This is a genomic window from Promicromonospora sp. AC04, from assembly GCF_003058225.1.
Lineage (GTDB): Bacteria > Actinomycetota > Actinomycetes > Actinomycetales > Cellulomonadaceae > Promicromonospora.
In genome coordinates this window covers 1-56,670 of the sequence record NZ_QBUG01000013.1, presented here as the reverse complement: position 1 = coordinate 56,670, position 56,670 = coordinate 1, and the positions used below count along the sequence as shown (strand labels likewise).

51 protein-coding genes and 1 pseudogene (1 of these 52 only partly in view) are annotated in these 56,670 nt (G+C 72.5%); 25 read left to right on the top strand and 27 right to left on the bottom strand.

Translation table 11 applies throughout. From position 1 onward, the window contains the following. Both C8K30_RS26660 and C8K30_RS26655 read right to left on the bottom strand, forming a co-directional pair. Positions 1-121, bottom strand: the 5' portion of a protein-coding gene (locus C8K30_RS26660) for an alpha-galactosidase (RefSeq protein WP_108495931.1). The gene continues 2,054 nt to the left of window position 1, outside the view; the window shows 121 of its 2,175 coding nt (coding positions 1-121); its start codon is at positions 119-121; its stop codon lies beyond the left edge, outside the window. A 61-nt stretch (positions 122-182) separates the two neighbouring features. Further along, a complete protein-coding gene (locus C8K30_RS26655) occupies positions 183-2,711 on the bottom strand; it encodes a glycoside hydrolase family 2 protein (protein ID WP_108495930.1) in 2,529 nt (842 codons plus the stop codon). Positions 2,712-2,834: 123 nt separating this feature from the next. On the opposite strand from C8K30_RS26655, the gene C8K30_RS26650 reads away from it, so the two are divergent. Next, positions 2,835-3,848: a WD40 repeat domain-containing protein gene (locus C8K30_RS26650; protein WP_146197607.1), complete on the top strand. Its 1,014-nt coding sequence runs from the start codon at positions 2,835-2,837 to the stop codon at positions 3,846-3,848. A 35-nt stretch (positions 3,849-3,883) separates the two neighbouring features. Here the strand turns inward: C8K30_RS26650 and C8K30_RS26645 are convergent, their stop codons facing one another. Both C8K30_RS26645 and msrA read right to left on the bottom strand, forming a co-directional pair. Continuing rightward, positions 3,884-4,486 carry a pentapeptide repeat-containing protein gene (locus tag C8K30_RS26645; RefSeq protein ID WP_108495928.1) on the bottom strand — a complete coding sequence of 201 codons (603 nt, stop codon included), beginning with the start codon at positions 4,484-4,486 and terminating at the stop codon, positions 3,884-3,886. 89 nt (positions 4,487-4,575) lie between these two features. Next, positions 4,576-5,262: a peptide-methionine (S)-S-oxide reductase MsrA gene (msrA, locus tag C8K30_RS26640; protein WP_108495927.1), complete on the bottom strand. Its 687-nt coding sequence runs from the start codon at positions 5,260-5,262 to the stop codon at positions 4,576-4,578. A gap of 143 nt (positions 5,263-5,405) precedes the next feature. On the opposite strand from msrA, the gene C8K30_RS26635 reads away from it, so the two are divergent. The 3 genes from C8K30_RS26635 to C8K30_RS26625 all read left to right on the top strand — a co-directional run bounded on the left by C8K30_RS26635 (position 5,406) and on the right by C8K30_RS26625 (position 7,443). Beyond that, positions 5,406-6,188, top strand: a complete 783-nt coding sequence (locus C8K30_RS26635) for a metallophosphoesterase (RefSeq protein ID WP_108495926.1) — start codon at positions 5,406-5,408, stop codon at positions 6,186-6,188. Between the two features lie 83 nt (positions 6,189-6,271). After that, positions 6,272-6,871: a YdeI family protein gene (locus tag C8K30_RS26630; RefSeq protein ID WP_108495925.1), complete on the top strand. Its 600-nt coding sequence runs from the start codon at positions 6,272-6,274 to the stop codon at positions 6,869-6,871. Positions 6,872-6,981: 110 nt separating this feature from the next. Beyond that, positions 6,982-7,443, top strand: a complete 462-nt coding sequence (locus tag C8K30_RS26625) for a CdaR family transcriptional regulator (protein ID WP_199230721.1) — start codon at positions 6,982-6,984, stop codon at positions 7,441-7,443. A 129-nt stretch (positions 7,444-7,572) separates the two neighbouring features. On the opposite strand, the gene C8K30_RS26620 is transcribed toward C8K30_RS26625, so the two are convergent. The 3 genes from C8K30_RS26620 to C8K30_RS26610 all read right to left on the bottom strand — a co-directional run bounded on the left by C8K30_RS26620 (position 7,573) and on the right by C8K30_RS26610 (position 11,038). After that, the gene (locus tag C8K30_RS26620) at positions 7,573-8,121 is read right to left on the bottom strand and encodes a TlpA disulfide reductase family protein (protein WP_108495923.1); all 549 of its coding nucleotides are present in this window, start codon (positions 8,119-8,121) and stop codon (positions 7,573-7,575) included. Continuing rightward, the gene (locus C8K30_RS26615) at positions 8,118-8,606 is read right to left on the bottom strand and encodes a hypothetical protein (RefSeq protein WP_146197606.1); all 489 of its coding nucleotides are present in this window, start codon (positions 8,604-8,606) and stop codon (positions 8,118-8,120) included. The genes C8K30_RS26620 and C8K30_RS26615 overlap by 4 nt, the downstream gene beginning before the upstream one ends. An 86-nt stretch (positions 8,607-8,692) precedes the next feature. Further along, positions 8,693-11,038, bottom strand: coding sequence for a M6 family metalloprotease domain-containing protein (locus C8K30_RS26610; protein WP_108495921.1), 2,346 nt, complete (start codon positions 11,036-11,038; stop codon positions 8,693-8,695). A gap of 203 nt (positions 11,039-11,241) precedes the next feature. Between C8K30_RS26610 and C8K30_RS26605 the strand changes: the two genes are divergently transcribed. From C8K30_RS26605 to C8K30_RS26585, 5 genes are all read left to right on the top strand, one after another. Further along, positions 11,242-12,504, top strand: a complete 1,263-nt coding sequence (locus C8K30_RS26605; RefSeq protein ID WP_369941360.1) for an AI-2E family transporter — start codon at positions 11,242-11,244, stop codon at positions 12,502-12,504. Positions 12,505-12,542: 38 nt separating this feature from the next. Continuing rightward, positions 12,543-13,793, top strand: a complete 1,251-nt coding sequence (gene ilvA / locus C8K30_RS26600) for a threonine ammonia-lyase (RefSeq protein ID WP_233257494.1) — start codon at positions 12,543-12,545, stop codon at positions 13,791-13,793. Positions 13,794-13,901: 108 nt separating this feature from the next. Next, positions 13,902-14,285: a YciI family protein gene (locus C8K30_RS26595; RefSeq protein WP_108495918.1), complete on the top strand. Its 384-nt coding sequence runs from the start codon at positions 13,902-13,904 to the stop codon at positions 14,283-14,285. Then, positions 14,285-14,614 carry a YciI family protein gene (locus C8K30_RS26590; protein WP_108495917.1) on the top strand — a complete coding sequence of 110 codons (330 nt, stop codon included), beginning with the start codon at positions 14,285-14,287 and terminating at the stop codon, positions 14,612-14,614. Before C8K30_RS26595 ends, C8K30_RS26590 begins: the two co-directional genes overlap by 1 nt. After that, the gene (locus tag C8K30_RS26585; protein WP_233257493.1) at positions 14,611-16,083 is read left to right on the top strand and encodes an RNA polymerase sigma factor; all 1,473 of its coding nucleotides are present in this window, start codon (positions 14,611-14,613) and stop codon (positions 16,081-16,083) included. Before C8K30_RS26590 ends, C8K30_RS26585 begins: the two co-directional genes overlap by 4 nt. A gap of 24 nt (positions 16,084-16,107) precedes the next feature. Here C8K30_RS26585 and greA read toward each other — a convergent pair whose 3' ends face one another. Together greA and C8K30_RS26575 are read right to left on the bottom strand one after the other, a co-directional pair. After that, positions 16,108-16,590 (bottom strand): transcription elongation factor GreA, encoded by a 483-nt coding sequence (gene greA / locus C8K30_RS26580; RefSeq protein WP_108495916.1) that lies wholly within the window; start codon positions 16,588-16,590, stop codon positions 16,108-16,110. A gap of 205 nt (positions 16,591-16,795) precedes the next feature. Beyond that, positions 16,796-17,314, bottom strand: a complete 519-nt coding sequence (locus tag C8K30_RS26575) for a DUF4307 domain-containing protein (RefSeq protein ID WP_108495915.1) — start codon at positions 17,312-17,314, stop codon at positions 16,796-16,798. Between the two features lie 137 nt (positions 17,315-17,451). Here C8K30_RS26575 and mca point away from each other — a divergent pair, with 137 nt between their 5' ends. Genes mca through C8K30_RS26560 form a run of 3 tightly spaced genes read left to right on the top strand, consistent with a single transcriptional unit; the run spans position 17,452 to position 19,584 of the window. Beyond that, entirely contained in the window at positions 17,452-18,339 is an 888-nt protein-coding gene (gene mca, locus C8K30_RS26570; protein ID WP_108496046.1) for a mycothiol conjugate amidase Mca, read from the top strand. Then, entirely contained in the window at positions 18,336-18,746 is a 411-nt protein-coding gene (locus tag C8K30_RS26565) for a hypothetical protein (RefSeq protein WP_108495914.1), read from the top strand. The genes mca and C8K30_RS26565 overlap by 4 nt, the downstream gene beginning before the upstream one ends. A gap of 37 nt (positions 18,747-18,783) precedes the next feature. Further along, a complete protein-coding gene (locus C8K30_RS26560) occupies positions 18,784-19,584 on the top strand; it encodes a carbon-nitrogen hydrolase family protein (RefSeq protein WP_108496045.1) in 801 nt (266 codons plus the stop codon). 110 nt (positions 19,585-19,694) lie between these two features. Here C8K30_RS26560 and C8K30_RS26555 read toward each other — a convergent pair whose 3' ends face one another. Continuing rightward, positions 19,695-20,474 (bottom strand): hemolysin III family protein, encoded by a 780-nt coding sequence (locus C8K30_RS26555; protein ID WP_108495913.1) that lies wholly within the window; start codon positions 20,472-20,474, stop codon positions 19,695-19,697. 297 nt (positions 20,475-20,771) lie between these two features. Between C8K30_RS26555 and C8K30_RS26550 the strand changes: the two genes are divergently transcribed. Beyond that, entirely contained in the window at positions 20,772-21,533 is a 762-nt protein-coding gene (locus C8K30_RS26550; protein ID WP_108495912.1) for an isoprenyl transferase, read from the top strand. Positions 21,534-21,648: 115 nt separating this feature from the next. Then, positions 21,649-22,137: a MarR family winged helix-turn-helix transcriptional regulator gene (locus tag C8K30_RS26545; protein ID WP_233257492.1), complete on the top strand. Its 489-nt coding sequence runs from the start codon at positions 21,649-21,651 to the stop codon at positions 22,135-22,137. A gap of 37 nt (positions 22,138-22,174) precedes the next feature. Here C8K30_RS26545 and C8K30_RS26540 read toward each other — a convergent pair whose 3' ends face one another. Continuing rightward, positions 22,175-23,074: a LysR substrate-binding domain-containing protein gene (locus C8K30_RS26540; RefSeq protein WP_108495911.1), complete on the bottom strand. Its 900-nt coding sequence runs from the start codon at positions 23,072-23,074 to the stop codon at positions 22,175-22,177. A gap of 86 nt (positions 23,075-23,160) precedes the next feature. Between C8K30_RS26540 and ald the strand changes: the two genes are divergently transcribed. Both ald and C8K30_RS26530 read left to right on the top strand, forming a co-directional pair. After that, positions 23,161-24,279: an alanine dehydrogenase gene (gene ald, locus C8K30_RS26535; RefSeq protein ID WP_108495910.1), complete on the top strand. Its 1,119-nt coding sequence runs from the start codon at positions 23,161-23,163 to the stop codon at positions 24,277-24,279. 26 nt (positions 24,280-24,305) lie between these two features. Beyond that, positions 24,306-25,454, top strand: coding sequence for a glycerate kinase (locus tag C8K30_RS26530; protein WP_108495909.1), 1,149 nt, complete (start codon positions 24,306-24,308; stop codon positions 25,452-25,454). Positions 25,455-25,558: 104 nt separating this feature from the next. On the opposite strand, the gene C8K30_RS26525 is transcribed toward C8K30_RS26530, so the two are convergent. Then, positions 25,559-26,911: an MFS transporter gene (locus tag C8K30_RS26525; protein ID WP_199230720.1), complete on the bottom strand. Its 1,353-nt coding sequence runs from the start codon at positions 26,909-26,911 to the stop codon at positions 25,559-25,561. Positions 26,912-26,983: 72 nt separating this feature from the next. Between C8K30_RS26525 and C8K30_RS26520 the strand changes: the two genes are divergently transcribed. The 3 genes from C8K30_RS26520 to hemQ all read left to right on the top strand — a co-directional run bounded on the left by C8K30_RS26520 (position 26,984) and on the right by hemQ (position 29,975). Further along, positions 26,984-27,862 (top strand): LysR family transcriptional regulator, encoded by an 879-nt coding sequence (locus C8K30_RS26520; protein WP_108495908.1) that lies wholly within the window; start codon positions 26,984-26,986, stop codon positions 27,860-27,862. 140 nt (positions 27,863-28,002) lie between these two features. Next, positions 28,003-29,157, top strand: a complete 1,155-nt coding sequence (locus tag C8K30_RS26515; protein ID WP_108495907.1) for a ferrochelatase — start codon at positions 28,003-28,005, stop codon at positions 29,155-29,157. Further along, complete coding sequence (hemQ, locus tag C8K30_RS26510) at positions 29,154-29,975, top strand: hydrogen peroxide-dependent heme synthase (RefSeq protein ID WP_369941346.1); 822 nt, start codon at positions 29,154-29,156, stop codon at positions 29,973-29,975. Before C8K30_RS26515 ends, hemQ begins: the two co-directional genes overlap by 4 nt. Before the next feature lie 226 nt (positions 29,976-30,201). Here hemQ and C8K30_RS31055 read toward each other — a convergent pair whose 3' ends face one another. The 4 genes from C8K30_RS31055 to C8K30_RS26480 form a co-directional block, all read right to left on the bottom strand. Further along, a complete protein-coding gene (locus tag C8K30_RS31055; RefSeq protein WP_199230719.1) occupies positions 30,202-31,296 on the bottom strand; it encodes a putative protein N(5)-glutamine methyltransferase in 1,095 nt (364 codons plus the stop codon). Between the two features lie 363 nt (positions 31,297-31,659). Continuing rightward, positions 31,660-32,970 (bottom strand): Glu/Leu/Phe/Val dehydrogenase, encoded by a 1,311-nt coding sequence (locus C8K30_RS26490; RefSeq protein WP_108495906.1) that lies wholly within the window; start codon positions 32,968-32,970, stop codon positions 31,660-31,662. Between the two features lie 227 nt (positions 32,971-33,197). Further along, on the bottom strand, positions 33,198-33,461 hold the full coding sequence (locus tag C8K30_RS26485) for a PIN domain-containing protein (protein ID WP_108495905.1): 264 nt from the start codon (positions 33,459-33,461) through the stop codon (positions 33,198-33,200). A gap of 3 nt (positions 33,462-33,464) precedes the next feature. Then, positions 33,465-33,992, bottom strand: a complete 528-nt coding sequence (locus C8K30_RS26480; protein ID WP_108495904.1) for an AAA family ATPase — start codon at positions 33,990-33,992, stop codon at positions 33,465-33,467. Between the two features lie 73 nt (positions 33,993-34,065). Here C8K30_RS26480 and C8K30_RS26475 point away from each other — a divergent pair, with 73 nt between their 5' ends. After that, positions 34,066-34,830, top strand: a complete 765-nt coding sequence (locus C8K30_RS26475; RefSeq protein ID WP_108495903.1) for an AraC family transcriptional regulator — start codon at positions 34,066-34,068, stop codon at positions 34,828-34,830. Positions 34,831-34,903: 73 nt separating this feature from the next. On the opposite strand, the gene C8K30_RS26470 is transcribed toward C8K30_RS26475, so the two are convergent. Together C8K30_RS26470 and C8K30_RS26465 are read right to left on the bottom strand one after the other, a co-directional pair. After that, the gene (locus tag C8K30_RS26470) at positions 34,904-35,695 is read right to left on the bottom strand and encodes an ABC transporter permease (RefSeq protein WP_108495902.1); all 792 of its coding nucleotides are present in this window, start codon (positions 35,693-35,695) and stop codon (positions 34,904-34,906) included. Continuing rightward, positions 35,692-36,702: an ATP-binding cassette domain-containing protein gene (locus C8K30_RS26465; RefSeq protein WP_233257491.1), complete on the bottom strand. Its 1,011-nt coding sequence runs from the start codon at positions 36,700-36,702 to the stop codon at positions 35,692-35,694. Before C8K30_RS26465 ends, C8K30_RS26470 begins: the two co-directional genes overlap by 4 nt. Before the next feature lie 91 nt (positions 36,703-36,793). Between C8K30_RS26465 and C8K30_RS26460 the strand changes: the two genes are divergently transcribed. Next, a complete protein-coding gene (locus tag C8K30_RS26460) occupies positions 36,794-37,558 on the top strand; it encodes a TetR/AcrR family transcriptional regulator (RefSeq protein ID WP_108495900.1) in 765 nt (254 codons plus the stop codon). A gap of 161 nt (positions 37,559-37,719) precedes the next feature. Continuing rightward, on the top strand, positions 37,720-41,271 hold the full coding sequence (locus C8K30_RS26455) for a bifunctional proline dehydrogenase/L-glutamate gamma-semialdehyde dehydrogenase (RefSeq protein ID WP_108495899.1): 3,552 nt from the start codon (positions 37,720-37,722) through the stop codon (positions 41,269-41,271). A 318-nt stretch (positions 41,272-41,589) separates the two neighbouring features. Here C8K30_RS26455 and C8K30_RS26445 read toward each other — a convergent pair whose 3' ends face one another. The 7 genes from C8K30_RS26445 to C8K30_RS26415 form a co-directional block, all read right to left on the bottom strand. Continuing rightward, positions 41,590-42,615, bottom strand: coding sequence for a LacI family DNA-binding transcriptional regulator (locus C8K30_RS26445; RefSeq protein ID WP_199230718.1), 1,026 nt, complete (start codon positions 42,613-42,615; stop codon positions 41,590-41,592). After that, on the bottom strand, positions 42,612-44,198 hold the full coding sequence (locus C8K30_RS26440) for a GH1 family beta-glucosidase (RefSeq protein WP_108496042.1): 1,587 nt from the start codon (positions 44,196-44,198) through the stop codon (positions 42,612-42,614). The genes C8K30_RS26445 and C8K30_RS26440 overlap by 4 nt, the downstream gene beginning before the upstream one ends. Before the next feature lie 8 nt (positions 44,199-44,206). Then, positions 44,207-45,124 carry a carbohydrate ABC transporter permease gene (locus C8K30_RS26435; protein ID WP_108495897.1) on the bottom strand — a complete coding sequence of 306 codons (918 nt, stop codon included), beginning with the start codon at positions 45,122-45,124 and terminating at the stop codon, positions 44,207-44,209. Then, a complete protein-coding gene (locus tag C8K30_RS26430; RefSeq protein ID WP_108495896.1) occupies positions 45,121-46,152 on the bottom strand; it encodes a carbohydrate ABC transporter permease in 1,032 nt (343 codons plus the stop codon). Before C8K30_RS26430 ends, C8K30_RS26435 begins: the two co-directional genes overlap by 4 nt. Positions 46,153-46,305: 153 nt before the next feature. After that, positions 46,306-47,637, bottom strand: a complete 1,332-nt coding sequence (locus C8K30_RS26425) for an ABC transporter substrate-binding protein (protein ID WP_108495895.1) — start codon at positions 47,635-47,637, stop codon at positions 46,306-46,308. A gap of 210 nt (positions 47,638-47,847) precedes the next feature. Then, entirely contained in the window at positions 47,848-49,191 is a 1,344-nt protein-coding gene (locus C8K30_RS26420; protein WP_108495894.1) for an ABC transporter substrate-binding protein, read from the bottom strand. Between the two features lie 289 nt (positions 49,192-49,480). After that, positions 49,481-50,005, bottom strand: coding sequence for a DUF2505 domain-containing protein (locus C8K30_RS26415; protein ID WP_108495893.1), 525 nt, complete (start codon positions 50,003-50,005; stop codon positions 49,481-49,483). Between the two features lie 158 nt (positions 50,006-50,163). Here C8K30_RS26415 and C8K30_RS26410 point away from each other — a divergent pair, with 158 nt between their 5' ends. Next, entirely contained in the window at positions 50,164-51,648 is a 1,485-nt protein-coding gene (locus tag C8K30_RS26410) for a sensor histidine kinase (RefSeq protein WP_108495892.1), read from the top strand. A gap of 211 nt (positions 51,649-51,859) precedes the next feature. Here the strand turns inward: C8K30_RS26410 and C8K30_RS26405 are convergent, their stop codons facing one another. After that, positions 51,860-52,108: a WhiB family transcriptional regulator gene (locus tag C8K30_RS26405; RefSeq protein ID WP_026365970.1), complete on the bottom strand. Its 249-nt coding sequence runs from the start codon at positions 52,106-52,108 to the stop codon at positions 51,860-51,862. A 286-nt stretch (positions 52,109-52,394) separates the two neighbouring features. Between C8K30_RS26405 and C8K30_RS26400 the strand changes: the two genes are divergently transcribed. After that, positions 52,395-52,817 carry a hypothetical protein gene (locus C8K30_RS26400; protein ID WP_146197605.1) on the top strand — a complete coding sequence of 141 codons (423 nt, stop codon included), beginning with the start codon at positions 52,395-52,397 and terminating at the stop codon, positions 52,815-52,817. Here the strand turns inward: C8K30_RS26400 and C8K30_RS26395 are convergent. Continuing rightward, the gene (locus tag C8K30_RS26395) at positions 52,765-56,118 is read right to left on the bottom strand and encodes an FtsK/SpoIIIE domain-containing protein (RefSeq protein WP_108495890.1); all 3,354 of its coding nucleotides are present in this window, start codon (positions 56,116-56,118) and stop codon (positions 52,765-52,767) included. The two genes, C8K30_RS26400 and C8K30_RS26395, sit on opposite strands and share 53 nt — an antisense overlap. A gap of 377 nt (positions 56,119-56,495) precedes the next feature. On the opposite strand from C8K30_RS26395, the pseudogene C8K30_RS26390 reads away from it, so the two are divergent. Then, positions 56,496-56,670: pseudogene (locus C8K30_RS26390) on the top strand (ABC transporter ATP-binding protein); the annotation flags it as partial.

The window sequence follows — 56,670 nt, the reverse complement described above, 5'->3', positions numbered from 1 at the left end:
CGCCCAGGTCGGGGCCCCAGTGGAGCACCAGCGGCAGGCCCAGTTCTGGGTGAGCCACAACGACGGCGACGCCGTCGCGCCGCAGTACCGACCAGCTGGAAACCTCGTCAAGACTGTTCATCGTGTTGTCCCTCCGCCCCTAGACCACACCGTACGCGCGGTCACTGACATCAACAGATCGGCTACGCCAGGTCGTTCTCCGTGCGCAGCACCGGCCGGGAGACCAGCGCGGCCACGTCGAGGCCACGGCTCGTCACGTGGAACACCGCCGTCGCGCCCGCCGGGAGGTCGACCACCTGGTCGTCCACCTGCGCGTCCGGGTCGAGCCGGTCGGCCAGCAGCGTCACGCCCAGCGCCAGCGAGGTCGCCGTCGCCTCCACGCGGTAGCCGCCGTCCGCCGCCGTCACCGTGGTCCGTAGCGGGGCAGGGTCGAGCGCGAGATCCTTGCTCTCCGCCCACCGGTGCACCGCACGGGCCTTGCCGAGGGTCACTACCAGCACCTCGTTCGCGACATCGGTGACGGCGGCCAGGTCGCCCTGCAGCGGGACCAGGGCCACCGATCGTGGCGCCACGGCCACCTCGCTGCCCGACGTCGCAAGCACCGCACCGCCCAGCGTGGTCCGGGCCGCGTGGACCTGCCCGGCCCACGGCTCGTCGGTGTCGTTCACGAGCGCCGCGACCAGCTCCGCGCCACGCGGCTGCACGGTCACGAGCCGGTCGGCGAACGCGTGCCGCATCGTGTACCAGAGCGGCTTGCGCCGCCCGTCGCCGTCGACGGCGGCCCAGGAGGTCACCGGCCAGCAGTCGTTGAGCTGCCACACGATCGCGCCAGCGGTGCGCGGCCACCACGACCGGTAGTGCTCCAGGGCGTACTGGAGCGCCCGCGCCTGGTTGAGCTGCGTGGCCCAGTGCCAGTCGACGAAGTCCTCCGGGACGTCCAGGTGCGGGGCGAGGCCGCGGTCGAGCTTGCCGTTGCCGTCCAAGGCCTTCTGGTGCAGCAGGAAGACCTCGGACTCCTTGAACCCGGGCGGGACGTCAGCGCTGTCAGGAAGGATGGCGCGACGCATCGTCGCCCACGTCGCGGGGCCCTGGAACCCGAACTCGGACGCGAACCGCGGCACGTCGTCGTGATAGTGCGTGTAGTCGATCCGGTTCCAGACGTCCCACTGGTGGTGCGTGCCGTGGTTCGGGTCGTTGGGGTGCATCTCCTCGGGCGGGAAGCCGGGGGAGTAGGGCGATCCGTCGGAGTAGGGGCGGGTCGGGTCGACCTCGGCCAGGACCTTCGGGAAGAGCTCGTAGTAGTAGCCGGCGCCCCACGTGAGGTCGCCCAGCGGCTCCTTCCAGCCCCAGTCCTCGTGGCCCCAGATGTTCTCGTTGCCGCCGTTCCACAGCACCAGCGACGGGTGCGGCGCCAGACGGGCCGCGTTCTCCCGGAGCTCGGCCTCGAGCTCGGCCCGGTGCGGGTCCTCCTCGGGGTAGGCGGCGCAGGCCAGCAGGATGTCCTGCCAGACCATGACGCCCTTCTCGTCGCAGACATCGTAGAAGTCGTCCGACTCGTAGATGCCGCCGCCCCACACCCGCAGCAGGTTGAGGTTCGCGCCCCGAGCCTGGTCGACGCGCTGTTCGAGGCGCTCGCGCGTGATGCGGGTGAGCAGGTGGTCGTCGGGGATCCAGTTGGCTCCGCGCACGAAGACACGCCTGCCGTTGACGAGGAACGTGAAGCTCGTGCCGTGCTCGTCGCGGCGGCGGTCCACCTCCACGGTGCGGAACGCGACCCGGCCGGACCAGGCGTCCAGCGGGTTCGAGCGGTCCTCGCCACGACCCTCGTAGAGGGTCACCTCGATCGGGTACAGCGGCTGCTCGCCGTACCCGGCCGGCCACCACAGGTCGACGTCGGGCACCTCGACCTGCCCGGTCAGCTCCAAAACGCGGGCGGAGCCGTCCCCGCCGGACGTCCCGATGGTCAGGCCCCGGCCGCCGACGGAGACATCGAGGGTGAGCGGCCCGGCGTCGGACAGGCCTGAGGTCTCGACCTCGACCCGGACGTCGACCAGCCCCGTGCCGTCGTCGGCTACCGTCACCAGGGGCGTTACCTGGGCCAGCCGCGCGACGCGCCAGCGCTGCACCCGGACCGGCTTCCACAGGCCGGCCGTCTGCAGGTCCGGGCCCCAGTCCCAGCCGAAGGAGCAGGCCATCTTGCGGACCATGTTGTACGGCTGGTGGTAGGCCATGGGGCGCGCGCCGAGGCGCTGCGCCTCGGCCTCGGCGGTCTCGAGCGCGGAGTCGATGTCGACAACGAGGTTGGCCGGCGTCCCGACGAGCTCACGCACGTCGTACCGGTAGGAGCGGTGCATGTTCGCGGTCCGGCCCAGGCTGATGCGACCCTGCGCGACGCCGGTGCGCTCCACGTCCGTGTCCACGACGACGGTGGCCACCGTGTCCATGCCCTCGAAGAGGAGGTCGACGCGCTCGTCGGGTGCTGCGGGCGGCTCGTCGAGGACCGTTGCGTACCGCCAGGTGGCGCGCTTCATCCAGGCGAGCGAGGTCTCGTTGGTGCCGAGATACGGGTCGGGGATGAGCTCCTGCTCCAGCAGGGCGGTGTGGCTGGTGCCCGGGACCGTCGCGGGCACGGGGACCCCCGCGAGGTCCGCCGGGACGGGGCCACCCGTGGCCGTCAGGGTCCATTCGGTCAGGTCGCGGCTGATCTTCATCGATCCTCGTCCTCCCAGAGCACTGCTCAGTTGCGTGTGCGAGCGGACCCGAGCATAGGGCCGCGGGCGGCCTCCGATCGAACCGATATCACCGCCGCCGGGCTTGCCGGTATGTTCCTGGCGATGGACATCTCCGACCTTCTTCTGACCAGCAGAATCATCTCCGGTGCGCCGATCCAGGACCTCGACGTCGTGGTCGTCGACGGGCGGCCGCTGGTGGTCTGCGTGGACTCCCGCGGTCAGCACGTGTTCACCTGGGACCCCGCCGGCGACCGGTGGGCGGAGCACGCCCTGGACATCCCGGACGGATGGTCGGAGGGCCTGCTCAACATCGGCGCCGTCGTGCTCGACGGACGGGTAGTGGTCGGCGGTGGTTGCTACCGTCAGGGATTTGCGCAGTGGGACCTGAGCACCGGCGCGGTGCGGACCGCCATCCGGGAAGACCACGGCGGGCTGGCGAGCGTCTCCACCGCGGAGCCGGCCGGGCGGAGCCTGTTCCTCTGCGGAGACAGCAGCGTGCCGGCCGGGGTGCGGGCCTGGGACGCCGCGGAACGCGATGTGCCGGAGACCGGCCGCATGGCCGAGCCGGTCCTGGACGCGCGCCAGGAACACTTCGACGGCATCGGCGGGATCGCCGCCGGGGTGCTCGACGGCGACCCGGTCGTCGTCTCCGGTGGGTGGGACGGCGCCGTCGTGCTGTGGGACCTCGGCTCCGGAGACGCCCGCTCGTACTTCGAGACCACCCCCGTCCCGGTCCACGGTGCCGGGCTCGCGGCCGTCGACGGCGAGCTGCGCGTGGTGGCCGCGGGCGGCGCCTCGGTGCTGCTGGGCGATCCCGAGACCGGTGAGTGGGAGCGCATGACCCTGCCCGGGGCCCCGGTCGAGCGCGACTACTGGGACGGCATCGGCATCCGGTGCCTGGACGTCGGGGTCGTGAACGGCATGCCGGTCGCCGTGACCGGCACCGAGAACGGCCGGGTGTGCGCATGGGACCTGCAGGGCCGCCGCCTGCTCGGCAAGCCGGTCAAGGAGCATCGGCAGGAGGTCTACGCCGTGCGGATCTTCGAGCTGGACGGTCGCAGCGTCGCCGTCACGGGCGGCCAGGACGGGATGCTGCGGGTATGGGGCCTCGGCTGAGCGTCGCGTAGCAGGCGGGCCGGGTGCGGCCGGGCTCAGTCGGGGCGGACCACCACGCCGAGCGCCTCGGCCAGCGTGACCGCCTGGGCCTCGCTGACCACCGCGCCGGTGAGGGTCGCCGCGAGCGGGTCGAGCGTCGACAGGTCGCTGCCGCGCAGGTCGGCGTTGGTGAGATCGGCCTGGTCGAGGTCCGCGCCCGACAGGTCGCAGCCGACCAGCATGACGCCGGCCGCCGTGATCGCGCCGAGGTCGGCCTCGCGGAGGCGGACGCGTTCGAACTGCGTGCCCGCCAGCCCGGCGCGGTGGAGGTTGGTGAAGGACCAGTTGCCGCCGTCGACCTTGAGCAGGTCGAACCGGCAGTCGGAGAACTGCGAGCCCACGAGCTTGCAGCGCTCCAGCTTCGCGTCGAAGAACACGCACGAGTCGAACACGCACGACGTGAAGGCGAACTCCGTGAAGTGGGCGCTGTTGAAGCGCACACCACGAAACACGCACGAGTCGAACGTGGCACCCGTCCCCGAGGCCTCCGTCATGTCCACGTCGGCGAACAACGTCGCCATGTGGTCCTCGCCGGACAGGTCGCGGCTGTACCAGTCCTCGCGGGTGACGGTGAGCTCGGTAGCGGGTAGCCGGATCATGCTGGGACTGTATCCGGGGCCTCTGACACCGGCTCGGACGGGCATTCGTCCGAGCCGGTGTCAGAGGCCGTCCGGCCGTCCCGTCCTGATCACGCGGCGTCGGGGAACGGGACGCCTGTCGTCGCGTGGCAGCGGTAGCCGTTCGGGTTCTTCGCGTCGGACAGGTACTGCTGGTGGTAGTCCTCGGCGTAGTAGAACGGCCCGGCCTCGGCGGCGGGTGCGAGCTCCGTGGTGATCGCGTCGTACCCCTTGGCACTGAGCACCTCGGCGTAGCGCTTGGCGGTCTCCTGCACGGCCTCGGCCTGCTCCGGCGTCGTCCAGTAGACCGCCGAGCGGTACTGGGTGCCGACGTCGTTCCCCTGGCGGAAGCCCTGCGTCGGGTCGTGCCGCTCCCAGAAGATCTTGAGCAGCTCTTCCTCGGTGACCTTGGTCGGGTCGTACGCGACGAGCGCGGTCTCCGTGTGGCCGGTCCGGGCGGTGCAGGTCTCCTCGTACGTCGGGTTGGGCGTGGTCCCGCCCATGTAGCCGACGGCGGTGCTCACCACGCCGGGGACCTGCCAGTAGATCTCCTCGGCGCCCCAGAAACAGCCCATCGCCAGGTACAGCACACGCGTGCCCGGCTCCCACGGCCCCGTGATCGACGAGCCCAGCACCGTGTGCGGCCGCGGGTCCTGCAGCACCGGCGCGGCCCGGCCCGGCAGGGCGTCCTCGGGCGCGACCATGGTGGTCTTCGTGGAACCGGAGCCAGGGCCGAAGAGGGAGTTGAAGAACGTCATCGGACACATCCTTAGGGTCTGCTTCGTGCGGTAGCACGTTTGTAGATGGCAACGCTGGTGGGCGTGGTGGTGTTCCGGCGCTGCCGTTCTGCCGTCGGCAGATCATGGTGGCACTACGAGGCGGTCCGCGTCATCGTCGGGTCATGAGCAATGAGGTCGGAACGGTGGCGGTCCTGTCGGACATCCATGGGGTGCTGCCCGTCCTGGACGCGGTGCTCGCGGAGCCTGACGTAGCCGGCGCAGACCGCGTCGTCGTCACGGGCGACCACGCCGCCGGGCCGCAGCCCGTCGAGGTGCTGGACCGCCTCCGGTCCCTGGGGGAGCGGGCGCTGCTGGTGCGCGGGAACGCGGACCGCGAGCTGGTGTCGCTCGCCCGCGGCGGCGACACGGACATCCCCGATCCCGTCGCGCCCTGGGCAGCTGCCCAGCTGAGGCCCGACGACGTCGCGCTGCTCGCCGGCATGCCGCACCCGGCCGAGCTGACGGTGCGCGGGTTCGGTCGCGTCGTGTTCTGTCACGCCACACCGCGCGACGACGAGGAGATGGTGCTCGTCGACTCCTCCCTGGAGCGCTGGGCCGAGGTGCTCGGCGAGCTCGACCCCGCCGTCACGACCGTCGTCATGGGCCACACCCACATGCCGTTCGTGCGGCTCGTCGACCGGCGCCTGTGCATCAACCCCGGCAGCGTGGGCATGCCGTACGGCCGCGCGGGCGGGTCGTGGGCCCTCCTGCGGGACGGCCAGGTCGAGCTGCGCCACACCCCCGTCGACATCGAGGCGGCCGTCGCGGCCGTCGTCGCCGGGAGCGGGTACCCCGGCGCGGAGGAGTGGGCGCGGGAGTACGTGACGTCGGCCAACAGCGACGCCGACGCGCTGCGGGTGTTCGCGCCCAGGGACGGACGGGCGAGCATGACGGGGCGTCTGTGACAGCAGGGTCTGAGTCGACGCGTTGACGAGTGGATGGACGGCTTCGGCGAGTGATGTCGGTGGCTCGGCGTAGCGTTCCGTCCATGGCCGATACGGACCCCGAGCTGCTGATCACCGACGTCGCCGCCTGGCGCGCTTGGCTCGACGAGCACGAGACGACGTCGAACGGCGTCTGGCTCGTCCTGGCGCGCAAGGGGAAGGACGGGCCGACCAGCCTGACCCGCGACGCGGCGCTCGAGGAGGCGCTGTGCAGCGGCTGGATCGACGCGCAATCCCGCGGCCGGGACGACACCACCTCGCTGCAGCGGTACTGCCCGCGCAGGCCGCGCAGCCGCTGGTCGGCACGGAACGTGCGGATCGTGGACCGCCTGATCACCGAGGGCCGCATGCGCGCCCGCGGCCAGGAGGAGATCGACAAGGCCAAGGCCGACGGGCGGTGGGACGTCGCCTACGAGGGCAGCAAGAACTTCGAGGTGCCGCCCGAGCTCACCGAGGCGCTCGCGGCCAACCCGCGCGCCGCGGCGATGTTCGAGATCCTCACCGCCCAGAACCGGTTCGCGATCCTGTTCCGGATCACCGGCGTCAAGAAGCCGGAGACCCGGGCGCGGAACGTCACCAAGTTCGTCGGCATGCTGGAGCGCGGCGAGACCGTGTACCCGCAGAAGCGGAAGCTGGACGACTGAGTCCGGACTTTCCTCCTGCCCGGGAGATGCCCAGGAGTTGCCCAGGAATCGCCCTTGAGATTCACTCGAAAACTCCAATAGAGTCCCCGACATCGAGACCTGGGAGGGCCGTGGACAGCGAGGTCGTACTGCGGCTCGAGTCTGGGGACGTGCTGGTCACGTTCGTTCCCACCAGTCCGGACGAGGTGCCCGGCATCGCTCGCTCCACCGCCGTCCCGAACGTTCGGCTCGTGGCGGGTCCGGAGCCGGTCGCCACGGCGACCGCCGATCCGCTCGACGCGGTGGCCGCCCGCCTCGCCGCCGACGGCGTCCCCGTGCACCCGGGCCTGGAAGCGCTCCTCGACCTGCCGGAGGCCGCCCCGCTGCTGCGCACGCTGGAGACGTACCTCGAGCTCGCGGGCAGCGCGCAGGCGACGGCCGAGGCGCTGCACCTGCACCGCACCTCGCTGTACTACCGGCTGCAGCGCGTCGAGCTGCTCGCCGGGACGGACCTCAAGGACGGCACGGAGCGACTCGCCCTGCACCTGGCGCTCAAGGTCGCCCGAGCTGCTGGGCGGCTGGCCGGGTCCTGAGCCCGCCGGGGACGGGCGGGGTCTCGACGGGCTCGACCGGTGGGGCACCGGGCTCGACCGGTGGGGCACCGGGCTCGACCAGCGGGGCACCGGGCTCGACCAGCGGGGCGACGGGCTCGACCAACAGGCTCAGCGCACCGCCAGCTCCGCGATCGTCGTGCTGAGCTCGCGGCCCGCCACACCCTCGGGCCAGCCGCGCAGCAGGCGGCCGTCCTTGCTGACCAGCGCCACGAGCGGCGCCTCGGCGACGGCGTACATCAGCCACGCGTCGCCGGTCGGGTCCACGGCAACGGGGTAGGTGATGTCGTTGTCCTCGACGTAGGCCGCGACGTCGCCGGGATCGGAGAGGTTCGCGACGCCGACGAACAGCACCTCGTCCTCGTACTCCTCGACCACGTCGTTGATCGGGCCCTGCTGGCCCTCGCAGCGCGTGCACCAGGTCTCGAAGAACACGAGCACGACGGGTCGCTCGTCCCACTGCTCGGCCAGGTCCAGCGTCGTGCCGTCGGTCAGCTCCAGGGTGAGCGGGGGCGCCGGAGGCGCGTCGTCGGGCGCGGGGCGGAACTCGACGCCCGAGGGGACCGGGCCGGGCAGCCGGCCCCGCGGGGTCCCGGCGCAGCCGGCGAGGGCTCCGGCGACGAGCCCGGCCACGAGCAGTGCCGCGAGAGCGCCCCTCATCGCAGCACTGCCTCTGGCACGTCGTCGAGGGCTGGGTTGGGCTCGATGGGCACGGGGCCGTGGTCGCCGATCATCAGCTCGGCGCCCGCAAGGTCGACCGAGGCCGGGACCTCGAGGGACATCACGCAGACCGTGGGCTGCCGGTCCGAACCCAGGTCGATGGAGAAGGCCTTCTCGGCCTGCCCCTCGGGGAGCGCGCCCGCGGCGAGCACGTCGCCGTCGGCCACCACCTCGTACGCCGCCTCCGGGTGCGCGTACCGGAAGGCACGCGCACCCGAGCAGGGGTCGGACGGCTCGCGGATGTTCGCGTCCGGGACCACGAGGCGCACGGCCTGGGTCTCGGTGCTCGCGGCTGTGCCCGAGCACGCTGCAGGTAGCCCGGCCAGGCCGAGGCATAGGGCAAGCACGACGCCCCGGTGCAGAGCAGACCGACGCGCGAGATCGGTCCCTTGCCCGGCCGGCTCGGCGAGATCGATCCCTTGCATCGAGATCGGTCCACCGGTGGACCGATCTCGATGCAAGGGACCGACCTCGGCGCGTGAGCGAAGCCCCGAACCGATGGACCTCAGGTTCACTCCGTGTCCCGCAGCTCACCGGCCGCCGCGGCGAGCGCGGCCGCGGCGAGATTGCGCTGCCCGACGTCGGCCAGGCCCTCCGCGTCCTGGACGAACCGCGCCAGGGCCGCGTCCGCCGCGCCGCCGGGCGCCTGGGCCGCGATCCGCAGCTGCGCCTCCAGCTGACGCGCCTCGCCCCGGGTGAGCACGCCGCGCTCCTGGTAGTCGTCCACCAGGTCGGACAGGGAGCGCACGGTCGGCGCCTTCGCCCGCAGCGGCACGCGGACCGTCTTCGAGACGGTCGGGTCGGACTCGCTCACGACGGTGAGGGTCAGGGTCGCGGACCGCGCGGCGCCGTCGGACGCCGTCGCGTAGGCCGACACGGGCAGCGTGCCGCCCGCCTCGACCGCCGTCACCTCGTACGGGAGCGTCACGTCCCAGCCCCGGCCCTGCACCGAGGCCGAGATCCGGTACACGTCCGAGCCGAAGACGCCGTCGCCGGCCTCGCCCGTGTTCTTGAGCGGCACGTTCACCAGCGTGGTGCGGTCGCCGACCGGGTGCTGCTGGGCCCGGCCGAGCCGGGCGCCGCGCAGAGCCGTTCCGGAGGCGTCGAGGTTGCGTACCGCGACGTCGTAGGTCAAGGCGCCTTCGGCGTCGCGCGAGACGTCCAGGACGTACATGTGCAGGTTGTTGGGCTCGTCCACGTACTCGTACGAGCTGCCCGACGCGGTGCCCGCGTGGAACGTGCCGTCGTCGAGCTGGCGGGGGTCGCCGCGCACCACGGGGACGGGGGTGCCGTCCGGGCGGTAGTAGTCGATGCGGTTGATGTTCTCGGGGTTGGCGTCCACTATCCACTCGCGCGGGGAGCCCTGGGGCTGGTTCTGCGCGAGGAGCACGCCGTGGCCCGCGGTGAACGAGTCGTTGCCGACCCGGTCCACGACCTCCATCGTGAAGTCGTTCCAGCCCGTGCCGTCCGGGCACCAGAAGTCGGTGTCCTCGGGTAGGTCGGCGGCGCACTGGCCGGCGGTGTACCCGCCGTCGAGCGTGACCTCGAGGCCGACCTTGTCGCCGTCCGGCACCGAGGAACGGGCCTTCAGGGTGGCGACCGCGAGGCCCTGTTCCGCCAGCTCGGACCGGGTCAGGAGGACCTGGTCGTCGGCGGTGAGCACGCCGAGGTCCTGCTTGAAGTGGAGCATGTGGTGCGGCCCGAGGGCGGAGCCGCCCGCGTTCGGGATCTGCCACCGGTTGTGGGTGCCGCCCGGCCCGTTGAAGGAGCCGCGGCTCATCATCTCCCAGTAGCCGGTGAAGGCGCGGGTGTTGTCCGCGAACGGGTTGTTGTAGTTGTCCGGCAGGCTGCGCAGGTGGCTGAACTCGTGCGCGAAGACGCTCAGGCCCGAGCTCTCCGCCTGCGTCGAGGTGCCACCGCCGGCGTTGGGCCAGTGGTTCGCGGCCGCGCGCCACGACGTCCAGTCCACGTACCGGGTGGGCGCCCAGTTCGGCATCGGGTCGCCGTTCTGGTTGAGCGGCGGCTCGCCGTTCTCGTCGCGCGGCGGGCCCAGCGCGTCCGGGACGTCCTCGGGGGACTCGAACATCATCTGCCCGAACTCCTCCCAGGTGGAGGACTCGTCGTGCCCCGCCGTCACCCAGAAGGCGTTGTCGTAGCCGCAGAGCTGCTCCGCGCAGCCGCCCAGGTCCTCGTGCCAGGCGGCGAAGCCGGCCGTGCGGATGTCCTTGGTGCAGTCGTCGCCCTGCGGGCAGTACTCCTCGATCGGCGCGTTGAACGACCCGCTGTACCCGTACTCGTGCAGCTTGCCCGGCAGCTCGTACGGGCCGAACACCTCGACGTCGACACCGATCTTGCCGTGGCTGTCCTCCATCCAGTACCCGTGCAGGGTCTGGCCGCCGTTGTACTCGCTCGGGGTGGCGTAGTAGTCGTAGTACCACTGTCTGACGTCCTCGGGAGCCACCGGCTGGAACCCGCTCTGCGGGTTGCCGAACGGGTGCGACTGCGGGTCCTGCGTGATGAGGAACGGCTGGTCCTCGAACTCCAGCAGGATCACCGCCGTCCGGTACTGCACGTCGCTGCCCTGGGAGGTCTGAGCCGAGTCCCACTCCGCCGGCCGCACCGGGCTGTAGTCCTCCCAGGTCATGTCCGCCTGGTCGGTCCAGTCCTGCGGGTCCGGCGCGGCGATCGGGCTGCCCGACGCCGGAGCGGTCCCCTCCTCGGTCGACGTCGCCCCCGCCAGGGGAAAGGTGATGGAGACGGCGAGCGCGGCGACGCCGGCGACGGCCGCCGTCCACCGCGCGGCCCGTCCGGTGGCTCCGGGTGCTGGTGTCGGTCGTGAACCTGATCGGAGCCTCATGCGGGGCCGCCCTCCCGGATCGTTCGTGACACGACCCAGAGCGGGCCGTGCCGCGAGGCTACGAGCGCCGGCCCCCTGCGTCATCGGTCAGGTGTCGGGCGTTCGTTCCGACATCTGTCGGATCCGTGTGCGCACGGTGCACCTTCCGTGCGGCGCGTGAGCAGGCCAGCGGTGTGTCGGTGTGCTCCCCTAGGGTTTGATCCGTGTCGCAGACCGAGGAGACAAGCGTGCCGTCCAGCCAGACCACCGCGCCGCCCACCGACGGCTCGGGGGCGGTCCCGCCAGCCATCCGAGCCGCCGCCGCCTGGTCCTGGCGCATGCTCCTCATCGGGGCGTTCATCGCCGCCGCGTTGTGGCTCCTCGCGCTGCTCAAGACGATAGTGGTCCCGGTCGCGGTGGCACTGCTCCTCACGATCATGCTGACGCCGGTGCGGCGTCTGCTGAACGAGCGGCTGCGCCTGCCGCGCGGGCTGTCCGCCGGCCTCTCGCTGGTCGGGCTGATCGTGGTGGTCGCCGGTCTGATCACCCTGGCGGGGCAGTCGATCGCGAACGGGTTCGCCGACCTGACGACGCAGGCCATCAACGGCTTCAACGAGCTGTGGACGCAGGTCTCGGCGCAGTTCGGGCTGGAGAACGAGCTGGAGACCTACAGCCAGGACATCCTCGACCAGCTCGAGGCGCAGCAGGGGGCCATCGTGAGCGGCGCCCTCGGCGCCGCCGCCACCGCCGGCAGCGTGCTGGTCGGGGCGCTGATCGCGCTGTTCTGCACGTTCTTCTTCCTGCACGACCCGCGCGGCATCTGGGGCTGGATCGTCGGCCTGCTCCCGCTGTCGTCCCGGGAGCGGGTCAACCAGGCCGGCCGGCGCGGCGCCGTCACGCTGGCCGCCTACACCCGCACGCAGATCCTCGTCGCCGCGGTCGACGCCGTGGGCATCGGGATCGGCGCGGTGTTCTTCGTCCCGTCGCTCGCGCTGCCGATCGGCATCCTCGTGTTCGTCGGCTCGTTCGTGCCGGTGGTCGGTGCCATCGTCACTGGCGCCATCGCGGTCGTCGTCGTGCTCGTGTCGAACGGCTGGGTCGCCGCCCTGATCATGCTCGGCGTGGTGCTGCTGGTGCAGCAGATCGAGGCGCACGCGCTGCAGCCGTTCCTGATGGGCCAGGCCGTCTCGCTGCACCCGGTCGCCGTGATCCTCGCCGTGGCCGCCGGGTCGTACGCCGCCGGCATCATCGGCGCACTGTTCGCGGTGCCGCTCGCTGCCCTGCTGAACACCGTGATCCTGTACCTCAACGGGCACGACAAGTTCCCTGAGCTCGGTGACGAGGACGCCCTGCCCATCCGCTGGCGAGCCGCCGACGCACCGCCGATCCGGCTGCGCCGCGCCTCCGGTGCGGCGGCCGAGACGGCCGTCGCGGACGGCCTGCCCGCCGAGGGCGACGCCACGCCGGAGGGTGATCAGAGCCGCTGAACGTGCATCTGGGGCCGTAGTCGGGCAGCATGCCCGCTGTGCCACTGGATCCGTTCGACCTGGAGTCCTACGGCGGCCACCTCACGGTGACCGCCGACGACGCCCGGGCTGCCGCCGACCTGCTCGACGGTGTCATCACCCGTACGCCCATCGCCGAGAGCCGCCTGCTCTCCACGATCGCGGGCACGAAGGTGCTGCTCAAGTGCGAGAACTTGCAGCGCGCCGGTTCGTTCAAGGTGCGCGGTGCGTACGTGCGGCTCGCGCGCCTGTCGGCCGCCGAACGGGAGCGCGGCGTCGTGGCGGCCTCGGCCGGGAACCACGCGCAAGGTGTTGCGCTCGCCGCCGGGATGCTCGGCATCGACACCGTCGTCTACATGCCGGTCGACGCGGCCCTGCCCAAGGTGGCCGCGACCCGCGGGTACGGGGCGGAGGTGCGGATGGTGGGCTCGTCCGTGGACGAGGCCCTCGCCGCCGCGCGGGTCGAGGCCGCCCGGTCCGGCCGCGTGCTCATCCACCCCTTCGACCACGTCGACGTCGTCGCGGGCCAGGGCACCGTCGCCCTGGAGATCCTGGAGCAGGTGCCGGACGTCGCCACCGTAGTCGTGCCGCTGGGCGGTGGCGGGCTCGTCGCCGGGATCGCCGCAGTGCTGGCCGAGGTCGCGCCCCACGTGAAGGTCGTGGGCGTGCAGGCGGCGTCGGCCGCGGCGTACCCGGGCTCGCTGAAGGCGGGCAAGCCGCTGGCCAGCGCGCTCGGCGCCACCATGGCCGACGGCATAGCGGTGGGCCTGCCGGGCGACGTGCCGTTCGGGATCGTGCAGAAGCAGGGCGTCGAGGTGCGGACCGTCACCGAGGACCAGCTCTCGCGCGCGCTGCTCGCGGTGCTGGAGCGCTCGAAGCTGATGGTCGAGCCCGCCGGTGCGGCGGGTGTCGCCGGGATCATGGCCGCCGGGCACGGCGCGTTCGAAGGGCCGGTCGTCGCGGTGCTGTCCGGCGGGAACATCGACCCGCTCGTCCTGCTCCGCGTGGTGCAGCACGGCCTCGTCGCGGCCGGGCGGTACCTGAAGCTCCAGGTGCGGCTGATGGACAAGCCGGGCGCGCTCGCCCGGCTCGTGGAGACCATCGCCGCCGCGGGGGCCAACATCGTGGCCGTCGACCACACGCGCACCGACGTCTCGCTCTCGGTGTCCGAGGTGTCGGTCAACCTGCAGCTCGAGACCAAGGGCACCGACCACCGCTCCGCCGTCGTGGAACGGCTGGAGTCCGAGGGCTACGAGGTCACCGCTCTCTGATTCGCGGGCGGGTGTCGTGCGGGCTGATTCCCGTTCGTCGTCAGGGTGACGCGGCCGCCCGGCCGCGCGACCATGACCCGGGGAACATCCCCGGGAAGGGAGCACACCATGCGTTACCTCATGCTCGTCCTGTCCACCCCCGACGTCCCCGCCGAGCCCGGCGACGTGCCCAAGATCGAGGACTGGGTGCGGGACACCTACGGCACGGGCCACGCCGTCATCGGCGAACGGCTGCGCCCGCCCGCGGACGCCGTGGGCGTGCAGTTCCGCGCCGGCGAGGTGGTCGTCACCGATGGCCCGTTCTCCGAGACCAAGGAAGTGATCGCGGGCTTCGACGTCCTCGAGGCGCCCGACCTCGACGAGGCCATCAAGATCGCCGCGGCCCACCCGATGGCCTACACCGGTGCTATCGAGCTGCGCCCCTTCTGGCCGCTGGACCTCGAGAGCGACAAGGGGGCCGCGGTGCACGAGGCCAAGACGGCGGAGCGCTGATGCGCTATCTCATGCTCGTCATCGAGCCCGACACCCCCGATCGCGGGCCGACCCCGGAGACCGAGGCCTGGGTCGCGGAGCAGGACGCCTCGGGGGCGCGGATCCTGGGGTCGCGCCTGCGCCCGGGCGCCGACGTCCGCCGCGTGACGGTGCGCGAGGGCGAGACCGTCGTGACGGACGGGCCCTTCTCTGAGTCGAAGGAGGTCATCGGCGGGTTCGACGTCGTGGAGGCGGACAGCCTGCAGGAGGCGCTCGCGATCGCCGCCGCGTTCCCCGGCGCGCGGAACGGGACGGTCGAGGTGCACCCGTTCTGGCCCACGAGCCCGTGACCGGCCACGAGCCCGTGACCGGGCCGACGGCCGACGTCGGGCAGGCGCCCGACGTCGGGCAGGCCGTCACCGCGGCCTTCCGCGACGAGTGGGCGCGGGTGCTCGCAGCCGTGGCCCGCAGCACCGGCGACCTCGACCTCGCGGAGGACTGCGCCCAGGAGGCGTTCGCCGTCGCGCTGCGTACCTGGCAGCGCGACGGCGTGCCCGAGCGCCCCGGCGCGTGGCTCACCACCACGGCGCGCAACCGCGCGCTGGACCGGCTGCGGCGCCGCAAGGTCGAGACGGAAAAGATGGCGGTATCGGCGCGCCTCACCGAGCGGCTCGACCCCGACGTCGACGACCCGGCCGCGGAGGCGGCCGACGCCGTGGACGCCGGCGACGGCTGGGCCGGCGTCGAACCGGAGGACCCGGACGGCGACCTGCTGCGCCTCGTCTTCACCTGCTGCCACCCGGCCCTGCCCCTGGAGGGGCGGGTGGCGCTCACCCTGCGCTCCCTCACCGGTATGACGACGGCGCAGGTCGCCCGCGCCTTCCTCGTGCCCGAGACCACAATGGCCCAGCGCCTGACCCGGGCCAAGCGCAAGATCCGGAGCACCGGGATCGCGTTCCGCGTGCCGCCGCCCGAGCTGCTGCACGAGCGTGTCTCCGCGGTGCTCGCGGTGCTGTACGTCCTGTTCACCGAGGGTTACGACGCCTGGGCGGAGCCCACCGACGACGTCGCGGGCGCCGAGGCACGCCGCGCCCTGGCCGACGACGCCGTGCGCGTCGCCCGGCTCGTCGCGCGCCTCCTGCCCGGCGAGCCCGAGGCTCGCGGGCTGCTCGCGCTGCTCCTGCTCCAGCACGCGCGGCGGCGGGCTCGCCTGGGCGCCGAACCCGACGCGGTGCCGCGCACCCTGGAGGAGCAGGACCGGTCGCTCTGGCAGGACGACGAGATCACCGAGGGGCTGGCGGTGCTCGACGCCGCCCTCGCTGCTCGCCGCGCCGGGCCCTACCAGGTGCAGGCGGCGATCGCGGCGCTGCACGCGCGGGCGGCGTCGGCCGAGGACACGGACTGGGCCGAGATCACCGCGCTCTACGACGTCCTGGTGGACATGACGCCCTCGCCCGTCGTGGCGCTCAACCGGGCGGTAGCGGTCGGGATGCTCCGGGGACCCGAGGCAGGCCTGGTCGCGCTCGACGACGTCGCGTCCGCACCCGAGCTAGCGGCCTATCACCTGCTCCCGGCGGTGCGGGCCGACCTGCTGCGGCGCGCGGGCCGGCCGGCCCAGGCCGCGGCGGAGTACCGGCGGGCGCTCGACCAGGTGGACCGGGAGGGGGATCGCCGGCTCCTGAGCCGGCGGCTCGCGGACCTGGCGTTCGTGGACCTGGCGCTTCCGGACCCAGCGCTTGCGGACCCAGCGCTTGCGGACCCGGCGGACGCCGACGGGCCCGCCGGACGTACGGGTCACCAGGGTGATCCGGCCGTCTGACAGGCCCGTCGGTCTCTGCTGGGCTCAGCCCTGGAAGGGCTTCGCTCCCGTGATCTCCACGGGGATGTCGTTCCCGTTGGGGGCGTGATAGCTCGTCTTCGCACCGATCGACTTGCCGTCGATGGCGGCGCCGAGGGGCGACGTCGGCGAGTACACGTCGAGGTCGGTGGACCCGGCCATCTCGCGCGAGCCGAAGAGGAAGTTCATCTCGTCGCCGGCGACGATTGCGGTCACGACCATGCCCGGCTCGACCTTGCCGTCGTCCGCCGGCGTGCCGACGTGGACGTTCCGGAGCTTCTCGGTGAGCTCGAGGATGCGTGCCTCGTTCTTCGCCTGCTCCTCGCGTGCGGCGTGGTACCCGCCGTTCTCCTTGAGGTCGCCCTCGTCACGGGCAGCGGCGATGCGCTCGGTGATCTCCGACCGGTAAGGGCCGGAGAGATGCTCCAGCTCGGCCTTGAGCTTGTCGTGCGCCTCCTGGGTGAGCCAGGTGACAGATGCGTCGGCCACGGGGGCTCTCCTTTCGTCGTTGCTCGATCGAGCCACAGTTCCGGCAGCGCGCAAGTCCCGGCCGACGGAGCCGATCGGGCACGCGCGTCAGCCGGAAAACTCAGCGTGTGAAACGACGAGAATACCAATTGCCGGGAAAGACGTGCCAAGACATTCCCGTGTTCCGCTCTGAGCGGACGCCGGGACCGCTTTCGAGGGCCGCGTGTCAGCGCAGGTCGCAGTGGTCGACGACGCCGGTGGTCGCGAGCTCCGTAGTGGCGATGGTCACCGTGTGCCGCGCGGTGCGGGCCGCGTCCGGGCCGACCTCGACGTCGACCGCGCCGACCTCCGCGAAGCTCTTGCTCAGGGCGGTCACCGTGCACACGGCCTCGGTCCCCGGCGGCATGCTGACGTCGAAGGTCACCTCGACCTCCTCGGGGCTCTCCACCGAGAACCCGACGTCGGTGAAGGTGACGGGGTCGCGCTGCGTGTCGGCGATCGTGAACCACGCGGCGATCGCGACGCCGGCCGCCAGAGCCAGGGTCACGGCGATCCGGGCGCCCACCGAGAGCTTCGGCCGGGGCCGGACGTCGTCGCCCTCCTCCCACGGGTCGTCCTGGCCCGGCCGGCCCGAGGTGCCTCCGGGCTTCCGCGATCCGGTCCGTGCGCGGCCGTAGCGCTCGGCGAGGTCCGGCGCCGGCGTGCTCGTGCTGCCGGTCGGGACGGCGGGGTCTGGGTCGGTCATCACGGCTCGCTCGGGGTTGTCGGTGGTTCGTAGCAAGATTGTCCGTGGACCATCATGGTCCATAAGAGCGATTGTCCCAGCCCCACCCCCCACAGGAGGACCCAGTGTCCGTACCCGAGCGCGAGCCGCTCCGTCTGATGGCGGTGCACGCGCACCCTGACGACGAGTCGAGCAAGGGGGCCGCGACGACGGCCCGCTATGCCGCAGAGGGGGTGGAGGTCCTCGTCGTGACGTGCACCGGGGGCGAACGGGGCGACATCCTGAACCCGTCGTTCGAGGTGCCCGAGGGGCACGAGTTCGAGTCGATCGAGGGCCGCCGTGCCGTGCGTCGGCTGGAGATGGCTCGGGCCGCAGAAGCAATGGGCGTGCGCCAGCAGTGGCTGGGCTTCGTGGACTCGGGCCTGCCGGAGGGTGACCCGCTGCCCCCGCTCCCGGAGGGCTCCTTCGGGCTGGTCCCGCTGGGGGAGGCCGCCGCACCGCTGGTGCAGGCGGTGCGCGAGTTCCGGCCGCACGTCATGACTACCTACGACCCGTCGGGCGGCTACCCGCACCCCGACCACATCAAGTGCCACCAGGTGTCGGTCGAGGCGTTCGCCGCGGCGGGCGACCCGGACCGCTACCCGGGCACGGGGGAGCCGTGGGAGCCGCTCAAGCTGTACTACAACCACGGCTTCTCGATGAAGCGCATCCGCGCGGTGCACGAGGCCATGGAGGGCGCTGGGCTGGAGTCGCCGTTCGGCGACTGGGTCGAGTCGCGCGACGCACGCGAGATCCCGGAGCGCACCGTGACCACGCTGATCAAGGTCGCCGACTACTTCCCGAACCGGGACGCCGCCCTGACGGCCCACGCCTCGCAGATCGACCCCAACGGGTTCTTCTTCGCCGTGCCGCGCGACCTCGAGGTCGACGTGTATCCGTGGGACGAGTACGAGCTCGCCGAGACCCGCGTGCCGCTGCCCGAGCGCGCGGACGGCGAGTACGAGGAGGACCTGTTCGAGGGCGTCCGGTCGGAGGTTCCCGCATGAGCCCGCTGCTGGCCGGCGCCGTCGCTCTCGCCACCGACCCCTCGCCGCACCCCACCGAGGGCCAGCTCCGCCCGGGGCTGGAGACGTGGCAGGTCTCGCCGGGGCTGATCGGCTTCCTGGTCACGTTTGCGCTCGCTGTCGCGTGCGTGCTGCTGTTCCTGAACATGAGCAAGCACCTGCGCCGGGCCGGCCACAACGCCCGTCAGCAGGGCCTTCCGATCGCTGAGCCCGAGGGCATCGCCTTCCGGCGGACGGACGGGGACGCCGAATTCGGCGCCGCCGGGTCAGCCGGGTCAACCGAGTCTGCGGGGTCACCCGAGTCTGCCGGGTCCGACACCGACTCCGACACCGACGAGGGCCCCGCCGACGGGCCTGCCACGAGCGAGCGCGGCGGTTCGCGTGGCTGACCAGACTGGGTCGGCCGGGCCGGGCACGGGGGCCGGCATGGTCCGGGTGACGGTCGCACAGGTGGCTGTCTCCGAAGACCACGGGGCCAACCGCCAGGTCGTGCTCGACGCGTTCAAGGCGGCAGAGCGGGTCAAGGCGAACCTCCTGGTGCTGCCCGAGTACGCCTCCGCCTACAGCCCGCACGGCGTCGGACCGGAGCACGCAGAGCAGCTCGACGGACCGTTCGTCACGCTCCTGCGGGCCAGGGCGCGCAAGCACGGGATCGCCGTGATCGCCGGCGTCACGCTGCCGGGCTCCGACGGCGTCCGCGCGGCCAACGCGCTGGTCGTGGTCGACGGCGCGGGCCAGATCGCCGGCGTCTACCGCAAGGTGCACCTGTACGACGCGTTCGGTTATCAGGAGTCGGAGCTGCTGGAGCCCGGCCCCGCCGACGCCGACCCGGTCACCCTGCACCTGGGCGGGCTCACCTTCGGGGTGCTGACCTGCTACGACCTGCGGTTCCCGGAGTCGGCCCGCCGGCTGGTCGACGCCGGGGCGGACGTGCTGGTGTACCCGGCCGCCTGGGTAGCGGGCCCGCTCAAGGCCGAGCACTGGCGCACGCTGCTCCAGGCACGGGCGATCGAGAACACCGCGGTGGTGATCGGCGTCGGCATGACGGGTAAGAGCGTCATCGGCCGCACGCTGCTGGTGGGCCCGGACGGAGTGGTCGGGCTGGAGATGGGTGAGGAAGAGGCCTACCGCACGGTCGACCTGGACCCCGCGCCGCTCGCGGCGGTCCGCAAGACCAACCCGTCGCTGGCGAACCGCCGCTACACCGTGGTGCCGACGGGCGTCTGAGCGCTCCGGGCAGGGCCGGGTGTCGTGTGCGGGCGCCTGCCGTAAGGGCTGAGCCGAAGCCGTGGCGGCAGCGATCCCGCGCGACGTCGGAACGTGCTGCGGGGCGCGCGTCAGATCGCGAGGTTGGCCAGGTAGATCGCGACCACGTGGCACGCGAACCCGAGCACGGTGCACACGTGGAAGATCTCGTGGAAGCCGAACCAGGCCGGGCTGGGGTCGGGCTTCTTGGTGCCGTAGACGATCGCGCCGGCCGTGTAGGCGACGCCGCCCGCCGCGATGAGCCACACGACCGCAGGCCCGCCGGTGGCCCAGAACTGGCCCATGTAGGCGACGGCCACCCAGCCGAGCGCGAGGTAGACCGGCACGTAGACCCAGCGGGGCGCGTTCAGCCAGAAGATGCGGGCCAGCAGCCCGAGCAGCGCGCCGCCCCACACCAGTGCGAGCAGCACCGTCCCCTGGCTCCCGGGCAGGAGCAGCACCGCGAGCGGCGTGTAGGTGCCCGCGATGATCAGGAAGATGTTGGTGTGGTCGAGGCGCCGCAGCACGGCTTCCGTCCGGGGCGACCAGTTGCCGCGGTGGTACACCGCGGAGACGCCGAACAGGAGGCAGGCGCTCAGGCCGAACACGGCCGCGGAGACCTTGCCAGGCACGGTCGGGGCAAGTGCGACGAGCACGATGCTGGCCGCGAGGGCGAACGGGAACGTGCCGGCGTGGATCCAGCCGCGCAGGCGCGGCTTGATCTTCTTCTCGATCCCGGACACCGAGGTCGAGATGACCTGCACGACGTCGCTGGCCTTGTCGCGCACGCCGTCGAACGTCTCCGAGACCTTGTCCGTGACGTCGTTCAGGCGTCCGGCCGAGCGGTCCGGCCCATCAGCTTGAGCTACCACGCTCGTCTCCTTAACGTTCGGCAACCGGTGCCTCCTGATGCCGGGGCACTACCTACGGTTGCGTAACTTACTCTAGCGTAGGTAAGGGGATTGCCGACCGGACAAGGGCCTTGTGAAGATCCTGCGCCGGGTTGGCGGGAGTCGCTCGTCAAGCGCCCATGACGGGCCGGGCGAGCCGGAACACGCGGGTTCGAGGGGTACCTTTGTCCACGTCCCGCCGGGTACTCGACCCGGCATCAGAGCCGCCGTCCGGACCGCTTCGCGCGGCGGGTACGGCCCCGACTTCCTGAGGTATCCGTGCGCCTGCCCAGCCCGCTGTACCGCCTCTACGAGCGACGTCTGGCGTCCGCCCTGCACGGCGCCACGCTGCCCCGGCACATCGGCGTGATGCTCGACGGCAATCGCCGGTGGGCGCGCTCGTTCGGCGAGACGGCGGCGACGGGACACCGCCGCGGCGCCGACAAGATCACCGAGTTCCTCGGCTGGGCCGATTCGCTGGGCATCGAGGTCGTCACGCTGTGGATGCTCTCCACGGACAACCTGAGCCGGTCCGCCGGTGAGCTGAGCAACCTCCTCGACATCATCGAGGACGCCGTCTCCGACCTCGCCGAGTCGGGCCGCTGGCGCCTGCGCGTCATCGGGCGGCTCGACCTGCTCCCCGCGCGGCTGGCCGCCGCCCTGCGCACCGCTGCCGACCGGACGGCCGGCGTCAAGGGCCTGCAGGTCAACGTCGCCATCGGGTACGGCGGCCGGACCGAGATCGCCGACGCCGTCCGCTCCTACCTCACCGAGCGCGCGAAGGACGGGGCCACGCTCGCGGACCTCGCCGAGTCGATCGACGTCGAGCACATCGCCGAGCACCTGTACACGAAGGGCCAGCCGGATCCGGAACTGGTCATCCGGACCTCGGGGGAGCAGCGCATCGGCGGGTTCCTCATGTGGCAGAGCCAGCACAGCGAGTTCTACTTCTGCGAGGCCTACTGGCCTGCGTTCCGGCGCGTCGACTTCCTGCGCGCGCTGCGCGACTTCTCCCTCCGCGAGCGTCGTCTCGGGCGGTGACGAGGTGCGCCGAGAGCGATCCGCAACCGGCCTGGCGCCGGTAATTCGCATGGCGAAATTCGTCACCACGTGCCCAGGTAGGTAAGTGAAAGTTCAGTCAGGTAGCGTGCCGGAGATGACAAAGGAGGGCACGCTGATGATCGAGCGACGTGTGCCGTCGGCGCGTGAGGCGGCCGAGGCGTGGGAGTCGCTTTTCCGTGCCCAGGTGACGGTGATGCGCCGGCTCCTGGCGGACGACATCTGGGGTGATCTGAGCATGCGTGAGTACGACGTGCTGTTCACCCTCGCTCTCGCACCCGAGGAGACGCTTCGGCTGCGCGAGCTCAACGAGAACATCCTCATGGCCCAGTCCTCGCTGTCGCGCATGGTGGAGCGCCTCGAGAAGCGCGGCCTGGTGCAGAGGCACCCCTCGCCCGACGACGGTCGCGGCGTCCTGGTGAGCCTCACCGAGGAGGGCTCCATGATCCAGAAGGAGCTCGGCCGCCGGCACGTGCGCTCCATCGCGCACTACGTGGGTCCCGCACTGGACGCCGAGGACCTGGCGCAGCTGCGCCAGCTCACCGACGCCCTGCGTGGGGCGCAGGCCGACATCGACGACTTCTGAGGGCTCCGACCCCGCCGGATCAGGCGGATCAGCCGGATCAGGCGGATCGCGCCTGGTCACGGAGTGCTTCCACGACCACGCGCACGGCCGCCCGGTCCATCGTGGTGCGCCGCGCCACGAGGTGGATGTCGCGCCGGGGCGGGTCGGTGAGGTCCAGCGTGTGCACCGCATATCGGTCGTGGACGGCGAGCATCGGCAGCAGCGTGACCGACAGCCCGGCCTCGACGTGGCTCAGCAGCGTGCCGTGGCTCTCGAACCGGGCAACGGCCCTGGGCGTGAACCCGGCGCGCCGGCAGAGGCGTTCGGCGAGGTCGGCCAGATGGGCGCCGGGGTGCTCGAACGCCCACGGCTCGTCCGCGAGCGTGGCCAGGTCGACGCGCCCCGAGCGCGCGCCGGTGACCGTGTCGCGTGCCGTCACCAGCACCACGCGGTCGCCCGTCAGGGGCATGCGGGCGAGGTCGGCGTCGGGCGGGACGGGGGCGTCCGGGAAGTCCGCGCAGACGGCGACGTCCACCTCGCCGCGCTGCAGCGCGCGGCGGCTGACCAGGGGTTCCGCCTCGGTGAGCTGCACCGAGATCCGGGGGTGCTCCTGGGTGAGCGCCGCGACGGCCGGCACCACTATGCCGTGGAAGGCGCTGGTGAACGCGGCGAGCCGCACGACTCCGGTGGGCTCGGAGTGCAGGCCTGCGATGTCGGCCTCGGCGTCCGCTATCCGGTCGAGGATCTCGGAGGCGTGACCCGCGAGGGCGACGCCGGCGGGCGTGAGCCGGATGCGCCGCCCCGCGCGCTCGAAGAGCTGAGCCTTCGCCTCGGACTCAAGCGTGGCAAGCTGCTGAGAGACGCTCGAGGGGCTCATGTGGGCCGCCTCTGCCACGGCGCGCACGGTGCCGAGCAGGTGCAGCTGGTGCAGGAGACGTAGGCGCCACGGGTTGAGCATGGGCCCATCATTGTGCAGGTTAGCCGAACATTCTATTCGGGAACGTGGCCTGGACCCGAACACGGCACTGTGCTTACCGTCACACCATGAACGTTGGCGTCCCCACGGAGATCAAGAACAACGAGAGCCGGGTCGCGCTCACGCCCGCCGGCGCCCACGAGCTGGTCCGCCGGGGCCACGACGTGCTGGTGCAGGCCGGCGCCGGGCAGGGCTCCGGCTTCACCGACGACGCGTACCGGCTCGCCGGCGCGCGCACCGTCGACACGGCCGAGGAGGTCTGGGCCACCGCCGACCTGCTGGTCAAGGTCAAGGAGCCGATCGAGCCCGAGTACGCGCTCATGCGGCCCGACCTGACGCTCTTCACCTACCTGCACCTCGCGGCGTCCGCACCCTGCACCGACGCACTCCTCGCCGCGGGAACCACCGCCATCGCCTACGAGACCGTCCAGCTGCCCGACCGCTCGCTCCCGCTGCTCAGCCCCATGAGCGAGGTCGCCGGACGACTGTCCGCGCAGGTCGGGGCCTACCACCTGATGCGGCCGCAGGGCGGCACCGGGGTGCTCATGGGCGGCGTGCCCGGCACGCCCAAGGCGAAGGTCGTCGTGATCGGCGGCGGTGTGGCCGGCGAGCACGCGGCCGCGAACGCGCTCGGCATGGGCGCCGACGTCACCGTCCTGGACGTGTCCCTGCCTGCGCTGCGCCGCCTCGAGGCGCGGTTCGGCGGGGCAGTCGCCACCCGCGCGTCGACGACCTACGAGGTCGCGGAGCAGGTCGAGTCCGCGGACCTCGTCATCGGGTCGGTCCTGGTTCCCGGCGCGGCCGCGCCCAAGCTCGTCACCGACGCCATGGTCAAGGCGATGAAGCCCGGCGCCGTGCTCGTCGACATCGCCATCGACCAGGGCGGCTGCTTCGAGCACTCGCACCCCACCACGCACGACGCCCCGACCTTCGCCGTGCACGACACCCTCTACTACTGCGTCGCGAACATGCCCGGAGCGGTGCCCGCGACGTCGACCCGCGCGCTGACCAACGCGACGCTGCCGTACGTCGCCGCGCTCGCGGACAAGGGCTGGCGGGACGCGCTGCGCGCCGACGCCGCGCTCGCCGCGGGACTGAGCACCCATGCGGGGCGCATCACCAACGCAGGCGTGGCCGAGGCGTTCGGCGCCGAGGTGGTTCCGGTGGCCGAGATCCTGGCGGACTGACACCCGCCACGGCCTACGATCGGCGCGTGAAGCCGCTGCGCGTCGTCGTCTGCCCAGACTCGTTCAAGGGGAGCCTGTCCGCGTCCGAGGTCGCGTCCGCCGTTGCCGACGGGGTGCTCGACGCGGCCCCGGACGCCGTCGTCACACGCCTGCCCATGGCCGACGGCGGCGAGGGCACCCTCGACGCGCTGCTCGCCGTCTGGGGCGGGGACGCCCGGGTCACGGAGACGGTGGACGCGATCGGGCGGCCGACGTCGGCCCGGTGGGCGGTGTCGCCCGACGGGCGGACCGCCGTGGTCGAGCTCGCCGAGGCCAGCGGGCTACCCCGTGTCTCGGACGCTCCCCTGCAGCCGCTGCACGCGAGCACCCGCGGCACCGGCGACGTCCTGCGTGCCGCGCTCGACGCCGGCGTCGCCGAGATCCTCGTCTGCCTCGGCGGCTCCGCCTCCACGGACGGCGGCGCCGGCATCCTGACCGGACTCGGGGCGCGCCTCCTCGACGCCGCCGGCAGCCCGGTGCCCGACGGCGGCGAAGGGCTGGCCTCGGTGGCTTCCCTCGACCTGTCCGGGCTGCACCCACGAGCACGCGAGGTGCGCTGGCGGCTCGCCGTCGACGTCACCAACCCGCTGGTGGGCGAGCACGGTGCGGCGTACGTGTTCGGGCCGCAGAAGGGCGCGCGCGACGGCGAGGCCGAGTTTCTCGACGGCGCGCTTCGGCACTGGGCGGAGGTGCTGGAACGGGAGACCGGGACCGTTGTAGCCGAGATCCCCGGTGCCGGTGCGGCGGGTGGCGTCCCCGCCGGCCTGATCGCCGTGCTCGGTGCCGAGACCACGCCGGGCGCCGTGCTCGTCGCCGAGGCGGTCGGCCTGCCCGCCGCGCTCGCGGACGCCGACCTGGTGATCACGGGGGAGGGGTCCTTCGACTCCCAGTCGGTCAACGGCAAGGTGGCCGACGGCGTCGCACGCCTCGCCGCGGCGTCGCCGACCCGGCCGCCCGTCGTCGTCGTGGCGGGTCAGGTGCTGCTCCCGGAGGCGCTGGCCCGCGCGGCCGGGATCGCCGCCGCGTTCTCGATAGCGCCCGGCCCGGTCGAGCTGGACGACCTGATCGCCCGCACCGCGCCCCGCCTGCGCGACATCGCGGCCGCGGTGACGAGCCTGGTCACCGCCAGCCGATAACCTCGCGAGGTCGGTACTTGGCATCGAGATCGGTCCAGGCCTGTGCCGATCCCGATGCAAAGTGCCGACGTCGATGCAAGCTGCCGACCTCGACAGCGCCGACGTCAGCCCGCTTCCCGGAGCCGGGCCCCGCCCTGGCGGGGCGGGGCGAGGACCGGCTCCTGGCCGGCTCGCGCGGCACGCAGCCATGACGCCGCGGCGAGGGCTGCTACCACCTGCATCAGCCCCGTCACCACCAGGACCGGGCCCGCGCCGAACGCGCCGATCAGCGCCCCGCCCACGAGCAGCCCGACCGAGGCGCCGCCGCTGTGCAGCACGGTCTCCGCGGTGAACGCGGCGCTCCGCTCGGCGCCGGTGGTCCGGTCGACGATGAGCGCGTTGAGCGCCGCGATACCGAACGGCATGGTGCTGCCGCCGACGGCGGACACCAGGCCGACCGCCAGCAGGTTCGGCGCGGCCATTGGCAGCGCCAGGTAAGCGGCCCCGAGCATCACCCACGACACCACGATCGCCGGGACGCGCGGCACCCGGTGGATCACGAGCGGCACCACGAACGACACGCCGACGGTCGCGACGCCGTAGCCGGTCATGCCCGCGGCGATCAGCTCGCCGGGCCGGTCGAGCTCGGCCCCGAGCAGGGCGAGGCCCAGCGTGAACGCGAACCAGGTGATGCCGCCGATCCCCGCCAGCCCGATGCCTACCGCCAGGTCCGGGTGGGCGCGCAGCACGCTGCGTACGGACGGGACGGTGTCGGGAGGGTCCTGCCGACCGGGCTCGTCGAGTCCCGCCGCGCCCGGTCGGTTCGGTGCGTCGGGTCCCGCCGGGGTCTCGATGTCTTCGCTCGGGGAGACGCCCTCGTCCCAGGAAGCGCTCGAGCCGCGGTGCGCGGCCGGGACCGTCGCCATCGCCACCGCGCTCAGCGCGACCGCCGCTGCCTCGCACCACAGAAGCGGCTCGGCGCCCCAGGCGACCAGCAGCCACGCACCGAGCGCCGGCGCGAAGATCATGGACGAGCGGTGCGCGAGGTCCTGCCAGGCGAGCGCCCGGGCACCCACGCCCGGCGGGTTCCCGGGGAGCTCGGCCAGGTCGGCGGTCAGCGCGCGCTGCGCGGGCGCGAGCATCGCGGCCGTCGCGCCCGTGACCAGCCCCGACGCGCACAGCATTACCGCGCCGACGCCGACGGAGGCCGCCGCGACCGGCACCAGGACCAGCCCGAGGACCTGGACGCCGAGCAGGACGGCGAGCGCGCGCCCCGACTTAAGGCGCGACCGGAGGCGCCGTCCCCACCATGCGGAGGTGAGCAGCGGTAGGCCGGCGAAGCCGCCGACGAGCCCGGTGGTCCAGGCATCCCCGGTCTGTTCGAGCGCGACCAGCGGCAGCGCGACGGCGGTGATCCGCTGGCCGGCCCAGGTGACGAAGGTAGTGGCGGTCAGCGTGACGAGGTGTGGGTGGGGCACAGCGCCATCCTGCGGCGGCTCCGGGGCGGCCGGTAGACGGCGTCCGCGAACGACCAGACATAGGCTGGTGCTATGACCTCATATCCCACGGTCGACGACCTCCGGCTGGTCGACGCCGTCGCACGGCACGGCTCGCTCGGCGCGGCCGCCCGCGAGCTGCTGGTTAGCCAGCCCTCGGCGAGCCAGCGGCTGGCCGCGCTGGAGCGCCGCGTGGGTGTCAGCCTCTTCGACCGGGACACCACCGGCGCGCGGCCGACGGCGGCGGGGCGGGAGTTCTGCGACCAGGCCGCGCACGTGCTCGACCACCTGGGCGCGATCGTCGAGCGCACGCTGTCGGCGGCGCAGTCGCGCACGGTGTCGGTCGGGGCGTTCCCGAGCGTCGCGGGCACGCTGTTCGCGGCGCTCGACGTGCTGCTCGACGACGTCGTGGTGCAGCCGGAGGTGGAGCACGGGCCCCGGCTGCTGGAGTGGGTGGAGCGCGGCACGCTCGACGCGGCGTTCGTGTCGATAGCGAAGCAGGTCCCGATAGCGCGCGGCCTGCTGGTCACCGAGGTGGGGCGGCACGACCTGGTCACGCTCCTGCCCGACGGCGCCCCCGCACCCGGCTCGGGCCGCCGCCCCTACACCGGGCAGACCGTCGTCTACTGCCCGCTGGACCTCACGGCCGACGCCCTGCACCGGAGGCTCACGGACCTGGGCGCGCACGCCCGGCCCGGCGCGACCGCGGAGGCTGCTGTCCGGACGGCGCGAGAGCGGCGTTGCGCCGCCGTCGTGCCTGACATGGTGGCGCGCTGGTATGCGGCCCCGGGCGACCGGACCGTGCCCGCGCCGACCCGCGGACGGGTGATCCTCTCGATGGTGACCCGGAGCCCGGCGCCGTCGACACTGGTCGACGCGCTCCCGGGCTTGCGGGAGCGCCTGCGGGAAGGAAACGTGCATGCTACGCAGTGAGTGGTCGGACGTGCAGGTCACCCGAGCGACCCCCGGGTCTGACACGTGCGAGCGGTTCTGACAGGACGTCGCTTCGATGTCACGTCCCGTTCGCCCCGCTCAGGGCGGAACGGCACGCCGGACGGTGGAAAGATGTGCGCATGCCCGCGAATTTCCCCCAGCCAGCGGCGCACGACGCCGCGCCGTACGACGCCCTCCTGCTCTACTCCTTCGGTGGCCCGAACAAACCTGAGGACGTGGTGCCGTTCCTGCGCAACGTCACCGCGGGCAAGGGCATCCCGGACGAGCGGCTCGAGCAGGTGGGCGAGCACTACTACGGGTTCGGCGGCAAGAGCCCCATCAACGAGCAGAACCTCGCGCTCAAGGCGGCGCTCGAGGCCGAGCTCGCCGCCCGTGGCATCGACCTGCCGGTCGTGTGGGGCAACCGCAACTGGGAGCCGTACACGAGCGACGCGCTCGACGAGCTGGAGAAGCTGGGCGCCGAGCGCGCCGTCGCGCTCGTGACCAGCGCCTACTCGTCGTACTCGGGCTGTCGCCAGTACCGCGAGGACCTCGCGACCACGCTCGACAAGCGGGGACAGCTCGGGCCCGACGGGTCTACGGGCGTGCAGTTCGACAAGGTCCGCGCCTACTTCAACCACCCGGGCTTCGTGCAGGCCAACGTCGACGCCGTCGTCGAGGCCTACGCCGAGCTCGAGGCGAAGGGCGGCTCGGGGGCCGACGCGAAGCTGGTCTTCGTGACGCACTCGATCCCGGAGACCATGGAGGCGGCGTCCGGCGTGGGGCACGCGACCTACTCCGAGCAGCACCTGGACGTCGCGGCGCTGGTCGCGGCCGCCGTCGGCGAGCAGCTCGGGCACGCCGTCGAGTGGGAGCTGGCGTACTGCTCGCGCTCCGGCCCGCCGAGCCAGCCGTGGCTCGAGCCCGACGTGAACGACCTGCTCACCGAGCGCGCCGAGGCGGGCCTGCGGAGCGTGGTGCTCTCGCCGATCGGGTTCGTGAGCGACCACATGGAGGTCGTCTACGACCTCGACACCGAGGCGCTCGCGACGGCCGCCGAACTCGGCATGACCGCCGTGCGCGCCGGCACCGTCGGTACGCGCGCGCCGTTCGTCCAGGGCCTGGTGGACCTGATCGTCGAGCGGGCGGGTCTCGCCCGAGGCGAGCAGGTAGACGAGGCTACGGTGGGTGCTCTGCCCGCCTTCCCGTCCGTGACGCCCCCCGACTGCTGCCTGCGGCGGCACGAGGAGCCCAGCGGCATCCCGGCACTCTGCAGCGAGGACATGCACCGATGAGCACCGAAGCTTCCGGCATCAACGCACCCGGCGCGGACGCGCGCGGCACTGACGCGCCCGGCACCGAGGGAACCCACGGCCACGTGCACGGGGACACCGGCCAGGAGATCGACACCGCCGCCATCAACGACAGCATCCGGTACACGATGTTCTCGGTCTTCTCCGTGACCGAGACGCTCCCGGCGGACGAGGGCGAGCGCAAGGCAGTGGTGGCCGACGCCGAGTCCGCCGTCGGCGGGGGTTCCGACCCGGCCGCGACCTCCGGGGACCTCGTGACCCGCGGCTGGTACGACGTGGGCGGCCTGCGCTCCGACGCCGACCTCATGCTCTGGACCCACGGCCCGTCGATCGAGGCCGTGCAGGGCGCCTACCAGCGGCTGCGCGCGTCCGAGCTGGGCCGCTCCCTGGAGCCGGTGTGGTCGGTCGCCGCGCTGCACCGCCCCGCCGAGTTCAACCGCGGGCACGTGCCCGCGTTCCTCGCGGGCGAGGCGCCGCGTGACTACATCTGCGTCTACCCGTTCGTGCGCTCCTACGACTGGTACCTCCTGCCCGACGCCGAGCGCCGCACCATGCTGCGCGACCACGGCATGGCGGCCGCCGGCTACAAGGACGTGCGGGCAAACACCGTCTCGGCGTTCGCGCTCGGCGACTACGAGTGGATCCTCGCCTTCGAGGCCGACGAGCTGCATCGCATCGTCGACCTGATGCGCGACCTGCGGGCGACCGAGGCTCGCCGCCACGTGCGCGAGGAGGTCCCGTTCTTCACGGGCCCCCGCACTTCCCTGGAGGCCTGGGCGTCCCGCCAGCCCCTGAGCTGACCCGACCCCGGGCCGACTCACCTCGGGTTCGTCCGGTGCGTGTCGCGCTCGGCGTGTCGGGCTCGGAGGGTGACTGCCTGATCGGGGTGTGTTGCTCTGCGTAGACGATGTCCACGCAGAGCAACACACCCCGAACTCGTACGGTCACCCCGCGAGGCGACCCCGAATTCGTGCGGTCACCCCGCGAGGGCCCCGGCGCGCACCTGCTCGGCGCACTCGTGCGTGGCTACACCTGCCGGGTACCGATGAGGGCTGCCGGCCGGGTACCGATCAGGGCTGTCGCCCCCAGGTCGTCGTCCGACAGGACGGTCGCAGTCAGTCCCGCCGCCTCCAGATGCCCGACGGCGGCGCTCACCTGGGCCTCGCCCGTCTCGACGAGCAGGTGTCCGCCTGGGCGCAGGAGCTTCGGGGCCAGGTCGATCACGCGGCGCAGGATCGCGAGTCCGTCGTCTCCGCCGTCGAGTGCTACGTGCGGCTCGTGCTCGCGGGCCTCGGGCGGCATCAAACCGATCGCCTCGGTCGGGACGTACGGCGCGTTCGCGACGAGGACGTCGACGCGCCCCCAGACATCGGCCGGGAGGGGCTCGGCGAGGTCACCCGTGTACGTGTGCGCGGTGAGCCGGCCGAGCTCTGCGGGTCCCACCGAGCGGCGCGGCGGAGCGGGGGCTTCTTGCGGGGCACCAACACCGGGGGCGTCATCGGCCAGCGCCTTGAGGTTGTCGTGCGCGCAGGTCACGGCTGTGGGGTCGACGTCGGCGGCGTGCAGCTCGACGTCGTGCCCCGCCGCGAGGAGGCGGGTCGCGACCGCGCCGCCCAGCGCACCGCAGCCACAGCACAGGTCGACGAGGAGCACCGGAGCGGGGCGGACTGCCTCGTCGGACGCCGCGGGGGTGCCGGACGCTGCGGGGGTGCCGGACGCTGCGGGGGTGCCGGACGCTGCGGGGGTGCCGGACGCTGCGGGGGTGCCGGACGCTGCGGGGGTGCCCGACGCCGCGGGGGTGTCGGACGCGGTGATGGTGTCGGACGAGGCGGAAGCCGCGGCGGGGGCGGTGGGCGAGCCCGCCGCCGCACGCGCCGCCGCCTCCCGGACCAGTAGCTCCGACCGTTGCCGCGGCACGAAGACGCCGGGCGCCACGAGCCAGCGGCGGCCGTCGAGCTCGGCCCAGCCCACGAGGTGCTCCAGCGGTAGCCCGCCGACGCGTGCGGCGGTCAGCTCCTCGAGGCGCGCGGCGTCGCCGTCGGCGGCCTCGGTCAGGATCCGCGCCTCGTCCTCGGCGAAGACACAGCCGGCGGCACGCAAGCGCGCGACAAGTTCGTTCACTCCGTGAGCCTAGATGAGCAGGCTCCCGGGGAGGCAATCACGCCAGGGTGGCATTCGTTGTTCGGCCGTACGTCGGGACCGTGTTGGCGTGACTTCGGCCGGTTGCGGGGTTGTCGGGCGTGAGTTCGGTCCCCTGCGATGAGATCGGTCCAACGGCGGACCGATCTCACCCCAACGGACCGATCTCATCGCAGGGGACCGATCAACGGACCGATCTCATGGGAGGAGGTCGATCAACGGACCGACCTCACATCGACCGCCGAGCAACCGACCGATGCCCCAAGGGCGCCCGAGCCAATCCGAGCACCCGAACGTGTCAGACGCGTAGATCACCAGAGTGATCTGCGCGTCTGACACTGGCGATCACGGGTACAGGCCCCGGATCTGGTGTGCCTCGGCGACCCGCTTGACCCCGATGACGAGGGCGGCGTCGCGCAGCGACAGGCCCTCGCGCTGAGCCAGGGCGGACACGTCCGCGTACGCGGTGGTCATGCGGTGCTCCAGCTTGTCCGCGATCTCCTGCTCGGTCCACCAGTAGGTCTGGTTCGCCTGGACCCACTCGAAGTAGGAGACGACCACACCGCCCGCGTTCGCGAGGACGTCCGGGACCACTGTCACGTCGTTCTTCGCGAGCAGGACGTCGCCGGCCGCCGTCGTCGGGCCGTTGGCGCCCTCGACCACCCAGCGGGCCTTGACGTCGCCGGCCGTGGTCTCGTCGAGCACGCCCTCGATCGCGGCCGGGACCAGCACGTCGACGGCGAGCGCGAGCAGCTCCGTGTTGGAGACCGGGTCCGCGTCCTCGAAGCCCACCACCGAGCCCGTGCGGCGCACGTGCTCCATGAGGCGGGGCACGTCGAGGCCGGCGTCGGCCCGGATGCCGCCGTACTGGTCGCTGACGGCGACGACGCGCGCCCCGCGCGCCGCGAAGATCTCCGCCGCGTGCGAACCGACCTTGCCGAAGCCCTGGATGGCGACCGAGATGTCGCTCAGGGCCACGCCGGCCTCGGCGAGCGCGGCGTTCGTGACGTGCACGATGCCCGCCGACGTCGCGGTGCCGCGGCCCAGCGAGCCGCCGACCTCAAGGGGCTTGCCCGTCACCACCGCCGGGATCGTGTACCCGCGGTTGACCGAGTAGGTGTCCATGACCCAGGCCATCGTCTGGGCGTCGGTGCCCATGTCCGGGGCCATGATGTCGGTGTCGGGGCCGATCATGGGCATGATCTCCGACGTGTACCGCCGGGTCACGCGCTCCAGCTCGGCCTGCGAGTAGCCGCGGGGGTCGATCGCGACGCCGCCCTTGGCGCCGCCGTACGGCAGGTGGACCACCGCACACTTCCAGGTCATCCACATGGCCAGCGCCCGCACCTCGTCGACGTCGACGGAGGGGTGGTAGCGCAGACCGCCCTTGCCCGGGCCGAGGCTCACGTTGTGCTGCACACGGAAACCGTGGAACAGGACGGTCTCGCCCGAGTCGCGGCGGAGCGGCACCGCGACGTGGATCTCACGGCGCGGGGTCGCCAGCATGCGGTGCAGGCCGTCGTCGTAGCCCAGGATCTCCGCTGCCGTGGCGAGCTGCGCGTGCGCGGTAGCGAGCGCGGAGCCCTCCGTGGGCGCACCGGACGGGGCGAAGCTGGGTGGTGATGTGGGTGTGGTGGACGTCGTTGTCGTCGTCACGTGGGTCCTCCGGGGAGAACGGCGCCTACCGCCTTGGGGGCGAGGGCGCGGGTTGCGCGGCGCGGGGTTTGCGCCTCGGTATCACCGTATCGCTTCGATGGGCCAAGGTGCTCGCCCGTGGCGGATCCTTCCGGTGATTTTCCGGTGATATCCGTGTGTTCCAAGGAAAGTCAGCGCTCCGTGAGCTTCCAGGCTCCCGGGAGCAGGACGCCGGCCAGCGCGGCTGCTCAGCGCACCTCGACGTCGAGCATCCCCTTGAACGGCTTGAAGTCGTCGACGTCTCGCGTGACCAGCACGAGCGCGTGAGCCATCGCCGTGGCCGCGATCATGCGGTCGAAGCGGTTGGCCTTCGGGGTTCCGCCGCGCTGCCCGACGCGGACAAGCAGCTCGTCGTACATCTCGTCACAGTCGTCGTCGAACGGGAGGCCCCGGCCGAGTGTCTTCTTGAGAGCCTGGATGCGGGCCGCGCGGCGCTTGCACTCTTGCGCCACGCATCAGCCGTGCAGACGCTCGAGCTCGGCAACTACCTCGTCCGGGGTGAGCCGCGCGGTGTCGATCCGCGTGACGTCTCTCGTGCGCACAACGTCCCGGAGCCCTGCGGAGTACGTGGTCAGCTGATCTTCATCGAGTCCGTCGCGGTGCGGCGCGTTGTCAGCCGTGACCCTGCGGCGGAGCGTCGCGGAGTCCGCGCCGAGCAGGTCATGGACGATCGTCGCACGAGTCCGCACGGCGATCTTCTCGAACGGCACCAGGTTGCTGATCCTGGCGGTGAGCTGGGGTACCACCACGTCATGACCCGACAGGAGGTGAGCCTCAGCCATGGCATGGGCGAGCGAGCGTCCCAGGACCGCGGCTTCATCCCCGCTGATCAGCGTCTTGATCAGGTCGATCTCAAGCATCAGGGTGCCCGGGCGGCGCGCCGCCCAAGCCTGCGCCGCTGTCGACTTCCCGCTGGCAGGCAAGCCGTTGAGCAGGAGCAGGATCGGGCGACCGGCCGGCGGGCCGTCAGGAAGGCCTCTCACGACCTCAAGCCTACGGACGCCGCCGGCTCGTGACGTTGGTCCGGCGCCAGTGCCGCGTAGCATCTGAGGTTCGATGAGCAACCCGTCCAACGGCGCCGCTCGGCCCGAGGCGAGGGCCCTGCTGGCCGCACTGAACCCCGCCATGGTCGCCCTCATGGACGAGCTGTCCGGCGTCATGTTCTGCGCCAAGGACGCCGACGGGCGCTACGTGCTCGTCAACCAGGTCTTCGTGGGGCGCACGCGGGAGCGGTCGCGCCGCGACGTGATCGGCAAGCGCGCCGTCGACCTGTTCGTCCCCGAGCTCGCCGAGCGGTACGAGAACCAGGACGCGCGGGTGCGTGCCACCGACAAGCCGCTGCGGGGCGAGCTGGAGCTGATCCGGCACGTCGGCGGGGCGCCCGGCTGGTTCCTCACCTCAAAGCTGCCCCTGCACGACGAGTCCGGCGCCTACGTGGGCCTCGTGTCCGTGTCGCAGGACCTTCGCTCCGGCGACGCTGACGACGCGACGATCCAGGCCATGGCCCGGCTGCGTGGCGCCGTCGAGGACCTGCTCGAACGCGGCGAGGTGCCCTCGGTGGCCGACCTCGCCGCGCTCGCCGACTGCACCCCGGCGTCCCTGGACCGGCGGGTGCGCCGGGTCTTCGGCCTCTCGCCGCGCCAGCTTGTGCTGCGGCTCCGGGTCGACCGGGCGGCACACCTGCTGACGACGTCCGCCGTGCCGCTCGCGGACGTCGCGACCGCCGCGGGCTTCTACGACCAGCCGTCGTTCACGCGCACGTTCGCGCGGCTGACCGGCGAGACGCCGTCGTCGTTCCGGAGCCGGTCGCGGCGCGCCTGAGCCGGAGCGGAAGCGCAGGCACGGGCGCCAACGAGCAGAGCTTGACAGGCGCCGCGACCGGCCCGGACCGCCGTCAGCGGGACAGCCGCCGGTAGGCGCGCGCGGTCAAGGGCACGAACACCAGCGTGAGCGCGGCCGGCCACAGCACCGCCAGCAGGAGGGCATGGTCGGCGAGGACCCCGCCGGTGATGCCGGTCGGGTTGCCGAACAGCTCGCGGCACGCGGCCGCCGTCGCGGAGATCGGGTTCCACTGCGCCAGGAAGGCCAGCCACGTGGGCATCGACTCGGGGGCCACCAGCACGTTGGACAGGAAGCCGATGGGCCACACCAGGATCTGCACCGCCGTCACGCCGCCCTCCCCGCGGAACGAGAGCCCGAGGAACACGCCGAGCACGAGCATCCCGAACCGCAGCCACAACAGCAGCACGACGGCGAGCACCGTGGCGCCCAGGCTGCCGGACGCGCGCCACCCGATCAGCAGCCCGCCCACCATGAGCACCGCCAGCTCCGCCGCGGAGTTCATCAGGTCGGCGCCCGCCCGGCCGAGCGGCACCGCGGCGCCGCTGATCGGCAGGGACCGGAACCGGTCGGTGACACCCTTCTTGGAGTCGTTGGCGATGGCGCTCATCGTGGCCTCGATGCCGAACATCATCGACAGCGCGAAGATCCCCGGCATCAGGTAGGGCAGGTAGTCCCCGCCCCCGGGCAGGTCGATCGCGCCGCCCATGAGGTAACCGAAGACCAGCACGAGCATTATCGAGAACGCGATCCCGAAGATCGGCGTCCACGGCTCCCGCTGCCAGTGCTTGAGGTCGCGCAGGGTGATCACCCAGCTCTGCCGCAGGGTGGCGGCTACGGCGTTCATCGGTGGGCTCCTTCGGGTCGGGCGGTCTGGGGCGCGAGTGCGGACGGTGTGCTCGCGGGCAGCGCGGGCAGCGCGGACGGCGCGGGCGCGGCGGTGAGGTCCAGGAACACCTCGTCGAGGGTCGGGCGGCGCAGCAGGATGTCGTCGACCACCAGCCCGGCGGCGTCCAGGGCGCGGACGACGCCGGTCAGCGCCGCCGCCCCGCCGTCGGGCCCCGCCTCGACGGTGACCTGCCGGAGCTCCGCGTCGGCGGTGCCGCCGAGCGCGGCGGCCAGCCGGTCCAGGTCGGCGTGCGCCGGCGCCGTGACGAGCACGCGGTCCCCGCCGAGGCGCCGCTTGAGCTCCTGGGCGGTGCCCTCGGCCACGACCCGACCGGTGTTCATCACGGTGATCCGGTCGGCGAGCTGGTCCGCCTCGTCGAGGTACTGGGTCGTGAGCAGCACGGTCGTCCCGGCGTCGACGATCTGGCGCACTGCCTGCCAGACCTCGTTGCGGCCCCGGGGGTCCAGGCCCGTCGTGGGCTCGTCGAGGAACAGCAGCGCCGGCCGGCGGATCAGTCCGGCGGCGATGTCGAGCCGGCGGCGCATGCCGCCGGAGTAGGTGGACACCTTGCGGTCGGCGGCGTCCAGCAGGCCGAAGGTGCCGAGCAGCTCGTCGGCCCGCTCGCGCGCGGCGGACTTCGGCAGCCCGTACAGCCGGCCGAACATCACGAGGTTCTCGCGGCCGAACAGGATCTCGTCGAGCGCCGCGTGCTGGCCGACCAGCCCGACGGAGGCCCGGACGGCGGCGGGCTCGCGGCGCGCGTCGCGGCCCGCGACGCGCACCTCGCCCTCGTCGCACCGGGTGAGCGTGGCGAAGGTGTTGACGGCGGTGCTCTTGCCGGCCCCGTTGGGGCCGAGCAGCGCGTGGACGGCGCCGGTCTCGATCTCGAGGTCAAAACCGTCGAGGGCATGGGTGTCGCCGTACCGCTTACGCAGTCCGCGGGCGACCAGGGGTGGGAAGGACACGGTGTGCTCCATTTCCGTACGGTGTACGACTAAGAACCGAGCCAGCCTAGCATCTATTCCGTACGTCGTACGAAAAAGTTACGGTGGACCCATGTCGGACCACCCGGACCCAGTCCTCCGCCTCCTGTGGCGCTACGACGACGGCGCTGCGCCGTCGACCCGGCGGGGCCGGAAGCAGCGGCTGACCGTGGACGACGTCGTCGACGCGGCGGTCCGGATCGCCGACCGCGACGGGCTGCCCGGCCTCACCATGCGACTGCTCGCCACCGACCTCGGGCTCGGCGCCATGAGCCTGTACACCTACGTCCCCGGGCGCGACGAGCTCGTCGTGCTGATGGTGGACCGAGTGCTCGGCCGCCGGGAGCTGCCCGCGATGCCGGACGACCTGCCCGGGCGGATGGCGCTGATCGCCCGTGTGCAGTACGAGATCTGCCAGGAGCATCCGTGGCTGCTGGAGATCTCCGGGCTGCGGGCGTGGGTGGGGCCGGGCGCCTCGGACCTCTACGAGTGGCAGCTCTCGGGGATAGAGGGCGTCGGCCTCGACGACATCGAGATGGACCAGACCGTCGCGCTGCTCGCGGGATTCGCCGGCAGCGTCGTGCGCGCGCAGCAGCGCATGCGGCAGGACGAGCGGACGTCGGGGCTGACCCAGGCCGAGTGGTGGGCGGCGAACGCCGACGAGCTCGGCGTGGTGATGGCGGGACGCGAGTACCCGCTGGCCGGACGGGTCGGCGCCACCACCGGCGAGGCCTACCAGGCGGCCACCGACCCCGCCCGGGAGATGGAGTTCGGCCTCGCGCGCATCATTGACGGCCTCGTCGCCTACATCGAGGGCAAGCGGAGTGCCACGAGCTGACGTCCTGCGTGACCGCACCCGTGCGATCCGCACCACCTCGAACGGGGCGAAGTGCCGTCATGGTCGACCTCGGCGCACCACCAACCGCTTGGCCAAAACCGGTGCGGATCGCGAGTGATCCTGCCAATACACGCGGGCAGCACCGGGTGCACCCTGGTGACATGAAGACCACTGCTCGGCGCGGGAGCGCCGTTACCGCCGATGTCCCGACCGGGGGCGCAGGCGCACCGGACAGCGCAGCGCCGCCGGCTCCGACCGAGCCGCCCGCCCAGCCCGCCGCCGACACGCTCGTCGAGGACGCCGTAGCCCTCGCCCGGACCTGGATCGGCACCGCCACCGGCAGCAACACCGGCACCAGCACCAGCGGATCGAAGACCGACAAGGCCGTCGCCCGGGCCTCGGCCGCCCTGGGCGCCCTCGTGTCCGACCCGGCCGGCCTGGAGCTCGCCGTCGGCTTCGTCGACGACGTCGCCCGCCCGCAGGACGTCCACGTCGCCGCCAAGGCCCTGGCCCGCCTCGGCAAGAAGGCCGGCAGCGCCACGTTCCTCAGCCCGGCTGACCGCGCGCTGTTCCGAGCCGGCGCCCTGGCCGCCCCCGTGTTCCCGGGCATCGTGGTTCCGGCCGCGCGCGCCCGCCTGCGCCAGCTCGTCGGCCACCTCGTGGCCGACGCCGGCAACGGCCTCACCGCCCACCTCGCCCGCACCCGGGCCGAGGGCTACACCCTCAACGTGAACCTGCTGGGCGAGGCGGTGCTCGGCAAGGACGAGGCCGCCGGCCGCCTGGCCCGCACCGTCGCGCTGGTCGAGCGTCCCGACGTCGACTACGTGTCGATCAAGGTCTCCAGCGTCGCCGCGCAGCTCGTCACGTGGGACCTCGACGGCTCCCGCGACCGCGTCGTCGAGCAGCTCCTGCCGCTCTATCGCGCCGCGCGCGACCACGGCGTCTTCCTCAACCTCGACATGGAGGAGTACCGCGACCTGGCCCTGACCACCGCGGTCTTCACCGAGATCCTGGGCCGCGACGAGTTCCGCGACCTGGAGGCCGGCATCGTGCTGCAGGCCTACCTGCCCGACGCCCTGGGCGCGCTGGACGGGCTCACCGAGTTCGCCGGGAAGCGCGTCGCGGACGGCGGCGCGCGCATCAAGGTGCGCATCGTCAAGGGCGCGAACCTCGCGATGGAGCACGTCGAGGCCGCCCTGCACGACTGGGCACAGGCGCCCTACGCGACCAAGCCCGGCGTCGACGCCAACTACGTGCGCATGCTCGACCACGCGCTGCGCCCCGAGCGCGCGCACGCCGTCCGCATCGGCGCGGCGTCGCACAACCTGTTCCACGTGGCGCTCGCGATCCTGCTCGGCCGGGCGCGCGGCGTCTCCGAGGCGCTCGACATCGAGATGCTCCAGGGCATGGCGCCCACCGAGGCCGCCGCCGTCCGCGACGAGGTCGCCAAGGACAGCGGCCGCGTGGTGCTCTACACCCCGGTCGTGCGCGACGAGGACTTCGACGTCGCCATCTCCTACCTGGTGCGCCGCCTGGAGGAGAACGCCACGGAGCAGAACTTCCTGCACGCCGCGTTCGCTCCCGTCTCGCCCAGCGGCTCGCACGTCGAGCCCGCCGGGACCGGCTCGCCCATGGACCGGCAGGAGGCCGCGTTCCGCGCCTCAGTGGCCCTCGGCGTGCACTACTCGCCCGACGACGTCGCCCCGCGCCGTCGTCCGCGCCCCGCGCCGGAGCAGGTGACCGGGCCGTTCCACAACGCCGCCGACACCGACCCCGCCGTCGCCGCCCACCGCGACTGGGCGCAGCAGGTCACGAGCACGCGCTCCGGGTACGTCCCGGCGCTCGCCGAGCCGCTGGCGACGTCCGCCCAGGTGGACGACGTCGTCGCGCTCGCCCGCCGGGCGGGCGCGGCCTGGGCCAAGGTGGCCCCGGCGGACCGCGGCCGCGTGCTCCGCGCCGCGGCCCAGCACCTCGAGGCCGTGCGCACCGACCTGGTCGCCGCCATGGTGCACGAGGCCGGCAAGACCGTCGCCGAGGCGGACCCCGAGGTCAGCGAGGCAGTGGACTTCGCCGCCTACTACGCGCAGGCGGCCGAGGCCCTCGACCCGACGTCGGAGGCCTGGCCGGGCGCCCGGTTCACGCCGGACGGCGTCACGCTGGTCACGCCGCCCTGGAACTTCCCCGTCGCGATCCCGATCGGCGGCGTGCTCGCCGGCCTCGCGTCCGGCTCCTCCGTGATCGCCAAGCCCGCGCCGCCCACGCCGCGCTGCCTGGAGATCGCCGTCGAGGCCGTGCACGCGGCGCTCGACGAGGTGGCGCCCGAGATCGGCCTGGACCCGGCCATCGCGCGCGACGTCGCGCAGTTCGTCCGCGTGCCCGACGGCGACCTCGGCCGCCGCCTCGTCACCCACGACGGCGTGTCCCGCGTGATCCTGACGGGCGCGATCGAGACCGCGGAGATGTTCGCGTCCTGGCGCCCCGAGCTCCCGGTGCTCGCGGAGACGTCGGGCAAGAACGCGATAGTCGTGACGCCGTCGGCGGACCTCGACCTGGCCGTCGCCGACGTGGTGCGCTCGGCGTTCGGGCACGCGGGGCAGAAGTGCTCCGCGGCGTCGCTCGTGATCCTCGTCGGCTCGGTGGGCGACCCGCGCACCGTGACGGGGGAGCGGTTCCGCCGCCAGCTCGTCGACGCCGTGTCCTCGCTCGCCGTGGGGCCCGCGACCGACCTGGCCACCGTGATGGGGCCGCTCACGGAGCCCGCGCAGGGCAAGCTGCTGCACGCCCTGACCACGCTGGAGCAGGGCGAGAGCTGGCTCGTCCGCCCGCGCCGCCTCGACGCGGTGGCGCAGGAGGCGGGCCTCGGCAAGGGCCGCCTGTGGACGCCCGGCGTGCGCGACGGCGTCCGCCCCGGCTCGTTCTTCCACCTCACCGAGGCCTTCGGCCCGGTGCTGGGCATCATGACCGCGCGCACGCTGGACGAGGCGCTCGCGCTGCAGAACTCGGTGTCGTTCGGCCTCACGGGCGGCATCCACTCGCTGGACGAGGCCGAGGTCGAGCACTGGCTCGACCGCGTCGAGGTCGGCAACGCGTACGTGAACCGGCACATCACCGGCGCGATCGTGCAGCGCCAGTCGTTCGGCGGCTGGAAGGCCTCGGTGGTGGGCTCGGGTGCCAAGGCGGGTGGGCCCAACTACGTGGCGCAGCTCGGCCGGTGGGCCGACGCGCCCGACGTGCCGTCGCGCACCGAGGACCCGGCCGGCTGGCTCGCCTGGGCCCGGGCCGACGACGACCGAGCCTGGCTCACGGAGTTCTCGCAGGCGCACGACCCGTCCGGGCTGGGCGTCGAGTCGAACGTGTTCCGCTACCGGCCCGTCCCGGGCATCACGGTGCGGGTCGGCACCGATGCGCCGCACGCCGAGGTACAGCGCGTGCTGGCTGCCGCCTCGCGTGCGGGGGTGCCGACGACCGTCGTCGGGCCGGAGACGACGGACGAGGAGTTCGCCGACGCCGTCGCCGACGGCAGGGTGACCGGCCGGATCCGTGTGGTGGGCGTGGCCCCGGGCCTGCGCGACGCCGCCGCGAGCCGCCTGGGCTCGGTCACGGTGCTGGACGCCCCGGTCCTGGCGAGCGGCCGCCGCGAGCTCCTGACGATGCTCCGCGAGCAGGCGGTGAGCCGCACGATGCACCGCTACGGCCACCTCCGCACCGTCTAGCGGACCGCCGAAGGACTCGGGGCGACTACACGAATGCGGGGTTGGTTGCGCTGCGTAGACAACGTCTACGCAGCGCAACCAACCCCGCATTCGTAAGCGTTCCCCCGGGCCTCGACCGGCTCGACCGGCTCGACCGGCTCGACCGGCTCGACCGGCTCGACCGGCTCGACCGGCTCGACCGGCTCGACCGGCTCGACCGGCTCGACCGGCTCGACCGGCTCGACCGGCTCGACCGGCTCGACCAGCTCGACCAGCTCGACCAGCGGAAGGGCTCGGACAGCCGAGGGTGGCTCGACCAGCGCGGGAACCGCCGCGCCGTCAGGCCGAGTCGCCCTCGACCAGGCGCGGCGCGAAGACCCGGCGCTCGTCGCGCACCGGTCGGCCGGCGACCAGGTCGACGAGCATGCTCGTCGCGGCGCCGACCATCTGCACCACGGGGTTGTGCACGGTGGTCAGCCGGGGCGACGTCGTCTCGGCGATGCCGAGGTCGTCGAACCCGACAACGGAGACGTCGCCCGGCACCGACCGGCCCCGATCGGCGAGCACGCGCAGCGTGGCCTCCGCCATCAGGTCGGAGGCGGCGAAGATTCCGTCCAGGTCGGGGTGCTCGTCCAGGAGCCGGGCGGCCGCGACAAGGGCTCCGGCGACGGTGAAGTCGCCCTCGACGACGGCGTCGTCGGGCAGTCCGGCATCGCGGAGCGCGTCCCGCCAGCCGGTCATCCGGTCCACGCCCGCGGGCATGTCGAGCGGCCCGGTGATGGTTCCGATGCGCCGCCGTCCCCGGTCGATCATCCGCTGGGTTGCGATGCGCCCGCCGGCGACGTTGTCGACGTCGACGTAGCGCAGGCCGCGCGAGAAGTGCGGGTCGGGCTCGAACAGCCGCCCCACGAAGACGGCGGGCAGCCCCGCCGGCCCGAGCTCCGTCTCGAGCTGGTCGCCCCGGTGGTGCGACGCGACGATGACGCCGTCCACGTGGCCGCTGCGGAGGTAGCGGCCCACGCGTCCGCGCTGCTCGCCCGGCCGGGCCAGCAGCAGCACGAGCTGGAGGTCCGTACCGGCCAGTCCCTCGCTGACCCCCGCCAGGGTGCCGGAGAGGAACGGGTCGGTGAGGATGCGCTGGTCCGGCTCGGGCACCACGAGGGCTATCGAGTCGGTCCGCCGGGTCACCAGCGACCGGGCGGCACGGTTCGGTGCGTACCCGAGGCGGGCGACGGCGTCGTCGACCGCCGCCTGCGCCTCGGGGGAAACACGCAGGCCACCGTTGATGGCGCGCGACGCAGTTGACCGGGATACCCCGGCCGCCTGGGCCACGTCATCCAGGGTGGGTGGGCCTGAGGTCGTCACGCCTTGCGAACCGCCTTGTCTCCGCCGTTGTCGTCACTCGGGTGCGGCTGGGGCGTTGCCGATCGCTCCGGAACGGCATTGGCCCGCGCGACCTGACCGTACCAGCGGCCGGACGCCTTGACCGTGCGGGCCTGCGTCTCGAAGTCGACGCGCACGAGCCCGAAGCGCTTTCCGTAGCCCCACGCCCACTCGTAGTTGTCGAGCAGCGACCAGCCGAAGTAGCCGCGCACGTCGGCGCCCTCGTCGATCGCGTCCTTGACAGCGCGCAGGTGCACGTCGATGAACTCGAGGCGGTCCTGGTCGTCCACGAACCCGTCCGGCCCGACGACGTCGTCGTACGCGCTGCCGTTCTCCGTCACGTACAGGGCGATGCCGCGCGGGCCCGTGTAGTCCTGCTGCAGGCGCAGCAGGAGCCGGGTGAGGCCCTCGGGCTGGACCTCCCAGTTCTGGTCCGTGACGGGCAGGCCGCGCGGGTGCGTGTACGCGCCGTCGCCCCCCGGGAACGGGGACGACGACGGGCGGGTCACCGGCGCGCCGCCGTCCAGGGGCCGCTCGGCGGGCACCGCGGACACGGCGTTGCCGTGGTAGTAGTTCACGCCGAGCGAGTCGATGGGCGTGGAGATGATCTCCAGGTCGCCGTCCTGGATGTGCCGTTCGAGGCCGTACTCGCGCACGTCCTCCAGCACGTCCTCGGGGTAGGCGCCGCGCAGGATCGGGTCGGCGAAGATGCGGGTGAACCCGCCGTCGAGCCGGCGTGCGGCCTCGACGTCGGCGGGGTCGTCCGGGTTCACCGGGTCCTCGACCTCGAAGTTGAGCGTGATGCCGAGGTTCGCGTCGGGTGCCCGCTCGCGCAGCGCCTGCACGGCCAGACCGTGGCCCAGCGAGAGGTGGTGCGCGGCCGCGAGGCCGTCCTCGCGGGACTGCCGGCCCGGCGCGTGCTGGCCGCCGGTGTAGCCCAGGAACGCGGCGCACCACGGCTCGTTGAGCGTGGTCCACACGTCGACCCGGTCGCCGATGGCCTCGTGCATGGTCACGGCGTAGTCGCGGAACCGGTACGCGGTGTCGCGGTTCACCCAGCCGTTGGACTCGGCCTCGATCGCCTGCGGCAGGTCCCAGTGGTACAGGGTCAGCCAGGGCAGGATGTCCGCGCCCAGCAGCTCGTCCACGAGCCGGTCGTAGTACGCGACGCCGGCCGGGTTGACCTCGCGCCCGCCGGGGACCACCCGGGACCACGACGTCGAGAACCGGTACGCCCTGATGCCCAGGTCCTTCATGAGCGCGACGTCGGCCGGGTAGCGGTGGTACTGGTCGCAGGCGACCTCGCCGTCCTCCTGGCCGATCACCGCGCCCGGGACCTTCGCGAACACGTCCCACACGGAGTCCTCGCGGCCGTCCTCGTGGGCGGCGCCCTCCACCTGGTAGGCGGCGGTGGCCGCGCCCCACAGGAAGCCGTCCGGGAACGACACGGTTCCTGCGGCGTTCGACGTCGGCGTCGTCCTCGGCGCGGTCGGCGTGTACGGCAGGGCGATGCCCGGCGCGGGCACGCGGCGCACCCCGGCGCTGGTCTTGACGTTCAGTGTCATCTCGTGGGTCATCCCTTCACGGCTCCCTGCATGATGCCTGCGACGAGCTGCTTGCCGACGAAGGCGAAGATCACCAGCAGCGGTAGCGTCACGAGGAAGACGCCGCCCATGACCAACGAGTAGTCCACGAAGTAGTTCGACTGCAGCGACTTTACGACGAGTGGCAGCGTCGGGTTCTCCGAGCTGAGCACGATCGACGGCCAGAAGAAGTTGGTCCACTGCTGGACGAACGTGAACAGGCCCAGCATGGCCGCGGCCGGGCGTGCGGCGGGCAGTGCGATGCTCCAGAACGTGCGGATCATCGAGGCGCCGTCCACGCGGGCGGCCTCGATCAGCTCGTACGGCAGCGACTCCGACAGGTACTGCGTCATCCAGAACACGCCGAACGCGCTGACCAGCACCGGCACGATGACGGCCTGGAGCTTGCCGATCCACCCGAGGTCCGACATGAGGATGTACATCGGGATCACGCCGAGCTGGGTCGGGACCGCCATCGTCGCGATGACGAACACGAGCAGCGGCCCGCGGCCGCGGAAGCGCAGCTTCGCGAACGAGAACCCGGCCAGCGTCGAGAACAGCACCACGGCCAGCGAGACGACGACCGCGATGATCAGCGAGTTCGTCAGCGCGAGCCAGAAGTTGATCTGGGTGGACTCGATGACGGTCCGGAACTGGGTGAACAGCGACAGGTCGGGCAGCCACTGCGGGACGGCGTTCTGCGAGATCTCGACCGGGTCCGACGAGCCGAGGAGCAGCGTGAAGTAGAGCGGGAAGACGGAGATCAGCAGCACGATCCCCAGCAGCGCGTAGACGATCCAGCCGGCGCGGCGGTTGGCGCCCCCGGAGGCCTTCCTCGTCCGACGACGGGCGGCGGCCCTGGCGGCACCCTCACCCGCGGTCTGGGCGGTGACAGCGACGGAGCTCATGCGTTCCCCCTGCTCATGCTGGTAGTGGCGCTCTTGCGCCTCGACTTCTTGCTCGTGCTGCCCGACGTCGAGATCTGACGAGTGACCAGGAAGTTCACGAACCCGATCACGACGATGAGGAGGAACAGCATCCACGCGACGGCCGACGCCCGGCCGAGGCTGTGCTGGTCGCCCCAGGCGAGGTCGTACAGGTACACGACCGTGGTCATCCAGTTCTGGTCCGCACCGCCGAGCCCGTACACGTCGTACATGCGGACCTCGTCGAAAATCTGCAGGCCGCCGATGGTCGAGGTGATGACGACGAAGATGATCGTGGCGCGGATCTGCGGCACCGTGATGGAGAAGAACTGGCGCACGCGGCCCGCGCCGTCGATCACCGCGGCCTCGTAGAGGTCACGCGGCACCGCCTGCATCGCGGCGAGGAAGATCAGTGCGTTGTAGCCGAGCCAGCGGTAGTTGACCATCGTGGCGATGGCGACATGGCTGGCGAGCCGGTCGCCGTGCCAGGCGATCGGGTCCAGCCCGATCATGGTGAGCACGGAGTTGATCAGGCCGTACTGGTCGGCGAACAGGCGGCCGAAGATCATCGATACCGCTACGGGCGCGACCACGTAGGGGATCAGCACCCCCATGCGCCAGAAGGTCGCCGATCGCAGGTTCTGGTCGAGGAGGGCGGCGATCGTGATCGCGAGGACCACCTGCGGCACGGAGGACAGCAGGAAGATCGACAGCGTGTTGGTCAGGGACTTCCAGAACGTGGGCTGGCTCAGCACGTCGGTGAAGTTCTGCATGCCGACGAACTCGCCCTGGCCGCCGAGCAGGCTCCACTCGTGCACCGACACGAACGCGGTGTAGCCGAGCGGGAAGAGTCCGGTCACGGCGAACAGGATGAAGAACGGCGAGATGTACAGGTACGGGGACAGCTTCACGTCCCAGCGGCCGAGCCGCTGGGAGAAGCCGAGCCTGCGTGACTCGCGCTGTGGTGCACCGGAGTCCGGTGCCGATCGTCGATCTGTCAGAACAGCCATATCATCTTCCGCTTCATCTTCCGCCGCGTCATCGTCGTGTGGTCACTCCCGGTGCGTCGCCCCCGCGTGGCGCGACCGGTGGCCGAGCGCGTCGAGACCTGGGTCTCCATGAGCTCGGCCACCGGTCGTGGCCTTCAGCGGGCAGGCTCAGGCTCAGCCGAGGGCCGAAGCCTTCTCGACGGCCTCCGCCCAGGACTCCTCGGCGTCCTGCGACTTCGTCACGTCGACGCGGTTGAGCGCGTTGGTGACCTCGTCACGGATGGCGAAGTAGTGCGCACCCTTGTAGGGCGCGCCCTCGATCTTCTGGGCGCGGGTGGCGAAGATCTCGCCCACCGGGGCGTCGTTGAAGAACGGGTTCGTGAAGCTCTGCACGGCCTCGGATCCCTGGGCGTCGACCTGTGACGGGAACGTGCCGGCCGACTCGAAGGCCGAGGTCTGCTGCTCCGGCGCGGTGAGCCACGCGGCGAGCTCCTTGGCCGCCTCGGCGTTCTCGCCCGAGGCGGGGACGGTCAGGAACGAGCCGCCCCAGTTGCCGCCGCCACCGGGGAAGACGTTGGCGACGTCCCAGCCCTCGACGCCACCGGCGCGCTCCTCGATCGGACCGGTCATCCAGGCCGGGCAGAGCATCGTGGCGAAGGCGTCGTTCTGGAACCCGGCGTCCCAGTCACCGCTCCACTGCTCCAGGCCGGCCGACAGGTCGTCGTCGATGGAGCCGGTGATCTCGTCGTAGATCGCCTTGACGTCGGTGTTGTCCCCGAGGTCCTTGGCGTCGCCCGACTCCGGGTCCTCGAACGCGGCGGGCAGCTGGTTGATCATGCCCTGGAAGGTTCCGGCGGCGCCGTCGTACCAGGCGGCGTCCGACTCCTTGACGAAGTCGCGGCCCGCGGCGAAGTAGTCCTCCCACGTGGCGTCGTCGCCGCCGAGCAGCTCGGCGACCTCTTCGCGGTCGGTCGGCAGGCCTGCCGCCTCGAACAGGTCGGCGCGGTAGCAGATGGCCTCGGGGCCGATGTCGGTGCCGTAGCCGATGACCTTGCCGTCGGTAGTGGTCGCCTGGGCGACCTTCCAGTCCACCCAGCGGCCGTCGAGCTCCGGGTCAGCGAGGTCGGTGAACAGGTCGGGGTACTGCGTGAGCTCAGGCAGCCAGTCGACCTCAATGGCCTCGATGTCTGCCAGGCCCTCGCCGCCGGCGGCGAGCTTGGTGGTCAGGTTGGTGCGCGCGTCGTCGCTCGTCGCGGCCGTCACCTGCTCGACGGTGACGTTGGGGTGCTCCTCCGTGTACGCGGCGAGCATCTCGTCCGTGTAGCCGAAGTCGTTGAACGTAGCGACCTTCAGCGTGATGGGGCCGTCGTCCTCACCGGATCCTTCGGTGGTTCCGTCGCCGGATCCGCCACAGGCGGTGAGGGCGAGGACGATGACGGCGGCACCGGCGGTCGCCTGGAGCGTGCGGGCGGCGGCGCGCCTGGTGGGTCGGGTACTGCTCAGCACTGGGGACTCCCTTGTCGTGCGGTCTGGGGCGTACGGGCCATGCTCGGTTGCGGTCGCGCGACGTGCGGGCACGTCTGCGTACCGGCGCTGGGAGCGCTCCCACAATCGTGGTGTGGTAGCGCTCCCACGGGCACCGATCGTTGCGCTGCGCACGGTGCTCTGTCAAGGCAGGCACCGGGCGAAGCTGCCGCGCTTCTCATTGCCGCGGTCTCATTGCTTGAGTCGCAGGCCCTCGACAGTCTGCACGGCCTGGTTCCAGGCGATCTCCGGGCCGACGCTCCCGGTGTCGACCGCGGTCAGGGCGTTGTTGACCTCGTCCCGGATGGCGAAGTAGTACGGCCCCTTGTACGGCGCGCCGGCGATGGACTGCGCCCGCGCCGTGAAGATCTTGCCCACCGGAGCGTTGTTGAAGAACGGGTTGGAGTAGGCCTGGACTGCCTGCGACCCCTGCGCCTCGATCTGCGACGGGAACGCCCCCGCCTTGGTGAAGGCCTGCGTCTGCTGCTCGGGCGCAGTGAGCCACGCCGCGAGCTCCTTCGCCTCCTCGGTGTGCAGGCTCGCGGACGGGACGGTCAGGAACGAGCCGCCCCAGTTGCCGCCGCCGCCGGGGAAGACGTTGGCGACGTCCCAGCCCTGCACGCCCTCTGAGTACGACTGGATCGGCCCCATCATCCAGCCGGGGCACAGCATGGTCGCGAAGGCGTTCTGCTGGAACCCGGCGGCCCACTCGGGGGACCACTGCACCAGGCCGGCCGAGAGCCCGTCGCCGATCGCGCCGGTGATCTGGTCGTAGACCGAGCGGACCTCGCTGTTGGTCGAGAGGTCGGTCGGCAGCTCCGTGGCCGGGTCCTCGAACGCGGCCGGGAGCTGGTTGATCATGCCCTGGAAGGTGCCGGTGGCGCCGTCGAACCAGGCGACGTCGGACTGCGCCGCGAACTGGCGGCCCACCTCGAAGTAGCGCTCCCAGGTGGCGTCCTTGCCGCCGAGCAGGTTCGCGACCTCTTCGCGGTCGGTCGGCAGGCCGGCCTGCTCGAACAGGTCGGCGCGGTAGCAGATGGCCTCCGGGCCGATGTCGGTGCCGTAGCCGAGCAGCTTGCCGTTCGGCGTCGTGGCCTGGGCCACCTTCCAGTCCACCCAGCGCTCGGTGACCTCGGCGTCGGTCAGGTCCTCGAAGAGGTCGGGGTGCTGCATCAGCTCGGGCAGCCAGTCGACCTCGACCGCTACGACGTCCGCGAGCTCCGAACCGTCACCCGTGGTGAAGGCCTTGAGCATCTGCAGCCGGGCCTCGTCGGACGTGGGGGCCACGACGTGCTCGACGGTGACGTTCGGGTGCTCCTCCGTGTACTTCGCGAGCATCTCGTCGGTGTACCCGAAGTCGTTGAACGTGGACACGGTGAGCGTGATCGGAGCGTCGTCGCCCTCCGGGCCTGCGGGACTCTGACCCAGGAGCGAGCCGCATCCGGTGAGGGGCAGGACGAAGACCGTGAGCGTGGCAAGGGCCGCGCGTCGGGGGGCGACGGTCCGGCTTCGGACCGGTCCGTGTTTGCTGGGCACTGGGACTCCTTGGTGTTCGGTGCGCGCGTGTCGGTGCGCGAAAGCGATATCAGAGCACAAACTCGCCCGCATCCGACACGAATGTTCGCTCAGGTTGTAGCACCTCGCCGCATGAAACCGACAGGGCTGGAACGAACTTCGAACATTGATTGATAAACGATGTCTGAATTGCCGTAGTTGTACCGGGGAAGTAAAAGGATTCGTCAGGAGATGGCCGGGCCGCGCCGCTCGGTGCGTACGTCAGGACATCTGGCAGGGGCATCCCGGAGGGATGTCCGGTGCGGGTCGGTCAGGCCGTTCCCGTGCGCTTGCCGGCGAGCCAGTCGCGGCCCGCCTCCGCCTCGGTCTCGAGGGTGGTGCGGACCGCGCTGACCGCCGCCTCCTCGATCACGGTGCCGAACAGCGGCACCGTCGCCCGTACGTCACCGGCGTAGCTGAGGCGGGTGCCGCCGTCGGGCAGCGGGGCCAGGGCGGCCGTGGCGGTGACCCGAACCGGTGCCCCCATGATCTCGACCGCCACCGTGCCGGTGCGACGGCCGTCCGCGGCCGCCTCCCAGGCCTCGGCCTGGCGGATCTCGAGGTGCGCGCCCACGAACGGGCGGGCCTGCACCGGGATGATGTCGGTCGGGAGGGTGCGGCGCACCACGACGGTGAAACCGGTGACCGCGGTGCCGGTGACGTCGGCCTGCTCGACCACGCCGTTCACGGAACCGGTGGAACGCTGGGCGCGCCACCGCACGAATGCCTCGTCGGCGAGCATCGCGGAGACGTCGTCGATGTTCGCGGGGAACGTCAGGTCCACTGTCAGGTGCACGGGCTCTCCTCCTCGCGCCGACGGGGCGTGCCGGTGATGGAACTCTAACCGACGCCTTGCGCGCATCGGATATGTGCGGGCGCCGGCCCGGGCCTGGGTACACGCCGTGCACTCAACGGGTCGTGCACGTTCCGACATAGGCTTGGCGCGTGTCCGCGATGAGTGACCTGATCCTTGAGCACGCCGACCTCGAGCCGGCTGAGGTCGAATGGCTGCATCTCCTGGTCGGCGACTGGCAGGTGGTCTCCGACCTGGCGTTCGCGGACCTCGTGCTGTGGTTGCCCACCGACGACGGGCGGTTCATCGCGATCGCCCAGTGCCGCCCCTCGACGGGCGCAACGGTGCACTACGACGACATCGTCGGCTCGTTCGCGCCGGAAGGGCAGCGCCCGCAGCTGGCGAAGGCGATGGCCGAGGCCAAGGCGCAGCGCGCCCGTGAGCCGCGCTGGTTCGGCGCGTACGCGGTGCGGGAGGAGGCGATCCCCGTCGTCCACAAGGACGCGGCGGTCGCGGTGATCGCGCGCCAGACCAACCTGGGCTCGGGCCGGACGCCGTCGCGCCTGGAGCTGAACTACGTCGAGGCGGCGGACGACCTCGTCGCGATGATCCCGCGGGGCGAGTTCCCCCTGCCGAACGCGGCCACCGGCTCGCGGCGCGGGGCCCCGCGTGTGGGCGACGGCCTGATCCGCCTCAACTCCGAGGGCGAGGTGCTGTACGCGAGCCCGAACGCCCTGTCGTGCTTCCACCGGCTCGGCGTGATCGGGCCGCTCGTGGGGCAGTCGCTCGTCGAGGTGACGGCCGACCTGGTGGAGCAGCTCAAGCCCGTGGACGAGTCGCTGCCGCTCGTGGTGATGGGCCGCGCGCCGTGGCGCACCGACATCGAGGCGCACGGGGTGTCGCTGTCGCTGCGGGCGATGCCGCTGACCGACCGTGGCCAGCGCATCGGCGCCGTGCTGCTGTGCCGCGACGTGTCCGAGCTGCGCCGGCGCGAGCGCGAGCTCATCACCAAGGACGCGACGATCCGCGAGATCCACCACCGCGTGAAGAACAACCTGCAGACCGTAGCCGCGCTGCTGCGGCTCCAGGCCCGGCGCATGGACGTGCCGGCGGCCAAGGAGGCGCTCGAGGAGGCCATGCGGCGCGTGTCGACCATCGCCCTGGTGCACGAGAGCCTCTCGCAGACCCTGGACGAGCAGGTCGAGCTCGACGACATGGTCGGCAGGGCGCTGCGCCTCACGGCCGACGTGGCCTCCGCGTCGTCGACCTCGGTCCGCACGGTGCGGACCGGCTCGTTCGGCATGGTGCCCGCGCAGGACGCGACACCTCTCGCCCTCGTCCTCACCGAGCTGGTCACGAACGCCGTGGAGCACGGGTTCGTGGGGCGCGCGGTGGGTACCGTCGAGATCGGCGTGGAGCGGAACAACTCCGCCCTGCGGGTGGTCGTGGCCGACGACGGCGTGGGGCTGCCCGAGAACGGCGACGCCGGCGGGCGCGGCCCCGGCAGCGGCCTGGGCACGCAGATCGTGCGCACGCTCGTCACCAACGAGCTCGGGGGGACCATCGAGTGGTCGACCCGCGAGGGCGGGGGCACGCAGGTGGAGCTGCAGCTGGTGCTGCGGGTGGCCGAGTCCGCGCGGTCCTGAGGCCGGCCGGAGGCGTCTCGGGGCGCTCGGGCGGGGCGTTCGGGCGCGCTGAAGGGCACCGCCGAAGCAAAGACGCGAGCCGCGCCTGGGCGGAGGGGGTGTGCTCAGGCGCGGCTCGCGGAAACTCGCGGAAAGTGAAGCCTTGCTGCCGGGGCCGGTCCCATCGGGATCGGCCCGTTCGGATCAGCCCTGTCGGGCCGGTCCCGTCGAGTCAGCCTGCGCGGCGAGCGCGTGCGGTGCGACGCTTGAGCGCGCGACGCTCGTCCTCGCTCATGCCGCCCCAGACGCCGGCATCCTGCCCGGACTCGATAGCCCACTTGAGGCAGGTGTCGACTACGTCGCAGCGACGGCACACGGCCTTGGCCTCCTCGATCTGCAGCAGGGCAGGGCCCGTGTTGCCGATGGGGAAGAACAGCTCGGGGTCCTCTTCGAGGCATGCTGCGCGGTGGCGCCAGTCCATGGTCACGTACTCCTTGGAAGGAACTACCCACCGTCCGGCTCGCCACGAGGGAGCATCGTCGTCGTGCGTCTGGGGCGCACAGGTCTGGTTATGGATCGTTTTCCGATCCCTGTGCGCCAGGCGGCGACCGACGGTGGTTTGTTCGGGGTGTGTGGGATTGCTGCATCTAGGTTCACACGCTCGTGAACGCTCGCACAAGGGGTTACGGCGAAGTTTCTGGGCCGTGAACCCTGAGGTATCCGTCACACTATTGTGAATAGCCCGCTCACCAGTATCCTAGTACGTCGTGCCCGTACTGGAAGCCTTTTTCGCGCGCCGTGTCCCGGCGTTTCTTCGTGCCCTGATGATCGGCGTCGTGGTCGAGGTGATCGGGCTCGTTGCTTTCGCCGTGGTGCTACTTGGCGAGCTCCTTACGGGCGGTTCCACGTCGGTGGGTGTGAGCCTCTTTCTGGTGCTGTTCCTCCTGGGTGTTGCCTGGGTTCTCGTGGTGTCCTGCCGAGCCCTTCTCGCCGGCCGCCGTTCCGGCCGCGGGCCTGTCGTGACCTGGCAGCTCTTCCAGATCATCGGGTCGGTCGCGGCGATCGGCAGCGGCACCGGGATCGTCGTTGCGGGTGCGTGGGTGGCGCTCGTGATCGCCGTGGCCGTGGGCGTGCTGCTCATGACGCCCTCCGTCGTCGCGGCGACGTCGGCGACCGGCTCCGAGGACTGAGCCCGGGCCCCTCTTCAGGCAGGTCCGTCCCGTCCGCGGCTCCCTTGCCGCTAGGTGCCATGCCGCTAGGTGCCATGTCGCCAGGTTCCGGGTCACCGGGTTCCGGGTCGCCGGGTTTCGGGTCGCTGGGCTCCAGGACCTGGCACAGCACCGGATCGCCCCGGCCGCACCACGCGGCCCGACCCGGCGGGCCGCCCGAGCCCGCGAACGCGGCGGGAGCCCCGAGCACGACGTCGGCCGCGCGCTCGGTGGTCAGCAACACCAGGCGCGGTCCGATCCGCGCCGCCAGGCCGCCCACGGACGGGCCGTCGGCCGAGAGGGCGAACACGGCACCAGACCGGAGCGCCGCCGGCGGCAGCGTGCCGCGCGCGTCCTCGGCGCCGTCGACGAGCACCAGGGTGCGGTCTCGACCGGCCCGACCGGCCCGACCGGCGTCGGGCCCGGCGCCGGCAGCGGTGCCGGCCCCGGCGTCGGACAGCAGGCGGGATACCGCCGCGGCGTCGTCCGGGTGGCTGGTCCCGCCGTAGCCGGGGTGGTGCCGCAGGGGTGCGAGCGCAGCGGTGTCGCGGGCGATCCCCTGCACGGACCAGCCCTGCCGCAGCGCGGCCAGGGCGAGCGTGACCAGCGCGGTGCTGCGCCCCGTACGGGCACGCCCGAGGACCGCGAGGTGGCCGTCTCTCGGGTCCCAGGTGACGGTCGTGCGGCGCTGCCGGTCCGGGTCGTCGCCGAGGGCGAGAACAAGACCGCCGCGGTCTCGTCGCGCGGCCGGCGGCAGGTCCGCGAGGGTGGCCCGTCGGGGGAGCGGCGGCAGCCACGGGGCGGCACCCGGGACGTGGCCCCGCATCCGCGCAGCGCGACGGGCGGCGTCGACCACCAGCGTGGCGACGTCGGGCGCCGCTGGGTCCGGGGCTACGGGGCCGGGAGGGCCGCTCGGCGGGTGTTCGCGCAGGTCACCCGGGTTCTGTCCGGCTGTTCCGGGGCGCACGGGGCGCACGGGGCGCACGGGGCGGACGGGCCAGGCCGGAGCGCGGCGTACCAGCGGCAGCGGAGCCTCGGGCGGCGCCGTGGCGTGCGCGCACTGCAGCAGCACTGGTGGGGCCGATCCCAGGCGCAGCACGGCTCGCCCCGGCGTCGTGACCGGGATGCGTGCGGCGGCTGGGTCGTCGAGCACGTCGCGCGACTCCAGCGGGTCGGTGACCCGGAGCGCGATGCGGGCGCTGACGTTGGCTCGCAGGTCCGGGCCGACGGCCCCGCCCGGACGCTGCGTCGCGAGCACGAGGTGCACGCCGAGCGAACGGCCCTGCGCCGCGACCCGCAGCAGGGCGGGCAGGAACTCGGGCAGGTCGTCGGCCAGGGCACGGAACTCGTCGATCACCACGACCAGCCGGGGGAGCGTGCCGGGCGTGAGCGCGACGACATCGGGCACGCCGTGGTCGGCGAGGACCCGCTCGCGGCGGCGCAGCTCCGCGCGCAGCCCGGCCAGCGCCCGCGCGGCCAGGCCGGGCTCGAGGTCGGTTACCTGGCCGACCACGTGCGGCAGCGCCCGGCACACACCGAGGCTCGCGCCGCCCTTGAAGTCGACGAGCACGAGGGCGAGGTCGGCCGGTGACCGGGTCAGCGCGAGCCCGAGCACGAGCGTCTGCAGCAGCTCCGACTTGCCCGATCCGGTGGTGCCCGCGACCAGCAGGTGCGGCCCGTCCCGGACCAGATCGAGGCGCACGGGCGCGCCGTCCGTGCCGGTGCCGAGCGGTACGGTCCAGCCGTCGGCGTCCGCCCACCGCTCGGCGACCAGGTCCGGCCCGGGGACCTCTGCGAGGCCGTGCGCGCTGGTCAGGGGCACGACGCGGGGCAGGAGGGGATCCTCTGGGTGGGACTTTGCCGGGCCCCGTCGCGCGCGGCCGGGGCCGCTGTCGCCGAGAGCGCCGCGACCGTCGCTGCTGCCCTGGAGCGTGGCGACGGTCCGGCCGAGCCGGGCGGCGCCCGCGAGCAGGCGCGCCAGGCGCTCGGCCCACTCGATCGTGACGCCGACGAGCGGCACGGTGCGCGCCGCGCCGTCCGGCCCGGTGATCCGGACTCGGCGTGCGTCGAGCACGCGCACCACGGCGCGGCAGCCGGGCGGGACGGTCCCGACGGACACCACCAGGACGGCGGGCGACGGGCCGTCCCCGACTGCCGCATGGTCGGTCGGGTGCCGGGGCGTCTGGCGGGGCGTCTGGCGGGGCGTCTGGCCGGGTGTCTGGCGGAGCGTCTGGCCGGGCATCGGGTCGACGACCAAGACCAGCGGCCCGCCCGTAGGGAGCCAGCGGGCCCAGGACCAGCCGCGGGCGCCCCCGCCGACCCGCACCGCGGCGCCACGGACCGCGAGCCCGGCGACGAGCGCACGGGCGACCGACCGGGCCAGGTCGTCGGGTCCGAGGACGGCGACCGTGCCGTCGTGCAGCAACGGTTCCCAGGAGTCGTCCGGTGCGGACAGGAAGCGTGCCCCGACAGCTGGTGATGCCCCCGAAGCGCCAGAGTCCCGGGCGGCGTGGGCCTCCCGCGCCGCGGCCCAGGCGCCCGGCGAGACATGGAGCGCGGCGTGCGCGAAGGCCAGGAGACGAGCAGGGCCGGGCAGCTCGCGAGACCGGGTCCGCGCGGCGCCCCGCGGCGCGGACCGCTGCCGGGCGGCACGCAGCTGTGGGGCAGCCGCAACCAGGCCTACCAGGGCAAACACCGCCAGGACCGGCTGACGAAGGGCGGCCGCGAGGACCAGGGACGCGACAGCGGGGAGCAGCGCCAGCCCCCAGGAGCTGCCGCCGAGCGCGGGTTCCGGACCGGGCGCGAGCCAGTCCGCCGGACCCCGCGACCGGCGGACCGCGAGACGTCCACCTGGTCGTAGCCGGACCCAGGCGCGGAGCGCAGCCCACGGCCCGTCGACGCCGACGACGGTCCCGGCGTCGGGCCCCGTCGCGCGGGCGACCAGCCAGGGCCCGCCGAGTCCGGTGCCGGTGTCAGTGCCGCGACCGCGCCCGGGCAGCGGTGCGGAGCCGGCTTCGCCCGGCCGCTGCGCGCGCAAAACGGCACCCGGCAGCAGCGGGCGCAGGACCGCGCCCGGCAGCAGCGGGCGCTCGCCGACCACCAGGTTGTCGGTAACGCGGGCGCCGTCGACCGTGAGCGGCGCGTGCCGCAGCTCCGGGCGCCGGGTGAGCATCGCGAGGGGTGCGCGCACGTCGGCCAGCCGCGCGCCCGGGCGCAGGAGCACGTCCTCGCCGGGGTGCAGGGTCACGCGCACGGCGTCGTCGGACGCTCGGGGTCGGGTCATGCTGTCCAGCCTCGCCCCGCGGACGCCCGGACCGGGGCCACGACTGGGGTTCCTGTGTACAACTCCGGTTTCCACAGGCCCGGCGTCGCGCTCTCTGCGGCACAACCCCTGGGGGAGTGCCCCTACCCGGGGTCGACCAGACGTACGACCAGGGGATGACACGGTCCGGGAAGGATCAGGCCGACGCCCGATGTCCCGAGGCCGCCCGCCTCCGTAGGTTCGTTGCTGCCGGCCGTACCGGGGGCGACCCCGGGAAGGCTGGTCCACTTCCGGGCAGCACGCAGGGGCACCTTCCGTGCAGGCATCGTCCGGCGCGGGCCGCCACCGGCGACCCGCCCGCAGCACCCAGCAGCCTCAACGATCCGAGGAGAAAACTCGTGGACACCACCGTGTACGTCCCGGCGGAGCAGCCGGCACCCGCGTCCGGCACCACCGCCCGCGCCGTACGAGCCAGGAGCCTGACGAAGACCTATGGCAAGGGTGAGGCTGTCGTGCGTGCTCTGGACGGGGTGGACGTCGACTTCGAGCAGGGCCGGTTCACCGCGATCATGG

Coding starts and splice junctions, on each gene's coding strand:
- C8K30_RS26655 (WP_108495930.1), bottom strand. CDS start 2,711: ATGAAGATCAGCCGCGACCTGACCGAATGGACCCTGACGGCCACGGGT.
- C8K30_RS26650 (WP_146197607.1), top strand. CDS start 2,835: ATGGACATCTCCGACCTTCTTCTGACCAGCAGAATCATCTCCGGTGCG.
- C8K30_RS26645 (WP_108495928.1), bottom strand. CDS start 4,486: ATGATCCGGCTACCCGCTACCGAGCTCACCGTCACCCGCGAGGACTGG.
- msrA (WP_108495927.1), bottom strand. CDS start 5,262: ATGACGTTCTTCAACTCCCTCTTCGGCCCTGGCTCCGGTTCCACGAAG.
- C8K30_RS26635 (WP_108495926.1), top strand. CDS start 5,406: ATGAGCAATGAGGTCGGAACGGTGGCGGTCCTGTCGGACATCCATGGG.
- C8K30_RS26630 (WP_108495925.1), top strand. CDS start 6,272: ATGGCCGATACGGACCCCGAGCTGCTGATCACCGACGTCGCCGCCTGG.
- C8K30_RS26620 (WP_108495923.1), bottom strand. CDS start 8,121: ATGAGGGGCGCTCTCGCGGCACTGCTCGTGGCCGGGCTCGTCGCCGGA.
- C8K30_RS26615 (WP_146197606.1), bottom strand. CDS start 8,606: ATGCAAGGGATCGATCTCGCCGAGCCGGCCGGGCAAGGGACCGATCTC.
- C8K30_RS26610 (WP_108495921.1), bottom strand. CDS start 11,038: ATGAGGCTCCGATCAGGTTCACGACCGACACCAGCACCCGGAGCCACC.
- C8K30_RS26595 (WP_108495918.1), top strand. CDS start 13,902: ATGCGTTACCTCATGCTCGTCCTGTCCACCCCCGACGTCCCCGCCGAG.
- C8K30_RS26590 (WP_108495917.1), top strand. CDS start 14,285: ATGCGCTATCTCATGCTCGTCATCGAGCCCGACACCCCCGATCGCGGG.
- C8K30_RS26575 (WP_108495915.1), bottom strand. CDS start 17,314: ATGACCGACCCAGACCCCGCCGTCCCGACCGGCAGCACGAGCACGCCG.
- mca (WP_108496046.1), top strand. CDS start 17,452: ATGGCGGTGCACGCGCACCCTGACGACGAGTCGAGCAAGGGGGCCGCG.
- C8K30_RS26565 (WP_108495914.1), top strand. CDS start 18,336: ATGAGCCCGCTGCTGGCCGGCGCCGTCGCTCTCGCCACCGACCCCTCG.
- C8K30_RS26560 (WP_108496045.1), top strand. CDS start 18,784: ATGGTCCGGGTGACGGTCGCACAGGTGGCTGTCTCCGAAGACCACGGG.
- C8K30_RS26545 (WP_233257492.1), top strand. CDS start 21,649: ATGACAAAGGAGGGCACGCTGATGATCGAGCGACGTGTGCCGTCGGCG.
- C8K30_RS26540 (WP_108495911.1), bottom strand. CDS start 23,074: ATGCTCAACCCGTGGCGCCTACGTCTCCTGCACCAGCTGCACCTGCTC.
- ald (WP_108495910.1), top strand. CDS start 23,161: ATGAACGTTGGCGTCCCCACGGAGATCAAGAACAACGAGAGCCGGGTC.
- C8K30_RS26520 (WP_108495908.1), top strand. CDS start 26,984: ATGACCTCATATCCCACGGTCGACGACCTCCGGCTGGTCGACGCCGTC.
- C8K30_RS26515 (WP_108495907.1), top strand. CDS start 28,003: ATGCCCGCGAATTTCCCCCAGCCAGCGGCGCACGACGCCGCGCCGTAC.
- hemQ (WP_369941346.1), top strand. CDS start 29,154: ATGAGCACCGAAGCTTCCGGCATCAACGCACCCGGCGCGGACGCGCGC.
- C8K30_RS26475 (WP_108495903.1), top strand. CDS start 34,066: ATGAGCAACCCGTCCAACGGCGCCGCTCGGCCCGAGGCGAGGGCCCTG.
- C8K30_RS26470 (WP_108495902.1), bottom strand. CDS start 35,695: ATGAACGCCGTAGCCGCCACCCTGCGGCAGAGCTGGGTGATCACCCTG.
- C8K30_RS26460 (WP_108495900.1), top strand. CDS start 36,794: ATGTCGGACCACCCGGACCCAGTCCTCCGCCTCCTGTGGCGCTACGAC.
- C8K30_RS26455 (WP_108495899.1), top strand. CDS start 37,720: ATGAAGACCACTGCTCGGCGCGGGAGCGCCGTTACCGCCGATGTCCCG.
- C8K30_RS26440 (WP_108496042.1), bottom strand. CDS start 44,198: ATGACACTGAACGTCAAGACCAGCGCCGGGGTGCGCCGCGTGCCCGCG.
- C8K30_RS26435 (WP_108495897.1), bottom strand. CDS start 45,124: ATGAGCTCCGTCGCTGTCACCGCCCAGACCGCGGGTGAGGGTGCCGCC.
- C8K30_RS26430 (WP_108495896.1), bottom strand. CDS start 46,152: ATGGCTGTTCTGACAGATCGACGATCGGCACCGGACTCCGGTGCACCA.
- C8K30_RS26410 (WP_108495892.1), top strand. CDS start 50,164: ATGAGTGACCTGATCCTTGAGCACGCCGACCTCGAGCCGGCTGAGGTC.
- C8K30_RS26405 (WP_026365970.1), bottom strand. CDS start 52,108: ATGGACTGGCGCCACCGCGCAGCATGCCTCGAAGAGGACCCCGAGCTG.
- C8K30_RS26395 (WP_108495890.1), bottom strand. CDS start 56,118: ATGACCCGACCCCGAGCGTCCGACGACGCCGTGCGCGTGACCCTGCAC.